Annotated in this window: 51 protein-coding genes, 2 tRNA genes and 1 rRNA gene (1 of these 54 running past the window's edge); 23 read left to right on the forward strand and 31 right to left on the reverse strand. The window is 33.9% G+C overall.

Annotated features, from left to right (window positions below; all coding sequences use genetic code 11):
- Window positions 1-27 precede the first annotated feature (27 nt).
- A 5S ribosomal RNA gene (rrf, locus tag OA85_RS15310) occupies window positions 28-137 on the forward strand.
- A 252-nt stretch (window positions 138-389) separates the two neighbouring features.
- Here the strand turns inward: rrf and OA85_RS15315 are convergent.
- Window positions 390-890 (reverse strand): DUF456 domain-containing protein, encoded by a 501-nt coding sequence (locus OA85_RS15315; RefSeq protein WP_039110714.1) that lies wholly within the window; start codon window positions 888-890, stop codon window positions 390-392.
- Between the two features lie 56 nt (window positions 891-946).
- Here OA85_RS15315 and OA85_RS15320 point away from each other — a divergent pair, with 56 nt between their 5' ends.
- Both OA85_RS15320 and OA85_RS15325 read left to right on the forward strand, forming a co-directional pair.
- Complete coding sequence (locus OA85_RS15320) at window positions 947-1330, forward strand: hypothetical protein (RefSeq protein WP_039110715.1); 384 nt, start codon at window positions 947-949, stop codon at window positions 1328-1330.
- 42 nt (window positions 1331-1372) lie between these two features.
- A complete protein-coding gene (locus tag OA85_RS15325; RefSeq protein ID WP_039110862.1) occupies window positions 1373-1849 on the forward strand; it encodes a hypothetical protein in 477 nt (158 codons plus the stop codon).
- Between the two features lie 206 nt (window positions 1850-2055).
- Here OA85_RS15325 and OA85_RS15330 read toward each other — a convergent pair whose 3' ends face one another.
- Window positions 2056-3153 (reverse strand): glycosyltransferase, encoded by a 1098-nt coding sequence (locus tag OA85_RS15330; protein WP_039110716.1) that lies wholly within the window; start codon window positions 3151-3153, stop codon window positions 2056-2058.
- On the reverse strand, window positions 3150-4094 hold the full coding sequence (locus tag OA85_RS15335) for a lysylphosphatidylglycerol synthase domain-containing protein (RefSeq protein ID WP_039110717.1): 945 nt from the start codon (window positions 4092-4094) through the stop codon (window positions 3150-3152). Before OA85_RS15335 ends, OA85_RS15330 begins: the two co-directional genes overlap by 4 nt.
- Before the next feature lie 23 nt (window positions 4095-4117).
- On the opposite strand from OA85_RS15335, the gene ruvC reads away from it, so the two are divergent.
- The 7 genes from ruvC (at window position 4118) to OA85_RS15370 (ending at window position 8651) form a co-directional block, all read left to right on the forward strand.
- The gene (gene ruvC, locus OA85_RS15340) at window positions 4118-4672 is read left to right on the forward strand and encodes a crossover junction endodeoxyribonuclease RuvC (protein WP_039110718.1); all 555 of its coding nucleotides are present in this window, start codon (window positions 4118-4120) and stop codon (window positions 4670-4672) included.
- Window positions 4673-4737: 65 nt separating this feature from the next.
- Window positions 4738-5874, forward strand: coding sequence for a radical SAM family heme chaperone HemW (gene hemW / locus OA85_RS15345; RefSeq protein WP_039110719.1), 1137 nt, complete (start codon window positions 4738-4740; stop codon window positions 5872-5874).
- Window positions 5875-5938: 64 nt separating this feature from the next.
- On the forward strand, window positions 5939-6718 hold the full coding sequence (locus OA85_RS15350) for a cyclase family protein (protein ID WP_039110720.1): 780 nt from the start codon (window positions 5939-5941) through the stop codon (window positions 6716-6718).
- Entirely contained in the window at window positions 6715-7146 is a 432-nt protein-coding gene (locus OA85_RS15355) for a GNAT family N-acetyltransferase (RefSeq protein WP_039110721.1), read from the forward strand. Before OA85_RS15350 ends, OA85_RS15355 begins: the two co-directional genes overlap by 4 nt.
- Entirely contained in the window at window positions 7143-7496 is a 354-nt protein-coding gene (locus tag OA85_RS15360; RefSeq protein ID WP_039110722.1) for a DUF4260 domain-containing protein, read from the forward strand. Before OA85_RS15355 ends, OA85_RS15360 begins: the two co-directional genes overlap by 4 nt.
- A gap of 4 nt (window positions 7497-7500) precedes the next feature.
- Window positions 7501-7872: an MmcQ/YjbR family DNA-binding protein gene (locus OA85_RS15365; RefSeq protein ID WP_039110723.1), complete on the forward strand. Its 372-nt coding sequence runs from the start codon at window positions 7501-7503 to the stop codon at window positions 7870-7872.
- Window positions 7873-7940: 68 nt separating this feature from the next.
- Complete coding sequence (locus OA85_RS15370) at window positions 7941-8651, forward strand: PH domain-containing protein (RefSeq protein WP_039110724.1); 711 nt, start codon at window positions 7941-7943, stop codon at window positions 8649-8651.
- A 74-nt stretch (window positions 8652-8725) separates the two neighbouring features.
- On the opposite strand, the gene OA85_RS15375 is transcribed toward OA85_RS15370, so the two are convergent.
- From OA85_RS15375 to OA85_RS15385, 3 genes are all read right to left on the reverse strand, one after another.
- A complete protein-coding gene (locus OA85_RS15375) occupies window positions 8726-9826 on the reverse strand; it encodes a DUF4407 domain-containing protein (protein WP_039110725.1) in 1101 nt (366 codons plus the stop codon).
- A 185-nt stretch (window positions 9827-10011) separates the two neighbouring features.
- Window positions 10012-11613: a phosphoenolpyruvate carboxykinase (ATP) gene (gene pckA / locus OA85_RS15380; RefSeq protein WP_039110726.1), complete on the reverse strand. Its 1602-nt coding sequence runs from the start codon at window positions 11611-11613 to the stop codon at window positions 10012-10014.
- Between the two features lie 80 nt (window positions 11614-11693).
- On the reverse strand, window positions 11694-12080 hold the full coding sequence (locus OA85_RS15385; RefSeq protein WP_039110727.1) for a DUF423 domain-containing protein: 387 nt from the start codon (window positions 12078-12080) through the stop codon (window positions 11694-11696).
- 208 nt (window positions 12081-12288) lie between these two features.
- Between OA85_RS15385 and OA85_RS15390 the strand changes: the two genes are divergently transcribed.
- Window positions 12289-13659 carry a saccharopine dehydrogenase family protein gene (locus OA85_RS15390; protein ID WP_039110728.1) on the forward strand — a complete coding sequence of 457 codons (1371 nt, stop codon included), beginning with the start codon at window positions 12289-12291 and terminating at the stop codon, window positions 13657-13659.
- Window positions 13660-13729: 70 nt separating this feature from the next.
- Here OA85_RS15390 and OA85_RS17525 read toward each other — a convergent pair whose 3' ends face one another.
- The 4 genes from OA85_RS17525 to OA85_RS15415 form a co-directional block, all read right to left on the reverse strand.
- Window positions 13730-15433 (reverse strand): M56 family metallopeptidase, encoded by a 1704-nt coding sequence (locus OA85_RS17525; protein WP_052257283.1) that lies wholly within the window; start codon window positions 15431-15433, stop codon window positions 13730-13732.
- Window positions 15430-15801 (reverse strand): BlaI/MecI/CopY family transcriptional regulator, encoded by a 372-nt coding sequence (locus OA85_RS15405; RefSeq protein ID WP_039110729.1) that lies wholly within the window; start codon window positions 15799-15801, stop codon window positions 15430-15432. Before OA85_RS15405 ends, OA85_RS17525 begins: the two co-directional genes overlap by 4 nt.
- 15 nt (window positions 15802-15816) lie before the next feature.
- Window positions 15817-16245 (reverse strand): hypothetical protein, encoded by a 429-nt coding sequence (locus OA85_RS15410; protein ID WP_039110730.1) that lies wholly within the window; start codon window positions 16243-16245, stop codon window positions 15817-15819.
- Window positions 16246-16557: 312 nt separating this feature from the next.
- A complete protein-coding gene (locus OA85_RS15415) occupies window positions 16558-17946 on the reverse strand; it encodes a dipeptidase (protein WP_039110732.1) in 1389 nt (462 codons plus the stop codon).
- A gap of 106 nt (window positions 17947-18052) precedes the next feature.
- On the opposite strand from OA85_RS15415, the gene OA85_RS15420 reads away from it, so the two are divergent.
- Window positions 18053-18137 (forward strand) — tRNA-Leu (locus OA85_RS15420).
- A gap of 113 nt (window positions 18138-18250) precedes the next feature.
- Here the strand turns inward: OA85_RS15420 and OA85_RS15425 are convergent.
- The 8 genes from OA85_RS15425 to OA85_RS15460 form a co-directional block, all read right to left on the reverse strand.
- A complete protein-coding gene (locus OA85_RS15425; protein WP_039110733.1) occupies window positions 18251-18613 on the reverse strand; it encodes a nuclear transport factor 2 family protein in 363 nt (120 codons plus the stop codon).
- 86 nt (window positions 18614-18699) lie between these two features.
- A complete protein-coding gene (locus tag OA85_RS15430) occupies window positions 18700-19608 on the reverse strand; it encodes a pseudouridine synthase (RefSeq protein ID WP_039110734.1) in 909 nt (302 codons plus the stop codon).
- Between the two features lie 317 nt (window positions 19609-19925).
- Window positions 19926-20882 carry a geranylgeranylglycerol-phosphate geranylgeranyltransferase gene (locus OA85_RS15435; protein ID WP_039110736.1) on the reverse strand — a complete coding sequence of 319 codons (957 nt, stop codon included), beginning with the start codon at window positions 20880-20882 and terminating at the stop codon, window positions 19926-19928.
- A gap of 225 nt (window positions 20883-21107) precedes the next feature.
- A complete protein-coding gene (locus OA85_RS15440) occupies window positions 21108-21521 on the reverse strand; it encodes a two-component system response regulator (protein ID WP_039110737.1) in 414 nt (137 codons plus the stop codon).
- Window positions 21511-22938 carry an ATP-binding protein gene (locus OA85_RS15445; protein ID WP_039110738.1) on the reverse strand — a complete coding sequence of 476 codons (1428 nt, stop codon included), beginning with the start codon at window positions 22936-22938 and terminating at the stop codon, window positions 21511-21513. The genes OA85_RS15440 and OA85_RS15445 overlap by 11 nt, the downstream gene beginning before the upstream one ends.
- Window positions 22939-23307: 369 nt before the next feature.
- Window positions 23308-24246 (reverse strand): mevalonate kinase, encoded by a 939-nt coding sequence (locus OA85_RS15450; protein ID WP_039110739.1) that lies wholly within the window; start codon window positions 24244-24246, stop codon window positions 23308-23310.
- A 56-nt stretch (window positions 24247-24302) separates the two neighbouring features.
- The gene (locus OA85_RS15455) at window positions 24303-24497 is read right to left on the reverse strand and encodes a hypothetical protein (protein WP_039110740.1); all 195 of its coding nucleotides are present in this window, start codon (window positions 24495-24497) and stop codon (window positions 24303-24305) included.
- Between the two features lie 41 nt (window positions 24498-24538).
- Entirely contained in the window at window positions 24539-25621 is a 1083-nt protein-coding gene (locus tag OA85_RS15460; RefSeq protein ID WP_039110741.1) for a diphosphomevalonate/mevalonate 3,5-bisphosphate decarboxylase family protein, read from the reverse strand.
- A gap of 113 nt (window positions 25622-25734) precedes the next feature.
- Here OA85_RS15460 and OA85_RS15465 point away from each other — a divergent pair, with 113 nt between their 5' ends.
- Window positions 25735-26211, forward strand: a complete 477-nt coding sequence (locus tag OA85_RS15465; protein WP_039110743.1) for a TspO/MBR family protein — start codon at window positions 25735-25737, stop codon at window positions 26209-26211.
- A 63-nt stretch (window positions 26212-26274) separates the two neighbouring features.
- On the opposite strand, the gene OA85_RS15470 is transcribed toward OA85_RS15465, so the two are convergent.
- The 9 genes from OA85_RS15470 to OA85_RS15510 form a co-directional block, all read right to left on the reverse strand.
- Window positions 26275-27012 (reverse strand): hypothetical protein, encoded by a 738-nt coding sequence (locus tag OA85_RS15470; RefSeq protein ID WP_039110744.1) that lies wholly within the window; start codon window positions 27010-27012, stop codon window positions 26275-26277.
- A gap of 192 nt (window positions 27013-27204) precedes the next feature.
- Window positions 27205-28413, reverse strand: a complete 1209-nt coding sequence (locus OA85_RS15475; RefSeq protein ID WP_039110745.1) for an NAD(P)/FAD-dependent oxidoreductase — start codon at window positions 28411-28413, stop codon at window positions 27205-27207.
- A complete protein-coding gene (locus OA85_RS15480; protein WP_039110746.1) occupies window positions 28410-29087 on the reverse strand; it encodes a glycerophosphodiester phosphodiesterase family protein in 678 nt (225 codons plus the stop codon). The genes OA85_RS15475 and OA85_RS15480 overlap by 4 nt, the downstream gene beginning before the upstream one ends.
- Window positions 29088-29166: 79 nt before the next feature.
- Window positions 29167-30837, reverse strand: coding sequence for an alpha-amylase family glycosyl hydrolase (locus OA85_RS15485; protein ID WP_039110747.1), 1671 nt, complete (start codon window positions 30835-30837; stop codon window positions 29167-29169).
- Between the two features lie 85 nt (window positions 30838-30922).
- Window positions 30923-32728 (reverse strand): glycoside hydrolase family 13 protein, encoded by a 1806-nt coding sequence (locus OA85_RS15490; RefSeq protein ID WP_231557117.1) that lies wholly within the window; start codon window positions 32726-32728, stop codon window positions 30923-30925.
- 294 nt (window positions 32729-33022) lie between these two features.
- Window positions 33023-35326 (reverse strand): glycoside hydrolase family 65 protein, encoded by a 2304-nt coding sequence (locus OA85_RS15495; protein WP_039110749.1) that lies wholly within the window; start codon window positions 35324-35326, stop codon window positions 33023-33025.
- 106 nt (window positions 35327-35432) lie between these two features.
- On the reverse strand, window positions 35433-36092 hold the full coding sequence (gene pgmB, locus OA85_RS15500; RefSeq protein ID WP_039110751.1) for a beta-phosphoglucomutase: 660 nt from the start codon (window positions 36090-36092) through the stop codon (window positions 35433-35435).
- Window positions 36085-37605, reverse strand: coding sequence for an MFS transporter (locus OA85_RS15505; RefSeq protein WP_039110752.1), 1521 nt, complete (start codon window positions 37603-37605; stop codon window positions 36085-36087). Before OA85_RS15505 ends, pgmB begins: the two co-directional genes overlap by 8 nt.
- A 316-nt stretch (window positions 37606-37921) precedes the next feature.
- Window positions 37922-38947 carry a LacI family DNA-binding transcriptional regulator gene (locus tag OA85_RS15510; RefSeq protein WP_039110753.1) on the reverse strand — a complete coding sequence of 342 codons (1026 nt, stop codon included), beginning with the start codon at window positions 38945-38947 and terminating at the stop codon, window positions 37922-37924.
- Window positions 38948-39181: 234 nt separating this feature from the next.
- Between OA85_RS15510 and OA85_RS15515 the strand changes: the two genes are divergently transcribed.
- The 4 genes from OA85_RS15515 to OA85_RS15530 all read left to right on the forward strand — a co-directional run bounded on the left by OA85_RS15515 (window position 39182) and on the right by OA85_RS15530 (window position 47760).
- Window positions 39182-42124, forward strand: a complete 2943-nt coding sequence (locus OA85_RS15515; RefSeq protein WP_039110754.1) for a SusC/RagA family TonB-linked outer membrane protein — start codon at window positions 39182-39184, stop codon at window positions 42122-42124.
- A gap of 17 nt (window positions 42125-42141) precedes the next feature.
- A complete protein-coding gene (locus OA85_RS15520; RefSeq protein ID WP_039110755.1) occupies window positions 42142-43737 on the forward strand; it encodes a RagB/SusD family nutrient uptake outer membrane protein in 1596 nt (531 codons plus the stop codon).
- A gap of 20 nt (window positions 43738-43757) precedes the next feature.
- Window positions 43758-44846 (forward strand): SusE domain-containing protein, encoded by a 1089-nt coding sequence (locus OA85_RS15525; RefSeq protein WP_039110756.1) that lies wholly within the window; start codon window positions 43758-43760, stop codon window positions 44844-44846.
- A gap of 67 nt (window positions 44847-44913) precedes the next feature.
- Entirely contained in the window at window positions 44914-47760 is a 2847-nt protein-coding gene (locus OA85_RS15530) for an alpha-amylase family glycosyl hydrolase (protein ID WP_039110757.1), read from the forward strand.
- A 109-nt stretch (window positions 47761-47869) separates the two neighbouring features.
- Here OA85_RS15530 and acs read toward each other — a convergent pair whose 3' ends face one another.
- From acs to OA85_RS15545, 3 genes are all read right to left on the reverse strand, one after another.
- Window positions 47870-49777, reverse strand: a complete 1908-nt coding sequence (acs, locus tag OA85_RS15535) for an acetate--CoA ligase (RefSeq protein WP_039110758.1) — start codon at window positions 49775-49777, stop codon at window positions 47870-47872.
- 157 nt (window positions 49778-49934) lie between these two features.
- Window positions 49935-50495, reverse strand: a complete 561-nt coding sequence (locus OA85_RS15540) for a GPR1/FUN34/YaaH family transporter (protein WP_039110759.1) — start codon at window positions 50493-50495, stop codon at window positions 49935-49937.
- Between the two features lie 236 nt (window positions 50496-50731).
- Window positions 50732-50804 (reverse strand) — tRNA-Phe (locus tag OA85_RS15545).
- Between the two features lie 98 nt (window positions 50805-50902).
- Here OA85_RS15545 and OA85_RS15550 point away from each other — a divergent pair.
- The 6 genes from OA85_RS15550 to OA85_RS15575 all read left to right on the forward strand — a co-directional run bounded on the left by OA85_RS15550 (window position 50903) and on the right by OA85_RS15575 (window position 57168).
- Window positions 50903-51637 carry a type III pantothenate kinase gene (locus tag OA85_RS15550; RefSeq protein ID WP_039110761.1) on the forward strand — a complete coding sequence of 245 codons (735 nt, stop codon included), beginning with the start codon at window positions 50903-50905 and terminating at the stop codon, window positions 51635-51637.
- Complete coding sequence (locus tag OA85_RS15555) at window positions 51630-52880, forward strand: membrane protein (RefSeq protein ID WP_039110762.1); 1251 nt, start codon at window positions 51630-51632, stop codon at window positions 52878-52880. The genes OA85_RS15550 and OA85_RS15555 overlap by 8 nt, the downstream gene beginning before the upstream one ends.
- Window positions 52881-52928: 48 nt before the next feature.
- Window positions 52929-53483: an LPS export ABC transporter periplasmic protein LptC gene (lptC, locus tag OA85_RS15560; RefSeq protein ID WP_039110763.1), complete on the forward strand. Its 555-nt coding sequence runs from the start codon at window positions 52929-52931 to the stop codon at window positions 53481-53483.
- Between the two features lie 21 nt (window positions 53484-53504).
- Window positions 53505-53699 (forward strand): hypothetical protein, encoded by a 195-nt coding sequence (locus OA85_RS15565; protein ID WP_039110764.1) that lies wholly within the window; start codon window positions 53505-53507, stop codon window positions 53697-53699.
- Window positions 53700-53702: 3 nt separating this feature from the next.
- Window positions 53703-54962: a hemolysin family protein gene (locus tag OA85_RS15570; protein WP_039110765.1), complete on the forward strand. Its 1260-nt coding sequence runs from the start codon at window positions 53703-53705 to the stop codon at window positions 54960-54962.
- 109 nt (window positions 54963-55071) lie between these two features.
- Entirely contained in the window at window positions 55072-57168 is a 2097-nt protein-coding gene (locus tag OA85_RS15575) for a peptidylprolyl isomerase (protein ID WP_039110766.1), read from the forward strand.
- A 127-nt stretch (window positions 57169-57295) separates the two neighbouring features.
- Here OA85_RS15575 and OA85_RS15580 read toward each other — a convergent pair whose 3' ends face one another.
- Window positions 57296-57671, reverse strand: partial view of a GYDIA family GHMP kinase gene (locus tag OA85_RS15580; RefSeq protein ID WP_039110865.1) — the final stretch only. It continues 542 nt past the right edge of the window; 376 of the gene's 918 nt are visible here — the last part of the coding sequence; its start codon lies off the right edge, out of view; the stop codon is at window positions 57296-57298.

A 57671-nucleotide genomic window follows, 5' to 3' on the forward strand; every position in this document is an offset into this window, starting at 1 on the left:
TAATTGCCCAAAGCAATTATAACCTCTTAAGGTGGTTATTGCGGCGGGGCTCACCTCTTCCCATCCCGAACAGAGTAGTTAAGCCCGCCTGCGCAGATGGTACTGCAGTTATGTGGGAGAGTATGTCGTCGCCTTTCTTTAATCTGAACTCGTTTCAGATTCTATTAAATCCTATTCATTTATTTGAATAGGATTTTTTTTGCTTTATAGCTTTTTTGTATAATGAAGGAGAATTAGTGACAAAAGTCCAAAAGTAGGGGAGTGATGAAAATTTAACCCCTTGGTGTGAAAATGTCTCGTAGGGCTGCCTTTGTGATATGCCATTATTTATTTCAAACAATAACGATATAATATTTAATTTATGATTCCTTTTTTTATGTGGCACTAATCTAAAATAGCTCTGATTTATACTGCCAGACAATCGTAAGGAACAATCCTAAATACATCACGCAAACCACAAATTTCATAAAACTGGAAGCCAGTAAGCCGATAAACGATCCCGTTGCAGCTTTCAAAGCCCGTTTATGGTCTTTAGAATCGAAAATAAGTTCTCCAATTAAAGCGCCAACGAAAGGTCCCAAAAGGAAACCAAAAGGAATAGGCACAATAATTCCGATAATCAAACCAATATTCGTTCCCCAAATACCATAGGAACTACCACCAAATTTTTTGGTTCCTTTGGAAGGAATGACATAATCCAAAATAGTAATAATGATGGTAATCAATAAAGCAATTCCAAGAATCCAATAATTAGCAGGAACTGCCTTAGTGAAATAAAGCAACAGTAAACCAACCCAACTGATACTTGGACCAGGTAGAACTGGTAAAAAACTCCCAAAAATGCCTGTAATCATGCATGAAAAACTGAGAATTAAAAGTACTATATCCATAGAATTATTTTAGTAATTTTGAAAAACAAGAAGCAATGTCTATTTTCTAAACGAATATGAGAAAAATAATTTTAGTATTTTCCATTGGGCTATTTTTCATGGTTTCTCTTGAGTCCTTACAAGCCCAAGAGAAAACGATGAATACTAATGATGCCCTTTTGAAAGAAACTTTATATAATGCTAATAAAGTAAAAGTATCAAATTTTTCTTTGAAACAGTTTGATGCACTTTTTTTCGAATTTTTCGATAAAAAAGCCAATCCCAATTTAGTATTAACTAAAGAAGAATTTTATAAATACACTATTCAGATTGCTATTTTTTCAGATAGATTGGCGGCATTATATCCAGACCAAAAAGAAATTGCTGCCGAAAACAAAAAGAAATGGTTTGCTGAAACCTACGAAGATTATTTGCTTTCTAAAGCAACTCAAAAAAAATAATTGTATTTTTATAAAATATTAGTTCAATTGAAAAACAAAACCTTGAAGCACTATTACCTTTTTTTAGTAATTATACTTTTTAATTCCTGCCAGTATTTCGAAAAGCAAGTGCCTTCGGAAAAGGAATTGTTGCAAAAGGAACTGAAATCCATCAACTGGAAAGAAGTCGATGAATACCCGTCGGTTGTAGATTGCGAAAAAATAGATGATAAAAAACAACGTCAACAATGCTTTTTTGAAGTTCTGACGCAGTTGATTCAGGAAAAACTGAGCGTTGACACTCTCTCGGTTCTTTATCCGGAATTGGACACGATTGAAGTAAAAGTTACTATTTTTTCTAACGCCACGATGCAATTCGAACCACAATTTCCCAAAGATTCCGTGGCTTACGACAGAATCAAAATTGACAGTATCTTAAAAGCGCGTTTGATTGATTTTCCAAAGGTAAATCCAGCCATCAAACGTGGAATTCCTGTAAAAACACAATTTATTCTTCCCGTAATTCTAAAAGTAGAGTAGTCTTATCATCCTTAGCAATCGAAGGAGGAGCTATTTCCAGCTGTTCACTATATTTTTTTCTTTTTAAAGAAAAAAGGAAAAGGATGCCGTTTCCATCTGGGCTAGGGTCTTAGTGTTGAACAAGAAGTATCGGTTCTATATACATCTGAAATGCTTCGACAGTTCGGCAGCGCTCGGGTCAAAAATCGTTAATCAAAATCTGCAATCTAAAACGTTCTACCTTTCCACTCATATTTACCAAGCAAAGAATACAAAGCCACACTCGTGCTAAAAAACGGATACAACAAACTGCTCAAAATCAAATAGCGGATTTTGCTTTTATTCAAAAAATGATTGGCTTTGTAAATCAAAACAGTATCAACAATAAATTTCAGTAGGAATAACAAAAAGATATTTGGAAACGAAACCAAACCGAGTACCCAAAAACTAATACCCAAAACCAAACACAAATTCCCCCCGAAAACCAATACACCCAATCCTTTTCCGAAAGTACTTTGATAGGAACTTGTTTTCGAAGCCCAACGTACGCGTTGATAGAATAACGATTTCCAATCGTTCACTGGTTTTGTAATGACAATGTTGTTTTGTGATTTCAAATAATGGATTTTTTCAGGAAATTGGGCAATCGCTTTTTGCAACAGGAAAACATCATCGCCACTTGCAATTGCATCATTTCCGTTAAATCCATTTAGTTTCTTAAAGAAAGATTTGGTGTAAGCAAAATTAGCACCATTACACATAAATCCTTTCTTAATGCCAAAACTTCCTATTGTTGCTCCTTGTAAACTAGCCAAATCCAATTGCTGGAAATGATGCATAAATGAATAATCACAATCATACGTCACAGCTCCGGCAATCATCGAAACATCATGAAGTTGAATGTAATTATCCAATGCTAATAACCAGTTTTTATTGACTACGCAATCGGCATCTGTAGTGATAATCCAATTCGTATTTACGATTTGCATGGCGGTTACAATAGCATCTTTCTTGGGTGAGTTTGAAATCCGAATGTTTTTTATAATGGAGACCTGAAATCTGAAGTTTGGAACCTGAAATCTTTCCTCGGATTCGTCATCGACTAAAATCACTTCAAACAATTCTATTGGATAATTCAATTTGGATAAACTGTCTAATAAAATAGGTAGATTCTCCGCTTCATTTCGAAAAGGAACGATAATTGAGAATTTATTTTTTGGCGTTAAGCCTATGTAATCAATAGCATTTACTTTGTTGAAACCATAAATTAGGAAGATAATCCCTAAGCAATAGAGGATTATAATGAAGTATAACATAAAAATCATATTGGATTTTTAGTTTTAAAATTCAATACATAATAACTGCCAATAACTACCGGCAAGACCACATTCAGAAACCACATAAGCGTGGTTACAAAAATCACTATCCATTCGTTTACACCAAGAATTCCAAAGAAATAAACCGCTACACTTCCTTTTACAGCAAAATCCAAAAACTGGAAAGTGGGTAAGGAGGACGCTAAAAAATAAACACTTGTGATTGTAGCAATGACTGTTAAATAAGGCATATCAACATCAAAAGCCAGAAATAAAAAATAATATTGGTGTGAAAAAACCAAGAATCGGCAAATCGCTAAAAAGATGTTTTTTTGATGAATGGGTTTTGGAATTTCGTTAATCTTATGAATCAGTCTTTCGATGGAATAACCCTTGATTGTGAATTTTTTCAAGAGAAAGGAAACAAGAAATACCAGTATCAGCAATCCAAAAAGTAGGGCAACGGTTTTTGGGGTAATCACATTGTACTGTGCATTGAAATACAATAAACCGAAAACTCCAAAAATAACGGTCAAAATCATTTGGATTCCGTTGCAAATTAGGTTTAAAAAAATTACTTTTTTAGTGTCTTTTTTTTCAAAAAATAATGCTTTTCCAGCATATTCGCCTACTCCGTTTGGTGTGAAAAGTCCAGCTGTCAGTGCACCAAGAACTTGTTTAGTTGCCTCGCCTAAAGTTATTTTATGGAAAAAACCAACCAAATTCTGCCATTTCAAAATTTCAAAAAACCGATTCAAAACACTTAATAACAAAATAAAACTGATTCCCTCAACCGACTGATTTTTCTTGAATAAAACAAGGAATTTTTGCCAATCCAGCTTGTCGTTATTCGCCAATTGATTGTAAATAAAATAGAATGCGCCACCCACAATCAAAACTTTGATTATAAGAACGAGGAATTGCTTAGCTTTGTGAGGAATTGTAATCATTACTGCAAAATAACAAATTAAAATTGGCAAACGAGCGCATCATATTGGGAATTGACCCAGGGACTACGATTATGGGTTTTGGATTGATAAAAATTGTCAATAAAAAAATGGTATTCTTGCAATTGAACGAACTGCAATTGTCCAAATACGATAACCATTACCAGAAACTGAAAATTATTTTTGAACGGACCATTGAGTTAATCGATACCCACAATCCAGATGAAATTGCGATTGAAGCACCTTTCTTTGGTAAAAACGTACAGTCGATGTTGAAATTGGGGCGCGCACAAGGCGTGGCCATGGCAGCAGGACTTTCAAGAGACATTCCTATTACTGAATATGAGCCTAAGAAAATAAAAATGGCAATTACTGGAAACGGAAACGCCAGCAAAGAGCAAGTTGCCAAAATGCTTCAACAATTATTAGGATTGAAGGAATTGCCTAAAAATCTCGATAGCACCGATGGATTAGCAGCCGCGGTTTGTCATTTTTTCAATTCCGGAAAAGTGGTTGGCTCTAAGAGTTATACCGGTTGGGATGCATTTGTAAAACAAAACGAAGAACGAGTTAAAAAATAGTAGTCAGTTATCCGTGTCCAGTTTGCAGAACTGACCACTAGAAAGCTGACCATTGACCACTAATTATGTCAGGAATCTACATCCATATCCCTTTTTGCAAGCAGGCGTGTCATTACTGCGACTTCCATTTTTCGACTTCGATGAAGAAGAAAGAAGAAATGGTCTTGGCTATTGCCAAAGAAATCGAGATGCGTGCAGGTGAGTTTGATAGTGCAATTGTCGAAACTATTTATTTCGGTGGTGGAACACCTTCAGTTTTAACATCCGAAGAAATTGAATTTTTAATTGCGGCAGTTTATAGTAATTATAAAGTTTCAGAAAATCCAGAAATCACGCTTGAAGCCAATCCTGATGATTTGTCAAGTGAACGAATTATCGAATTATCGAAAAGTCCAATTAATCGCCTAAGCATTGGGATTCAGTCGTTTTTTGAAGAAGATTTACAACTGATGAACCGCGCTCATAATTCGGCGGAAGCCAAAAAATGTTTGGAAGAAGCTACCCAGTATTTCGATAATATCTCTCTTGATTTAATTTACGGAATTCCAGGAATGGGTAATGAGAAATGGAGACGAAACATTGAAACAGCATTGTCATTTGGTATTCCGCATATTTCGAGTTACGCGTTGACGGTGGAACCAAAAACGGCATTGAACAAATTGATTCAAACGGGAAAGATTGCTGCTCCTAAAGATGAAGTCGCCCAAGAGCATTTTGCTATTTTGGTGGAAACGCTCGAAGCAAATGATTTTATTCATTATGAATTATCGAATTTTGGAAAGGCCAATTACTTTTCCAAGAACAATTCAGCGTATTGGTTGGGTAAGAAATATATTGGAATTGGTCCTTCGGCACACAGTTATAATGGTATTTCCCGAAGTTGGAATGTTTCGAATAATTCGATTTATTTGAAATCCATTCAAGAAAATAAACTGCCCAACGAAATAGAAATCCTTTCGACAGCTGATCGTTACAATGAATATGTTATGACGGGTTTGCGAACGATTTGGGGAGTCTCTTTGGATAGAATCGAAACCGAATTTGGAGTTGATTATTTGGATTATCTCAATAAACAGGCTCAGAAATTCCTTGATGATAATTTACTTTCCATCGAAAATAACATTCTAAAACCGACTCCCAAAGGAAAGTTTTTGACGGATGGAATTGCAAGTGATTTGTTTTACTTAAATTTGGAAGAGTAACTTAACGGCAAAGTTCGCAAATTTTGAGAGGATTTTGCGTCTTAGCAGCATAAAAAAATAATTTGTGTTAGCAACAATTCAACATAAGGATCAAACCATTGAAGTCGATCTATCAAAACCTATTGATATTTCGATTCCGTTGACGAATACTGATGAAAACCCTATTGCTTGGTATATCGAGAAACCAGTAATTGAACCCGTTGTTTTTGGGGATTGGATAGGGAAAGTATCGGAAGGAAAGTCATCAACCAATTTTAACAACATTTTTTTCAATCCACACGGGCACGGAACCCACACCGAATGTCTGGGTCATATTACACGAGAATTTTACAGTGTTAATCAGTCGTTGAAACAGTTTTTCTTTTTGGCAGAATTGATTTCGGTTGTGCCGGAAAGACAAGGAGAGGATTTTGTGATTACTTTGGATAGTATAAAAACTGCGCTCGATGTGACATTGAAGTTTGGTATTGCAAGAGAAGCGATTATCATTCGGACAATTCCCAATTTAGAATCAAAAAAACAGTTGAAATATTCGAATACCAATCCGCCTTATCTGAATGAAGATGCTGCGCGTTTCATTCGCGAAAGCGGGATTAAACATTTATTGATTGATTTGCCAAGTGTCGATAAAGAACATGATGAAGGAAAATTATTGGCGCACAAAGCGTTTTGGAATGTAACAGATGTGAATAATTTGAATGCAGATGCACGGCTGGATTGCACGATTACGGAGATGATTTTTGTTCCAAGTGAAGTAAAAGACGGAAGTTATTTATTGAACATACAAATCGCTTCTTTCGAGAATGATGCGAGTCCAAGTAAACCGATACTATATAAAATATGATATGCTCAGCCAGTTCGCCTTATGGGCTCGTATCCGTTTCAACCGATAAAAATAAGTTAGACGTTCCGTTTATTCAGCACTTTCTGAAAGATATTTATTGGGCTGCAGGGAGAACAATGGCCGAAGTTGAAATTACAATTGATAATTCGTTTTGTTTCGGAATTTATTTAAATGACAAACAAATTGGTTTCGCAAGAGTTATTACGGACTATGTCGTTTTTGCCTATTTAATGGACGTTTTTATTACTGAAGAACATCGAGGGAAAGGATATTCCTCAATTCTAATAAACAGTATGATGACGGAGCCTAAGCTAAAAGAGGTTAAAATTTGGCGATTAGCTACATCAGATGCTCATTTTTTATATGAGAAATTTGGTTTTAAATTACTGGCTCATCCTGAAAAATTAATGGAGAAAATCATCAAATGAAAACAATTATCAAACTCGAAGAATTAGGATTATTTGTGCTTGGGATTTATTTTTTTAATCAATTGGATTACGTTTGGTGGTGGTTTTTGGTTTTAATTTTAACTCCGGATTTGTCTATGATTGGATATGTTTTTGGAAATAAAACAGGCACTTTATGCTATAATTTATTTCATCACAGAGGAATTGCCATAGCATTATATTTTGCTGGAATCTATTTTTCGAATTCACTAATTCAACTTTCAGGAGTAATGCTGTTTACGCACTCTTCTATGGATCGAATGTTTGGTTATGGATTGAAATATGAAACTAGTTTTAAGCACACCCATTTGGGAGAAATAGGAAAAAAATAAAACGATGAATCTAGAAACGTATTACGAATACTGTCTTTCTAAAAAAGGAGTGACCGAACATTTCCCTTTTGATGAAGATACTTTAGTCTTTAAAGTAGGAGGTAAAATATTTGCTTTGTCGTCATTAAACCAATGGGAAAAAGGACAGCCAGCAGTGAATTTGAAATGTGATCCGGAGCGCGCTCAGGAATTACGCGCTGAATATGATGCTATACAACCGGGATTTCACATGAATAAAATTCATTGGAATACGATTGCTGTAAATAGAGATGTTCAAGATTCCTTATTCAAAGAACTAATTGATCATTCCTACGAATTGGTTTTCAAAAGTTTAACAAAGAAAATGCAGAGTGAAATTCAAGAATTAGAAAATTAGGCATTACTTTTGCGAAGAAAATCAGAATAAAAATTATAAACACATACTGAATAAATTCAGCATATAATATGAAAGAACAATTTAAGAAGTTTTTAAACGAAGAACAAGATCCAAAAGCCATCGAAAAAATCGCTTCAAAATTGAGTGATTTATTAATGAAGAATGAAGAAATCGGTTATATTGCTGTTCAAAAAAAACCAGCTATTACCGTTTTACCAGATAGTATTGTGATGACCAATAAAAGAATTATCATTTGTCAGCCAAAAAATCTGGGGCTTTCCATGAATTTTATTGATTATACTTGGGACGAGATAGAAGGGACTTTTGTAAAAGAAAATATTCTAGGTTCAGAGTTTTCTTTTACGACTAGAACCAATATGGAGGTTTCGATTGATTATATACCTAAAATCCAAGCTCGAAAAATATTTACTTATGCCAAAGAGCAATTGGATATTTTAAAAGGCGGCGCAGTTTCAAATACACCAATAATTGACGAAGTTCCGGTTGCTCCAATTGACGAAGTGGAAGTTATCGAAGAAATGGAAACAGAAGAAGTTACTAGTTTTGCCGAAATAATGCCCGTTACGCCACCAGTTTATACTATGGAAAACGAGCAATTCAATGCGCCAACTGAAACTCCAAAGGAAAATGGACTCAGCGGATTATCGCAAGATGAACTTTTTGAAAAACTACAAAATTATAAAAAATTACTCGATAACGGATTGATTTTGCAAGGCGAATACGATGCTTTCAAAAAAGAAATTTTGAGTCATATGTAGTTTACAAGTCAGAATTTAGAAAGTTAAAAAAATAGAAAACCCGACCAGTTTAAAGCTTGTCGGGTTTGTTTTTATTATAAAGTTTTTTTCTGTTTTTCTACAAAATTATGGGCTTGTAATTCCAGTAATTCAGTCGCTTTCTTGCGTTGCAAGTCGTATAGATTTTTATCTTGGGCAATATCTTCATAGACTTTATCGTGCATAGAAGCACTAGTTTTTACCAGCAAACTTCGTTGGTATTTGTCTTGGTCTAAAGTAGCTTTTAGAGCCGTTTCCAAATCTTCCAGTTTGAAATCATATTCTCCTTTTGGAGATAATAATTTTGCTATAATTGGAGATGTTTCAATGGCTAAAAATAACAGCATAATAAAAAAGGAAGGCACCCAAGGTAATTTATTCAAGGCATTGATACGCGCCATTAAACCGTCAAATCCATCAATTATGGGTTGGGTTTCGGTTACTTTTTTGTCTAAATCTGCTTGAAGTGTTTTGGATTTTTTTTCCATTTCAGCAATTTTGGCCAAGTTGGTTTTTTGTAAGGTATCCAGTTCTTTCTTAACCAAATCATGTTTGGCTATTTTTTCTTTAAAAACGGGGCCTTTGCCTAATTTTTTGGTTCCGGCGGTTCCTTCGGCCTCAGTAATATAGGTTTCGTAGAGCGTATTTACTTCTTTTTCTTTCTTGGTGATCTCTGATTTTAAACTGGCTATGTCAGCTTTATTTTTGTCTAAATCCGATTTGAAATAATTAGCCACTTCTTTTTTGTTATTCAAAGCCATGGCATTTTTCTCTTTCAATAAAACGGTGTTGATTTCTTTTTCGAAAATTTTAATTTCCAATGGTTTTGAAATTACTATCGCAATGATTACTGCCAAAATAATTCGGGGTGTTGCTTGAAAAAATTCACTTCCAAATTGGTCTCTTTTTCGAATGGTAGAAACAATAAAACGATCCAAATTAAAAATAAGTAAACTCCAAACTACTCCAAAGAGTAAAGCAGGATACACATTGTCGAAAACAGTAAAAAGAGCATAAGCGCTGGCAATAAAAGCCATGACAGCAGTAAAGAAAACGGTGGCGCCAATACCAACATATTTGGTTTGTTCGCCTTCGGAACAACCTTCAAGGAGGTTTTTGTCGGCTCCGGAACAGAGGATGAAAAATTGTTTTAACATGATTGATTGCGTTTTTGATTGATTGATTTGCCAGTTTGTCTTTCAGGCTCGTGTGATGATAACAAATTTAACGCCAAATTTCAAATAATGGTATAAATAGTTGGGTTGTTTTTGGCTAGCAATTTTTATGCACAAAAAAAGCCGTTCATAATGAACAGCTTTTTGGTTTTTGAATTAATAATAACTTATGCTAAAGGAGCTCCTGCCATAATTTCGGCATTAGCAAATTCTTCAAATTTGGCGAAGTTAGCTTTGAATTTTTCAGCTAATTCAACGGCTTTTTTATCATATAGTTCAGGGTCTTCCCAAGTGTTTCTTGGATTTAATATTTCGCTGGGAACATTAGGGCAAGATTGTGGTTTTGCAATTCCAAATACTTTGTGATTCTCATACGCTACATCATCTAATTCTCCGTTTAATGCAGCAGTAATCATAGCACGAGTATATTTTAATTTCATTCGGCTTCCTATTCCATAAGGTCCGCCTGTCCAACCCGTATTGATCAACCAAACTTTTACATTCGAATCTTTCATTTTTTTGCTTAACATTTCAGCATATTTTGTTGGGTGTAGTGGCATAAAAGGAGCACCAAAACAAGCAGAAAAATTAGGTTGCGGTTCTGTTACGCCAGCTTCAGTTCCGGCAACTTTTGCGGTATATCCTGAAATAAAGTGGTACGCAGCCTGACCTGGTGTCAATTTAGAAATTGGAGGTAAAATACCAAAAGAATCTGCAGTTAAGAAGAAGATATTTTTTGGGTTTTTTCCTATTGAACCGGGCTGAATGTTGTCAATATGGTAAATAGGGTAACTAACTCTTGTATTTGGTGTTATGGAAACATCTTGAAAATCTACTTCATTAGTTCCTTCTTTGAAAATTACATTCTCTAATATAGCACCTTTTTTAATAGCTCTAAAAATATCCGGTTCATTTTCTTCAGAAAGGTTTATGACTTTGGCATAGCAACCTCCTTCAAAATTGAAAACGGTGTTTTCATTTGTCCAACCATGTTCATCATCTCCAATAAGTTTTCTTTTTGGATCAGCTGATAAAGTAGTTTTACCTGTTCCTGATAAACCAAAGAAAATAGCGGTATCTCCTTCATCACCTACATTAGCGCTGCAATGCATTGGTAATGTATTTTTAAAAACAGGCAAGATAAAATTCAAAGCAGAGAAAATTCCTTTTTTCATTTCACCTGTATATCCTGTCCCACCTATCAGAACTACTTTTCTTGTAAAGTCTAATATGGCAAAATTGCTTTGGCGTGTACCGTCAATTGCTGGATCTGCAAGAAAACTTGGTACACAAAGTAAGGTCCATTCTGGAGAAAAGTGTGCAAGTTCTTCGAGTTCGGGTCTCAAAAACATATTGTAGCAAAATAAATTTGCCCATGCCGTTTCTGTCACAACTCTCACGTTTAATCTGTAATTAGGATCTGCACATACATAGGAGTCTCTAACGAAAACTTCTTTATGGGATAAATAAGCCGTAACTTTTTTGTATAAAGCTTCAAATGCATCTGATTCGAAAGGAATATTTACTTTCCCCCACCAAACTTGGTCTTCAGTTATGCTGTCTTTTACAATAAAACGATCTAATGGTGACCGTCCGGTATATTCACCTGTATTAATTGCCAATGCTCCTGTAGAGCTCTCCACTCCTTGACCAGATGTTATTGTAATTTCATGTAATTCGTCCGGGGATAATTGGTAATTAACTTTTGCATTTTCAATTCCTAAGTCTTTTAACGAAATCGATTGCGAGATAAGGATGTTATTGTCCATAAATTTGATGTTGTGTGTGTTTGTTTTATAGACTGCAAAAGTAGAAATTATATTTCAGATAGGATTTGATTATCTTCTTTTTATGATTTTTTATTAATAATATTCAGTAGTAAAACTCCCCAGGCCAGTATTAGTAGGAGTCCACCGATGGGTGTCACAAATCCGATAACCTTAAAATCAAAAGAAGTCAGACCATTTGTTGCCAATAAATAAATCGATCCAGAAAACAAAATCACTCCAAAAAGAGCTAAAAAATAGATCGTTTTTTTTGCTTTTTGGGACAGGTCATTTGTTAGCCCAATAAATAATAAAAAGACAGCATGGTACATTTGATAGCGCACTCCGGTCTCAAAAGTGGAAAGTTGTTCCAGAGACAGTACTTTTTTTAGGGCATGTGCTCCAAATGCCCCTAAAATTATTGCTATCATCCCGAATATTGCTCCTGTTGAAATTATTTTCTTATCCATTTTTTTAATTTATTTGCCATACAAAAGTATCTCTTATCTACTCATTGTAAAAGAAATTCTCAAGTTTCTTTTTTGAGACTCGATTTTTTACAAATGGTATGTTTTTAGTGATTTTATAACACTTTGGTAATTTTTTTTAATGTTTTAACGAAGTATCATTTGTTATAAATACAACAATATTGTATATTTGTGTTATATTTATGTAATTATGAGAATAATTTTAATCATTGGAGCAGGAAGATCAGCGTCGTCGTTGATTCAATATCTTTTAAATAAATCAGAAAAAGAGGATCTTCATCTTATTATTGGAGATTTATCATTGGATTTGGCTGAAAAGAAAACCAATAATCACCCAAATGCAACGCCAATAGCCCTAGATATTTTTGATGAAAATCAAAGAAAAGAAGCCATTCAAAAAGCCAATATTGTTATCTCCATGTTGCCCGCACATTTGCATATTGAAGTTGCAAGAGATTGTGTTGTTTATAAAAAACACTTAGTCACGGCCTCTTATGTTAGTGATGCCATGCAGGAATTGGATGCTTTGGCAAAAGAAAATAACTTGATTTTCATGAATGAAATTGGTCTTGATCCGGGAATAGATCACATGAGTGCCATGAAAGTCATTGATGAAATTAAGGATAAAGGAGGCAATATGCTTTTGTTTGAATCTTTCTGTGGCGGACTGGTAGCACCGGAGTCTGATGATAATCTTTGGAATTATAAATTTACTTGGGCACCACGGAATGTGGTTTTGGCAGGACAGGGAGGAGCAGCTAAGTTTATTCAAGAAGGAGCATATAAATACATTCCGTATTGTAATTTATTTCGCAGAACTGAATTTCTGGAAGTTGAAGATTATGGACGATTTGAAGCCTATTCTAATCGGGATTCGCTGAAGTATCGCAGTGTTTATGGACTAGATGATGTTCTTACCTTATATAGAGGGACTATTCGTAAGGTTGGATTTTCCAAAGCATGGAACATGTTTGTACAATTGGGAATGACGGATGACAGTTATAGTATGGAAGATTCGGAAAACATGAGTTACCGAGAATTTGTGAATTCTTTTTTGCCCTACCATCCAACGGATTCTGTAGAAATCAAAATGCGTTTGATTCTTAAAATCGACCAAGATGATATTATGTGGGACAAGCTTTTAGAACTGGATTTGTTCAATCCCAATAAAAAAGTACGTTTGAAAAATGCTACACCTGCGCAAATTCTGGAGAAAATCCTAAGTGATAGCTGGACGCTTCAGCCAAAAGATAAAGATATGATTGTCATGTACCATAAATTTGGATACGAGTTAAATGGCAAAAAAGAGCAAATAGATTCAAAAATGGTTTGTATTGGCGAAGATCAAACTTACACCGCTATGGCAAAAACCGTTGGTTTACCTGTTGCTATGGCGACATTATTAATATTGAATGGTAAAATCACCACTCCGGGTGTGCAGCTTCCTATTCGTAAAGAAGTGTATTTACCTATTTTGAAAGAACTGGAAGAATATAGTGTTGTTTTCAAAGAACAGTCAATGCCTTACTTAGGTTATAATCCGGATAAAGATTTTAATTAGTAGTTTTTTAGATTTTTTAGTTTGATAAATCCGCTCCTTTTTTGAAGCGGATTTATTTTTAGAAGGACTATTACTTTGCTTGGATTGTTATTGGTAAGCTGTATTTTACTCTAACAGGTTCGTTATTCTCTTTACCTGGAATCCATTTTGGACTTAATTTTAAAACTCGAATTGCTTCTTCTCCTGTTCCAAATCCCATATCGCGAAGAATCTCAAATTCCGAAAGACTTCCATCTTTTTCTATCATAAATGTTATATATACTTTTCCGTTTCCTTTTAATCCTGATGGGGTTTTAAAATTGGAACCAATAAATTTGTAGAATGCTAACAATCCGCCTGGAAATTCAGGTTTGATTATTTCTGATATCTGTTTCTGTTCTTTAGGTTCAGCTTGTGTATTGATGTTGATTGTGTCTTTTTTTGAAATTTCCTTAATTACAATTGGACTTTTTATAGTTCCCTCTTTTATTGTTTTCTCAATAACTTTAAAATAAGCTTTCTCATGAGTTTTTTTGGAATGATTTTCAAAGTAAGAATTGGTTTGCAAGATGAAATGATTCATTTTTGGTTCTATTTTCTTTCCGTTATGAATGATGTTACCATATTTTGCAGAAGTTGCAATGTCTCCAGCGGTGTAATTTTTTAAATCAGTATTTGTGATCTTCTTTTCATCAAGAATACCTCTAAAATTCACATCATTTTTCCAGTTTTTGAATTCTTTTTCTGAAGGTGGATTTTTCTTTGTTGATGCAGGAACTGCTGCGATATAAAGCCTTTTTTCGTTGAATGTTAAGTCTTCATATTTCTTATTGATTAATAAGTTTTTGTGGCTGTCTTTTACAATCAATCGCACTCCGGCATAATATGTATCTTTCCTTTTGTCTTTAGAAATTGTAGATTCTTCTTTGTCGCTATTTCCTTGTGCCACCGTTTCGACACATAATAATAGTATCAGTACAGTAAACGTCGGAATCAAGAAGATCTTTTTGAGAATTGATTTTACCTTTGATGTGGTTTTTGTCATCATTAGGAGTCTTTTTTTAGTTACTGAATAATTTAAATTGCTGACCAAGTAATAGGTTGGATTTGTATTGACTTTTGATAATAGCAAATTTTGATAAAAAGGGACATTGTTATAAGAAGTCACGACTTTTTCATCAGCGAGAAATTCATGATTGAGCTGGATTGCTTTTTTATAAAGAATAAGTATGGGATTGAACCAAAACAGTGTTTTTGTAAATTCTATTAATAATATATCGAGAGTATGTTTTTGAGTTACATGTGTTAATTCATGGGTGTATAATTCTTCTGCAATTTCTCTATTGTGATACTCTTCTTCGTTGATGAATATAGTATTTAGAAAAGTATGTGGAAGTACTTTCTCTTTTATTAAAATCAAGGTAGCATTTTTGTAGTTTATGGTTTTGTTCGATTTTATTTTTGAGGTAATTTTTAAGATATTTCTAAAAAATCGAAACATTAACAACGCAGTTACTAGGGTATATAAACTCCAAAGTGCGATACGTAAATAGTTGGTTTCTTCTTCAATCACAAAGTTCCCTTGCATTATCTGAATGTGGCTTGCATTTGTTGTTGTGGCTGCAATTTTAGTTAGAACTTCGATAGTTATAAATGGAATTACAAATGAGAAAATAAGACTAAACAACAAGTAGAATCGGTTGAATGTGTGCATTTTTTCTTTTTCTAATAAAAGATGGTACACAGCTAAAAGCACTAGTAAAGTAAGTGTTGATTTAATTAGAAAGTCGGTCATTTTTTCTTTTTTTGAAGTTCACTATCTATTATTTTCTTGAGTTCTTCCAGTTCCGATTCTGATAAATTAGTTTCTGTCGTAAAGAAAGAAGCAAATTGGGACGCCGAATTATTGAAGAAATTACTAATTAATCCGTTGACGTGTTTCGAGAAATAATCGGTTTTTTTGACCAATGGGTAATATTCCCGGGAGTTTCCAAATTCATTGTAGGCAATGAATTTTTTATCAATCATTCTTTTCAATAATGTAGCAACAGTTGTTGTTGCTGGTTTTGGTTTTGGATACGCTTCTAGTAAGTCTTTCATAAAAGCTTTTTCGAGTTGCCAAAGGTGTTCCATTAATTGTTCTTCGGAGTTGGATAGTTGCATTGTATTGATGTGTTTTTATTGTTTTGGGTTTGTTGTTTCAGAAACAAATTCTCCATTACTGTATTTTCGAGTCATTGTCAATTTTCCTTTTTCATCATAGTATTTCCAATCTCCAAAATAGAACCAATGCATATTTGTATCGGTAGTTTCTAATTTTGTTTTTCCTCTTGATTGGATTTTACCGTTTTTATAGTAAAATGTGGTAAAGCAAAGATTTCGTTTGTATTTTTCTTTTTTACTGATTTTATCATTTACATAATAACGCCATTTTTTTATTGGATCACCTTTATGGTATTTTCCAATGGATTTGTATTGGATGCTATCCTGAGAATAATGCTCTATCCAAACACCTTCTCTTTGTTTGTTTAATTTTTGATTAATTGGAGTTGTTTTGCAACCAATTATTAAAAAGAAAAGATATGAACAAATAATAGTATAGCGCATAATATAAGTTTATTCTACAAAAATAGAGTTTGTTCTACAAATGTAGAATTAAAAATTTAATATCCAAATTTTGAAACAAAATATTTTGGTTACTAGGATGTTGCGTTAAATTTGAGATTAAGAGGAGAACAGCCAGTGGCTGTTAGTTGTTTTTAATTTTGCGTTAAGGATTACTTTACTATACTTTTATTTTAATTGGAGTTCAGTAAATTTCATTTATAGTGGAAATCCTGGCTCGCTTTTTTCGGCGGGGAACGCCCAAAAAAAATCCGCTCATTGCTGAACGGATTCTATAAAATATATTGTGGTAATCTATTTCGAAAGTTCTACAAAATATTTGTAGAACAACGGAATGGTTTCAATTCCTTTCAAGTAATTAAATATTCCAAAATGTTCGTTTGGTGAGTGAATGGCATCGCTGTCCAACCCAAATCCCATCAGGATGGTTTTGCTTTTCAATTCTTTCTCAAATAAGGCCACAATGGGAATGCTTCCTCCAGAACGTACAGGAATTGCAGGAATTCCAAAAGTCTCGGTATATGCCATATTTGCGGCTTTATATCCTATGCTGTCTATTGGTGTCACATACCCTTGCCCGCCATGATGTGGTTTTACTTTTACGGTAACGCCGGCAGGAGCAATGCTGATGAAATGTTTGGTGAAAAGCTCCGTGATTTCCTCCCAATCTTGGTTAGGGACTAATCGCATCGAGATTTTGGCGAAAGCCTTACTCGCAATTACGGTTTTGGCACCTTCGCCAGTGTAACCACCCCAGATTCCGTTAACGTCCAGTGTAGGGCGAATCGAATTTCTTTCATTGGTTACATAACCTTTTTCGCCATAAACATCATTTAAGTCGAGTGCTTTTTTATATTCTTCTAAGCTGAAAGGTGCTTTGGCCATTTCGGCTCGTTCTTCAAGCGATAATTCCTGAACTTTATCATAAAAGCCCGGAATGGTAATGTGATTGTCATCATCATGGAGGGAAGCAATCATTTTTGCCAAAATGTTAATAGGATTGGCCACAGCGCCACCGTATAATCCGGAATGCAAATCACGATTAGGTCCCGTAACTTCAACTTCTACATAACTTAATCCACGCAAACCAGTCGTGATGGAAGGTTGTTGATTTGAAATCATTCCCGTATCAGAAATTAAAATCACATCGTTTTTTAGTTTTTCCTGATTGCGTTCCACAAACCAACTCAAACTTTTGGAACCCACTTCTTCTTCGCCTTCAATCATAAATTTTACGTTACAAGGTAAAGTGTTCGATTGCACCATGTATTCCAATGCTTTTACGTGCATGTACATTTGGCCTTTATCATCACAAGATCCTCGGGCAAAAATAGCGCCTTCGGGATGAATTTCAGTTTTTTTGATGACAGGTTCAAATGGGGGAGAGGTCCATAATTCCATCGGATCGGGTGGTTGCACATCATAATGACCATAAACTAGAACCGTAGGCAGCGTTTTATCAATAATTTTTTCACCGTAAACAATTGGGTAACCTGGGGTGTCGCAAATCTCAACAAAATCGCAGCCTGCTTTCTCTAAACTTACTTTTACGGCTTCAGCGGTGTCGATAACATCTTGAGAATAAGCAGTGTCAGCACTTACGGATGGGATTTTCAATAATTCAATTAATTCGTTTATGAAACGATCTTTGTGTTGTTGAACGTATGATTTTATATTTTCCATTATTGATTTTGTTTATATTTCAAAAGTACAAAAAAGAGTATGAATATTTTTTGCGATTTTTACTTTGAAAATTGGAAGTTATGTTTATCTTTGCACCCACAATTGCGCGGATATGGTGAAATTGGTAGACATGCCAGACTTAGGATCTGGTGCCGCAAGGCGTGTAGGTTCGAGTCCTATTATCCGCACCAAAAAAGCTTCTCAATCGAGAAGCTTTTTTTATTTAAATACAATATGTTACAAAAAAATAAAATCCCATTTGGCCAAAAGCTAATGGGATTTCTATTTTATTTAAAGTTGGTTTTTATCCGTGATACACTCGGGAAGCAATTATTTTATTTTCCTTTATGTCTAATACTTCTGCAACAAGCATATCTTCTTCTCCGTTCACGGTTCTGACATATTCCATAAAAACACGGTCGCCGTTTGCGGTAAGTGATTTCACTTTATAGTTCAAACTTGGTAAACGCTCAAAAGCATCTTGCCACCATTCTCGTAACGCATCTTTACCAATAACAAAACCATTAGTGTCAGGTTTGTGTATTTTTAGTTTTGGACTAAAATGCACAGCATCCTCATCATACAAAGACAATAGTTTTTCTAACTCTTTATTATTAAAAGTTTCAAACCATTTAAAAGCAATTGATTGTAGTTTTTCTGGCGTCATACTAATTTAGGATTGAATTTTTAATTAAAAAAATCCCATTTCGCTTTATGCGAAAGGGATTTCATTTTTATAATTTCAAAGAAATATTAAACGTTCTTCAAATTGATAATTTCTTGTTCAGTAAGCAATCTCCAGTTTCCTCTTGGCAAATTCTTTTTGGTTAAACCAGCGAAAGAAACTCTATCAATACGCAATACATCATAGCTGAAGTGTTCAAAGATAGAACGAACCACTTTTACATTAGACGATCTTAATTGCAACCCAATTTCACTTTTAGCTTCACCATCAATATAGCTTACATCTTCCACAAAAACGCGGTGTCCGTCAAGAGTCAATCCTTTGTTTATCTTTTCTAAATCTTCATATTTCAAGTTTTTATCTAATGAAACTTGGTATATTTTAGATGATTTTTGACTTGGTAAAGTAAACTTACGAATCATATCTGTGTCGTTCGTAAACAATAATAATCCAGTCGTATTTTTATCCATTCTTCCAACAGCGCCAATTTTTGCAGTTGTAGAACCTTTTACCAGTTCCAATACATTACGATACTCCTGACCTTCGTCCATGGCAGTCGTAAAGTTTTTAGGCTTGTTCAGTAAGATGTACACTTTTTTCTCCGGTGTCAAAGTTGAACCGTCAAAATTCACAACATCTCCTGGTTTTACCATGTATCCCATTTCGGTAACAGGAATTCCGTTTACTTTCACAGTCCCGGATTGAATATAAATATCAGCATCACGACGCGAGCACGCACCAGAATTAGCGATGTATTTATTCAAACGAATCTCGTCTTTTACTTTCGGTCTCTTTGGTGCTTGATTTGGTTTTTTCTCTACTTTATCAGTAGCGATATCGGCAACTTTAGTATTTACTTTAACTTTTTTCGGCCCTTGAGCGCGCTTCTGCATGGCAGGTTTTGGCTTATTCGAACTTGGTCTTGAGCTATTTGCTCTTGGACCACTTTTCTTATTATTGCCTTCCTTGTTATTCATAATATTCCAATAATTTGTGCAAAGATACTATTTATATAATTGACAATCAATAAGAGCCAATTATAAAAACGCTAACTATCTAGTTAATAAGCTGATTAATGTCTTTTAGTTTGGTTTTTTGGAGCTATTTCCCGCTATCGTTTCAATCTTTTATTTTTTAAAGAAAAAAATAAAAGGATTTCCACTACAAACGAAGTTCACTGAACTCCAATAAAATAAATATTAGGTGAAGTAATCGGGGCTAACCTAATGGGGAAATTTGGGAAATTTTTTAGGAAATGGACTCCCTTTTTTTATAATTCTGACGAAAGAGAAATCTAAATCATCATCAATAATCTTTTTCCGTGCCACAAAACGCTTGGATTGATAAGAACAATACAAAATACTCCAGCCACAATAAGGAATTTCAGGACATTGTGGAGTAACAAAAATTGTGATTTGGTATTTGATTTCCACAAATAAAGCAAGAAAAAAATCAAGACAATAAGACAGGAATAAAAATAGATATCCATATACCCTACATCGTAAATTTCGATTAAAACATAAACGGGTAATACGGTCAGAATGGTTAAAATAGTAATCGTTTTTTTTGATATTTCTTCACCATAAACTATCGGAATCGTTTTATAATCATTGGCTAAGTCACCTTTTAGATTTTCTAAATCCTTAATCATTTCCCTAATAAGAAGTAATAGAAATAAAAAAGTGGCATGAGCAAAAATTACTGCAAATTGACTTTTGTAACTCTCCATTTCATATAAAGAAATTTTAGTGTAAAAATACAATAGTATCGCAAAAAAAGGTAAAACTGCCAGCAATGCAGCCATTAGGTTGCCAATAATTGGGTATTTTTTTATTTTATGAGAATAAAACCAAATCAGGAAAATATAAACCGAAAAGAATAAAAAAGCACGCCACGAAACAAACATCGTTATCAGGGCAACGATGAAATTTAGACTGAAATAAACGCTTAGTTTTGTTTTTTGACTGACCAATCGGTCGAGCATCGATTTATTGGGTCGATTGATTAAATCTTTTTGGCTGTCGTAAAAATTATTGATTATATACCCTGAAGCAATGGTAAGCGAGGAAGCAAAGACAATTAAGAATAAAGGAAAATCAAGAAGAATAGTCAAAGCTCTTATCTCAGGAGCGAGAATAAATATCGCCGAAAGGTATTGCGCCAAAATTATAATTGGAATGTTATACCCTCTAACTACAGAGAACAAACTTGCAATTTTCATTATAAGAAGCTTGTGCTGTCTGCTTAACATTTTTTATTAAAAGTTTTTATCAAGTTTTACAAGGTTGTAATTATAGTAAACTTGCTTATTTATTTTCAAATTTAGGATTTTGTTTTTAAAATCAACTTGATTTTTTCACAAAAAAATATATGAGAATTCTTCTAAGATGATATTACTGAGAAATTTGCTAAATTAAGAGTATTTCTTGTCTGTAAATAGGAGAGAATTTTGATTTTATCGGATTCAAAATATTGATTAGGCTGTTTTTGAAGATGAGTCAGGATAAATCATTTTACTAAATTCTTTAACGGGCAAAGGTTTGCTTAAAAGATGTTTTACATATTTATTACTTTTTGCTTGTGTAATATCATTAGGGTCTAATGTAGATGAAAGCATGAAAATTTGAATTTCTTTTTTCAATTCTTCGGGTAGTATTTCATATTCCGTAAGGAACTCGAATCCATCCATTTCTGGCATTTTTATATCCAATAAAATAATTAGGGATTCTTCAAAATTCCTTTTATAATTGTTAAGCCATTCAATTCCTTGTTTGCCATTATTAGCAGTGCATATTTCAGTTATACCGAGTGTTTTTTTTAGCAATTGTTTGGTGATAATTTGATCAATTATATTGTCGTCAATTATCAAAATTTTATAATTAGGCTTCATATTCTTTTGGTATAGTTACTATAAATGTACTTCCAATATTCATTACCGAATCGACAGTTATATATCCATTAAGATTTTCAACAGCTTCTTTTACCAAGTAAAGACCTAATCCAGAACCTTTATTATTGTTATTAGTTACAAAAAACATTTCAAAAATTTTGACCTGATATTCGGTATTAATTCCGATGCCATTATCTTCAATTTCTATTTTGTAAAATTCTCCCATGGTATATGTTTTAATTGAAATATACCTTTTTTCTTTTTTCTCGTCAGAATACTTAATGGCATTTGACAATAAATTATTTAAAATAATTTTTAATCTCAAGCCATCACTATGCAATTCGTCAACTGATAATTCTTTTTTGATAGTGATTCCATCCGTGCCCTTAATATATTGATGTTGAGTGATGATCTCATCTATGATTTTATTTAAACTGACGGGACCAATGGCTACTTTTTTTCTTTTATTTCTAGAATAATCTATTATTTCTTTTATAAATTCATCTTGTTTATCAAGGCTTTCATGCATTAAGTCTAAATAATACCTAATTTGATCTAAATCATCCTCTAATTTTACGATTTCTATTAATCCTTTTAGGGACAAGATAGGAGAGCGTAGATCATGTGAAGCGCTATACACAAATTTGTCAAGTTCGGTATTGGCAATGATTAAATTTTTATTTTTATCGTCTGTTTCATCTTTCGAGCGTCTTAGTCTGTTAATCATTACGGAGTAGTAAATACTTACGCTGCCAATGATCATCAAAGTAAAAAATATATTGGTTAAAAGAAGATAGGTTTTAATCAAACGTGTACCTTCCCCAAGTGCATCAGAGAAATTACGTTCGTTTTTTGTTAATTTATCAGTAGTGATATTAATCTGTTGAAGAATTTTTTGTCTGTCTTCCGGTTTTAAACTATTTGAATTTATTTTTCTAAAGGTTTCATCTCCAATAGATGTTAATTGAGTAACTAAATAGTCTGCCTTTTCCCATTCATTAATAGCCTTTGCTAAAAAAGGAACGGATTGAAAATGTATAAATAGCCAAACCATATCATCCAGATCTTTCTCATTATTTCTACCGGCTCTAAATCCATTTTTGATGGTCTCAATAGTGTCATCATTTGTCAAGCCGATTCGTGCAATTTTATCTCCTTTAGGAACACTTAATTCTTCATTGAATAATTTCCACTGAATGGGGTCTTTAGTAAAAAGATAGGTGATAAGGTGACGGGTTGCGTCTTTTTGTCCTTTAGAATAATGGGATTCTCCATTTACATACGCTCTGGACGCCGATAAAATTTTAATAGTTAGATAGTTAATGACGATCAACGAAGAACAAGACAAAATCACTATAATCAGAGGAATGAATATATTGCGAAGCTTAAAATTTCCAACAATTTTATTTTCAGACATATTGTTCTTTTTGTAAATAGAAGTGCAAAAAAAAGCAGATGTTTAAAGATAGGATGTTTTTATTGAAAATGTAGGAGTTTTTTTAAATTTATTTGATAATAAGTTTTAGGAAGAATGATATAAATTATTGCTTTTAAGTAGCTCATTGAGAAAGTGCAATTTCTATAATTTTATTGTTATCGAGATAGTTTAAAAGTATGTAGTTGTACCCAAAAACAAATAATTAGGTATTGCATAACAAATCAAATTGCTTCGAAATGATAATTGTGGCGAAAGCTTCTAAAAGAGAATAAACTAATAGTTTTTATTATAAAAAGCTTGTGTAATTTGGTTAAATTATTGAAAGTTAAGTTTAAGTATCGGAGTTTTTTAAAACTGATAAACAACTTCCAGTTTGTAATCTTTCAACGATATTTTCGCTTTCTCTAAATTTTCAGTAAAACCTAAGATATAGCCACCACCGCCAGAACCACATAATTTCAAGTAATAGTCATTGCTGTCAATTCCTTGTTGCCAGATTCCGTGAAATTGTTCCGGAATCATTGGTTTGAAGTTGTTTAAAACCACTTTTGATAATTTCTTAGTGTTCATGAACAATGATTTCATATCACCGCCAAGGAAATTTTCCACACAGGCATCTGTATGTTTTACAAATTGATTTTTCAACATGGTACGAAATCCTTTGTCTTTTAGGTTTTCCATGAAAATATTTACCATCGGAGCCGTTTCACCTACAATTCCTGAATCAAGCAAAAATACAGCACCTTTTCCATCTAAACTTTGTGTTGGGATTCCGGTAGCTTCAATGTTATCTTTAGAATTGATAAGAATTGGAATACTCAAATAACTGTTTAAAGGATCTAAACCAGAGCTTTTTCCGTGGAAAAAACTCTCCATTTGAGAAAATATATTTTTTAGCTGCAATAATTTTTCACGAGTCAAATTCTCAAGAACCGTGATTTTATTTTGTGCATATTTATCGTAAATAGCTGCTACAAGAGCCCCGCTACTTCCTACACCATAACCTTGAGGAATACTGGAATCAAAATACATTCCAGTTTCAACATCATTTTTTAAAGTAGCTAAATCAAAAATAACTAAGTTAGGTTGCTCGTTTTGTAAGGTTTCTAAATAAGTAACAAAACGTCTCAAATTTCCATTTGATTTTATCGCTTCATCAGATGGATTCTCCTCTCTTTTAAGCGCACCATTATAAAAATTATAAGGAATTGACAATCCTTTTGAGTCACGAATAATTCCGTATTCTCCAAAGAGTAATATTTTTGAGTAAAATAAAGGTCCTTTCATATTAGATTGTAAATTAGCAATTTGGGGTTGATAATTAGGTATTTTAGTAGGTAATTTTATAAATCGACTTTATCTCCGCGATTTGCTTCTTGTATTCCAAGATCAATTTCTTCTTGTTCTTCAGGAGATAATTCTTTCCAAACATCTTTTTTTTCTGATTTGAAAATGTTTTTTATAGCTTCGATTATGGCTTTGTCATTAGTTTCTAATAACAATTTAATCAATTCTAATTTCTCTGATTGAATGTCCATAATTTCATCGCTTTAAAAATTAAAGGTAGGGAAAAAATAAACTAATTCAACAAAGCTCCATTTCCAATTTCGTCGCAAAGGTACTGACCATTTTGGCAATAGCCAACTAATTCGTCCTTAATAAATTGTAAAACAGTAACCGCTACATTTTCAGGATATAAAACGTGAACATTTGCTCCAGCATCCAGCGTGAAGCAAACCGGAATTTTAGTGTCATTTCTAAATTTCCAAATCGCATTAATGATTTCCAACGTGTTTGGTTTCATCAATATAAAATAAGGCATCGAGGTCATCATCATGGCATGTAAAGTCAAAGCTTCGCTTTCCACAATTTTGATGAATCCGTCTAAATTTCCGCTTTCAAAAATGGTGATTAATTTATCTAAATTTTCGTGCGCTTGTGCAAATCGCCTTTCGGCAAAAGGATGGTTGTGCATCAAATCATGTCCAACAGTACTTGAAACTTGTTTTTCACCTTTGTCAACTAACAAAATCGTATCTTGAAAATTCTTAAAATTAGCATGAATGGCATTTGGAAATTCAACGCCAAATAAATCAGAACTTCCTGAGATATTAGCATGATTTCCCCAAACCACCACACTTCCTTTTACACTTCTACAAGCGCTGCCAGAACCTAAGCGTGCTAATAAAGAAGCTTTTTGATAGAAATATACTGAAGTCATTTCCGGATTTAATGTTTTTTCTAAACTCATCAGGTTCATTGCCAATGCAGCCATTCCAGATGCGGATGATGCAATTCCGGAACTATGAGGAAAGGTATTCTCCGTGTCAATTGTAAAATGGTAATCTTTCAAAAACGGTAAATAGATTTCAATTCGTTCCAAGAATTTTTGAATTTTTGGTTTGAAATCTTCTTTTGGTTTTCCTTCAAAAAGTAAATCAAAGGAGAATGTACCATCATTTTGTTTTTTGGCGAAAGCTAACTTGGTAATGGTTTTACAATTATTCAATGTAAAACTAACCGAAGGATTGGCTGGAATTTGATTGTCCTTTTTCCCCCAATATTTTACGAGGGCAATATTACTGGGTGCGCTCCATTGGAAATTTCCCTTTTCAACGGAATGCGTATATTTTGATGGAATAAAATCGTTTGCTGAAATCATGAACTTTAAAATTTACGCAAAGATACTTTTTTTGGTTAATTTGTTAATTTGTTTATCTGGTTAATCGTTAGAAAGATTTAAGTAAATTTGGCTCACATTAGAAAAACATAAAAATGAATAAGATTACCCGAATATTAGCGATTGTTGTTACTTGTCTGGCCATTGGTTATTTCTCTGGAATGGTTACCCGTTCTGCAATAACAACATGGTATCCTACTTTAGTCAAGCCAAGTTTTAATCCGCCCAATTGGGTTTTTGCACCTGTTTGGAGTATGTTATATATTATGATGGGTGTTGCCGCAGGTTTGGTTTGGAACCGAATTGATTTTGAAAGAGAAACAGTGAAAAAAGCGTTAGTTTTCTTTACGATTCAATTGGCACTAAATGCGTTATGGTCCTATTTATTCTTTGGATTGCACAATCCAATGTTAGCAGGTTTAGAAATTATTGTTTTGTGGCTGATGATATATGAAACCTATATTCAGTTTACCAAAATCAATAAAATTGCAGGTTATTTGTTCCTTCCGTATTTGGCTTGGGTAAGTTTTGCAGCCGTTTTAAATGGGAGTATTTGGTGGTTGAATAAGTAGTTGGCAGTTTTCAGTCGCAGTGAACAGTTTATCTCTTGATGAGAAAACTAATTTTTTTTAATCTTACAGCTTCTTAAATTCAATATTTTTGGCAGATAAAAAATCCATCATGCTGAGTATATTATGATGTTCTAGGAGTAATTTTGATTTAGAATCTGCAGTACAAAATTGAAGAAATAAGTCTATTTCATCTGGTTTTAACTTTAAGTTTTCAAGATAAAATTTCTGATCGCAGCTGCTTTTTGCCAATGCTGTAAAATCGACTTCAGGAATTGTTTTTTTAAGTTTCTCTTTTTCTTTTGCGAATAAGCCTGTAATTATGCCGCCAATTCGCATTAAATCCATTCCGTTTTCAATGGTTCCATTGTTAATTCCAAGGATTTTTGGTGTTCGTACTGCTTTTTCTAAAGCTAATTCATCAAGCTTTCCTTGTTCATATTTTTTATCTGTACTTAATTGAATAGAAGGTATTTTTGTAATTACGACTTCCTTTAACTCTTCGGGTTTAAGGGTTAATGAAATAATAAGATTTTTGTTGATGGTATTTTGATTCACCAGAATTTTTTTGATATCGTGGCTTTTTGAAATAAAAAAGAGTTCGTCTCCTGCTTTTACCAATATAGAAAATTCTCCCGATGCATTTGTAAGGGTAGTTTTTTTAGAACTAAAATTAGCAACTTCGACTTTTCCGACAGGAAATTTTTCATGCAAAACGATACCGTTAATTAATTTTTCGGTTTGTGAATAACTCGATTGAACTGCAAAAAATAGTAATGGAAGAGAAAGGTAGATTTTTGTCATTCGTAATATTTTGATTACAAACATATTCAAAACATTCTGTGAAAATGAAAACAGAATAATAAATTCATGTTAATCAAACACTAAAGTTCTCTTAATTAAAGTCTTGTGGTATAATAAGGTTAGGTTTAAATTACGTTGTAGAATAGGATATAAAGTATTAATTGTTAACTGTTTTTAAAAAGGGACTTTGGTCTAAACGGCATTTGCCACAATGAATCCACTCGTCCATGCATTTTGGAAATTGAATCCGCCCGTGATAGCGTCAATATTCACAATTTCTCCTGCAAAATAGAGGTTTTCGTGTAATTTGCTCTCCATAGTTTTGAAGTTGATTTCCTTTAAATCAATTCCACCTGCAGTTACAAATTCTTCTTTAAAGGTGCTTTTTCCATTTACTTGAAAAGTGCCATTTGTCAACTGATTCGCCAGATTTTGCAATTGAATTTTTGATAAATCGGCCCATTTAGTTTCTGATTCAATTCCTGAAGCGAGTACTAAACTTTCCCATAGCCGATTGGTTAATTCGAATGGTGATTTTTTAGAAACCGATTTTTTGGCGTGTTCTTGTTTTAATTCTTTTAATTTTTTCTCTACATCTTCTTTGTCAGCATCATTCAACCAATTCACGAAAATAGTGAACTGATAATTTTTGTCGTGTAAGATACGGGCACCCCAAGCGGATAATTTCAAAATGGCCGGACCGCTCATTCCCCAATGGGTAATTAGCAAAGGTCCTGTTGATATGAGTTTGGTGTCTTTTACTTTTACAGTTACTTGTGCTGCAACTCCAGGTAATTCTTTTATTCTGGAGTCTTTGATGTTGAAAGTGAATAGGGAAGGAACCGGACTGACAACGGCATGTCCAAAATTCTGTAGCATTTCCCATACTTTAGGATTACTGCCTGTGGCTAGAATTAGCTTTTCGGAAAGATAGTTTTCACTTTGAGTTTCTACTTTCCATAAAGTGTCTTTTTTGAAAATGGATTGTACACTTTGTCCTGTAAGTACTGCAATTCCCAGTTTTTGTGTGGCTTTCAGAAAACAATCGATTATAGTTTGTGAGGAATTAGAAACGGGAAACATGCGTCCGTCTGCTTCAATTTTTAATTCTACGCCATGTTTCTCGAACCATTCAATTGTGTCGCCTGAACAAAATTGATGAAAAGGACCTCGCAATTCTTTTTCGCCACGCGGATAAAACTTCACCAGTTCATTAGGTTCAAAGCAAGCGTGGGTTACGTTGCATCTTCCACCGCCTGAAATACGGACTTTGTTCAGTACTTCTGTACCACGTTCCAGAATGGCGACTTTTAATTTCGGATTTTTCTCTACAATATTAATTGCCGTAAAAAATCCTGCTGCGCCACCACCTACTATTATTATATCGAAATTTTGATTCATATTCTATTTGGGAAATCTGTAATAATTCCGTTTACGTTGAATGCTTTTATTTTTTGAATATCTTCTATTTCATTGATGGTCCAAGGAAAAACCTGCAATCCTTTTTCCTGCATTTGCACCGTATTTTCTTTTGTTAATAAATGAAAATGCGGGTGAATGGATTTTGCCTGAATAAATTTGGCGAAAGCCTGAGCTAAAGCGAGATTTGTTTCTGCTAAAATGCCAATAGGAATTTTATCATTTAAAAAAGCGACTTGCTGCAAGGCATTCCAATCAAAACTGGAAACTAAAAAACGGTCGTATTTCCACCCTTTTTTAGTAACATACTTTTCTATAAGAGAAACCACTTTCTCTGCAGTGTCATAATTTTTTAGTTCAATATTGATAAAACAGTCTTGGTTTACCAAATCAAAAACTTCTCTTAGTGTTGGGATATTGTGTTCTCCATTTATTCGAAAAGTATTCAATTCGCGCAAAGATAATTCATTTACAAAACCTTTTCCATTGGTCGTTCTATCAATAGTTTCATCATGGATAACCATTAATTCACCATCCGCACTTAAATGCACGTCGAGTTCAATTCCGTCCACCTGCATGTCTAATGCTTTTTGGAACGAAATTAAGGTGTTCTCCGGTTCAGAACCTTTGGCGCCACGATGTGCGATTCTAAGCATTGTTGTTTATTTTTTGTAAAGATAAACATAAAAAAAACGCCTTCATTTCTAAAGGTGTTTGGATTAAATTATTTTGAAATTATTTTTTCAATTCTAGTAAAACTATATCAAATTCAGAAGTAATTGTTACTTTTCCATTGGCAACAAGTGCTTCTTTTCCAGAATAGGCATCTTTTACTTTAACTCCATCTTTAAAAACGGAATCAACGGCAAGTTCTTTTTTGCCAATTGGTAAATCCAGCCCAATTATTACGGCATCTGAATAATTTTCTTTTGTAAAAGTTCTATTAAAAGTATACGGTTTTGCTGAAATTTGCTTGTGGATTCCAGCTCCAACAGAAGGATGATTTTTTCTGAATTGACCTAATTTTTGCCAATGCAAAAGTGTTTTCTGTGTTTCAGGATTTGATTTGATAGCGTCCCAATTCATAAACGAACGTAGTGTAGCATCGCCTTGGGTTCCTTCAACTACTAAGGAACGCGCAGATTCATCTCCGTAATATACTTGTGAAAGTCCTGGACTCAGTAATAATTTTGTTCCCGCTTCTTTGCTTTTGGTGCGTTTTGCATCAAAAGGAGCACCATCATCATGGGAAGATAAATAGTTCAAAACACTGTAACCTTTCAGTTCATTATTCAATTTATCAGAATATTTTGAAAATATGAATTCATAGTCTTTTTGGGCATCCCATTTGAATTCAAAATTGATCATATTATTGAAACCATTTTTGTAATAGTTTACTTTTTTGTCGCCAAAATCGAAAATTTGTCCGCCGCTGATTCCATAATTATACACTTCAGCAATCGTGTAAAAAGAATTATTGTCCAATACTTTTGTAGGGTTGTTTTTCTTCCAATTTTCAAAAGCATAGTTGCATTGGGATTTGAAATCAGCCCAAACAGTTTCGTCAGTGTGTTTTACAGTATCGCCTCTATAACCGTCAATTCCATAATCAGCAATATAATCGGTCAACCATTTGATGATGTAATATTTTGGTGCTCTTGGATATCCTGTACGAGCAAAAAAAGCGTCTAATTCTTTCATTTCTTGTTCATAACGACCTTCTTTTTTCCATTTTTCGATTAGAAAAGGAGGTAAGTCTACATTTTGATTGCTCTCAGTTTTTACATCCGGAAGATTCGCCACTAAAGTACAAGCGGTTGTATTCGCAAAGGATTTATAATCGCAAGTTGGTCCCGTTCTCACCCAGTCATTTGGCCAAACCGTATCCTCAGTTGTTACTGGTCCGGTGTGATTGATAACACCGTCAAGAACGATTCGGATTCCGTGTGCATGTGCTTTTTCCGCTAATGCAGCTAAATCTTCTTTTGTGCCAAAATTTGGGTCTAAGTTCGTCCAATCTCTGGCCCAATACCCATGAAAGCCATAGCTTAATCCCGTTCCTTCATCTACACCATCGTGGATTTGTTCCACTATTGGTGTAAACCAAATGGCATTAATCCCCAGTTTATCAAAATAGCCTTCATCAATTTTTTTCGAAATTCCTTTGATGTCACCGCCTTCAAATCCACGAAGTTTTCCTGGTATTTTGGTTCTGTTGAATGAAACATCATTTGAGGTATCTCCATTATTGAAACGATCTGTCATAAGAAAATACAGATTGGCTCCTTCCCAAACAAACGGAGTTTTAGTTACATTTTTGTTGCTTTCAGAAACCGTTTTTGTAGTAGTGCAACTCGTTAAAATTGCCATACTTATTAGTAAAAATGGAATTAAATATTTTTTCATTTTTATAGCATTAAATGATTGTTTTTTGAAACATATAAGAATTATAAGTTTATTTAAGTTCCTTAAATGGCTTATGGGATTTAAATTACTTCAATTCTAAAATCAAAACCGATTTTGGTTCTATTGTTATTTCGTTTGTAATATCAAATGTTAATTCCGAAATCACATCCTTTCCGGTTTTAAAATCTTTGATGTTTTCTTTAAAACGATGTGTATTTACGGTGTGGGTTTCATTGCTGTTGTTCATTAGAACCATAACAGTTTCATTAGCATTGTACCTAAAATAAGCATATACATTGTTTTCAGGGATGTAATGCGTCATCTTCCCAAAATGAACTACCGATTTCGTTTTTCTCCAGTTGAATAATTTTGACGTATAATCAAAATAGTCACTTTGTCCCGGAGTTCTTCCTTCTTTGATGAAAGCATTATTTTTATCACCTTCCCAACCACCTGGAAAGTCTTGACGAATATCAGCATCACCTTTGCCTTTGTCTCCAGTCATACCAATTTCACTACCGTAATACAATTGTGGAATTCCGCGAACCGTTGCCATCAAAGCCATTGCCATTTTGTATTTTCTAATGTCATTTCCGTAGGTCTGATTGAAACGATTGGTGTCATGATTTTCAACAAAAATCAACATATTGTTAGTGTTTGGGTAGAGGAAGTCATTGGTGAAATTATCATATAATTTCATCATTCCTTTGTCCCAAGAACCGTCATCTTCATTGAATGCTTTACTTGTCGCTTCGTATAATGTAAAGTCCATTACACTCGGTAAATTGGAATTGTAGTTTTGTATTTTACTTATCGGGCTGTCTTTTTGCCAATAGGATATCTGTGCTTGGCTTTGCATCCAGACTTCGCCTACAATATTAAAATTTGGATATTCATCAGTAACTGATTTTGTCCATTTGGCAATTCCTTTTGGGTCGGAATAATTAAAAGTATCTACTCTAAATCCATCCAAATTTGCATATTCAATCCACCAAATTGCATTTTGAATCAGGTATTTTAATGCCAAAGGATTGGATAAGTTTAAATCCGGCATTGATGGTGCAAACCAACCGTTCAGGCATGTTTCGGTATCAATTTTAGAGGCATGAGTGTCGTTTATAACCGTTCTTTTATGATTGGTTTGGGTATATTTATCAAATTGATTGATCCATTCGCGTGTAGGTAAATCTTTCATCATCCAATGTTCAATTCCCCAATGATTAGTTACGTAATCCATCACTAATTTCATGTTTTTCTTATGCATTTCAGTAGACAATCGTACATAATCTTCATTAGTCCCGTAACGCGGATCTATTTTATAAACATCAGATTGGCCGTAAGTATGATAGGAGAAAGCAGCGTCATTGTCTTCGCAAAGTGGCGTACTCCATATCGTTGTTGCGCCCAGTGAGGAAATATAATCCAGGTTTTTTATAATCCCTTCAATGTCGCCACCGTGTCTTCCTCCGGGTAATTCGCGGTTAAATTTTTCTGTAGTGGCGTCTTCGCTATCATTATTTCTGTTTCCATTTGCAAAACGGTCCGGCATCAGCAAATACATCATGTCCGAAGCATCGTAACTTTTGCGTTGAGCGGAATTATCTCTTCTTCGCTGCAAAGCATATTTTTGGGTGAACGATTCTTTAATGTTGTTCTTGAACGTGAAAATCAAATCAGTTGCCGATACTTTTTTAGTATCAATGGTGACAAAAATGTAGTTAGGATTTTCTGTTCTCTTAACATTAGTGATTTTTATTCCATTAGAAACCGTGACTTGGTATTGAGCAATGTCTTTGCCATAAAACATAATTTGTAATTCTGGATTTTTCATGCCCGCATACCAAAAAGGCGGTTCAATTCTTTGAATTTGTGCGTTTAGTGATAAAGACATAAAAAAAAGGAATAAGGTTATTTTTTTTAGAAAGCTCTTATTTATGAAGGGTAATGTACCAATTTTATTCATTATTAAATTATATTTTTTTGACATTAAAATTTTACTATCATTTGAATAATGCTAGTGCTTTTAGGAAGAAACGGTATTTAAAAAAATAATTACAAATAGTAAATTTTGATTTTGAACTGCTATCAATTAAACAATCCCAATGTTTATTGGGATTGTCTGTAAGCCTAGCTAGGCTTGGGATTAAATGATTTGAATTAACTACAAGTTCTAACCATTAATTTTTTAAACAGTAACTAAATTTTCTGCTGTTACAATTATGTTTTTACCATTTACAACTATAGCTAATTCCTTGTTGCCATCTATTGAAAATGTTGTTTCCTTGTGATTTATTGCTACTTTCAGAATTTGATTTCTAAAGTTGATTTTAAAAGAATAACCGTTCCATTCTTTTGGGATTTTTGGAGAAAAATGAAGTTTGTCTTCTTTAATTCTCATTCCGCCAAAACCTTCCACGATACTCATCCAAGTTCCAGCCATTGATGTAATATGACAGCCTTCTTCTACTTCTTTGTTATAATCATCTAAATCCAGACGCGAAGTTCTCAAATAGAACGTATACGCCATATCCATTTTGTCTAATAGCGCCGCTTGAATCGAGTGCACACAAGGCGAAAGTGAACTTTCATGAACCGTAAAGGATTCGTAAAATTCAAAATTATTTTTTAGTTCTTCTTTCGAAAAATGATCTTCGAAGAAATAGAAACATTGTAAAACATCGGCTTGTTTGATATAAGGCGAGCGCAGAATTCTGTCCCAAGACCATTTTTGGTTGATTGGTCTTTGGCTTTTGTCTAAATCAGCTACGCGAACTAAATCTTTGTCTAAGAAACCGTCTTGTTGTAAGTACACATTGTGCTCTTCCGAAAAAGGGAAGTACATATTATCCGAAACTTTTTTCCAAGATTGTAATTCGGAATCCGAGATTTTTACTTTCTCAGAAATTCTTTTATGATCTGAAGGATATTCCAGCGACACTTTTTGAATTTGTTCGTAGGTATATTCCAAACACCATTTTGCAATATAATTAGTGTAGAAATTGTTGTTTACGTTGTTCTCATATTCATTTGGACCAGTAACGCCAAGAATTACGTATTGGTTTAAATTAGTCGAGAAGTTGGCTCTTTGATGCCAAAAACGAGCAATTCCTATTAATACTTCCAGTCCTTTTTCAGGGATGTAACTGTAATCGCCAGTGTATCTGTAAAAGTTATAAATGGCAAATGCAATGGCTCCATTTCTATGAATTTCTTCAAAAGTAATTTCCCATTCGTTATGGCACTCTTCACCGTTCATGGTTACCATTGGGTACAAAGCAGCTCCGTTAGTAAATCCTAATTTGGCAGCATTTTCAATAGCTTTGTCCAATTGATTGTAGCGATAGGTCAATAAATTTCGAGCTACTTCCTGATCTTTGGTCGCCATATAAAACGGAATGCAATACGCTTCGGTATCCCAATAAGTAGAACCACCGTATTTCTCGCCGGTAAAACCTTTTGGTCCAATATTTAAACGGGAATCTTTTCCTAAATAGGTTTGGTTCAACTGAAAAATATTGAAACGAATTCCTTGTTGTGCTTTTACATCGCCATCAATTGTAATGTCTGACATTTCCCAAATTTTTGCCCAAGCATCAATTTGATCTTGTAACATTTGATTGTATCCTTTTGCTAATACTGATTGGATTACTTTTTCGGCAGCGGTAATTGTATTTTCATGATTCAATGAAACGGTATAACCCCCAATTTTTTGGATAGATGACTTTTGGCCTTGAGCCACAATAACATCGTAACTAAATTGAATTTTGTCTGAAGTTGCATCAATATTTGAAGGAGAAATAGCTGTTCTTTCGCCATTAGACAAAATGCTATTTTGCATGAAAGTAGTTACTTTGAAATGTGTTTTGAACGTTTGAGCTGTAACAAAAGCTTCATTTCCAGATTTTTTTACGTCAAGCGGCTCCCAGAATTTTTCTTCCCAGTTGGCATCTTCATTGGTTACTCCAGCGTCGATATAGGGTTTGTAAATTATTTTTGAGTCTTTGTTTAAAGGGATGATTTCATAATTAATAACGCCGACTTCATCCAAAACGATAGAAAGAAAACGACGAATATTTACCGAAATTTCCGTTCCGTTTTTCAAAGTCGCTTCAAAAGAACGATTGTACCAACCTTCTTTCATATTCAATTCACGGCGAAAGTTTTTGACTTCTGAACAGGTATTCAAGTCCAATTTTTCTCCGTTGATTTCGATATCAATTCCAATCCAGTTTGGAGCGTTTAAAACTTTGGCGAAATATTCAGGATACCCGTTTTTCCACCAGCCCACTTTGGTTTTATCCGGATAATAAATTCCGGCAATATAACTTCCCTGGAATGTTTCTCCAGTATAGGTTTCTTCAAAATTAGCACGTTGTCCCATCGCCCCGTTACCAATACTGAACAGACTTTCAGATGATTTTACGCTTTCTACATCAAATCCTTCTTCTATGATAGACCAATTGTCTGGTTTTATATAATCTTGGTTCATTTTTTCCTTTGTTTAAAGTTTAAAAAGTGTAAGGATGAGAAGTTTAAAGTTGTTTGGTTTTTTTCTCAATTTGTCTAGCCTCTCGTTTCTTTTTATTCTATCTTTTTTATTTTTTAATTAAATCTTCTATGAAGTTGGTGTCTATTTCCGTAAAATCTTTAAAGATGTATTTAGCTTCGTGCAGTACTGTTGCTGAACCGATTCCTATACTCGTCATTTTTCCAATATTAGCCGCTTGAACTCCAGCAACTGAATCTTCAAAAACAATAGCGTCTTCTGGATTTCTATTTAATAATTGAGCTGCAATCAAGAAAACTTCTGGATCTGGTTTTGCATTAGTAACATCATTTCCATCTACAATAGCATCAAAATAGGAAAGTATTCCTGTTTTTTCTAAAATTGGTCTCGCATTTTTACTGGCAGAACCCAATGCGATTGGTTGGCCATTTTCTTTTAGAAATTGCAAAACTGGAAAAACCCCCGGAAGAATTTCGCTTTCGTTCATGTCAACCAAATAGGATAAATATTCCTCATTTTTTTGAACTAACCATCTGTCTTTGTCTTCTTGCGAAGCTTCCACTTTTCCTAATTCTAATATAATATCCAAAGAACGCACGCGGCTGACTCCTTTTAATAATTCGTTGTGTTCCAGTGTGAAATCAATATTTAATTCATTTGCGATTTTTTGCCAAGCTAAATAATGATATTTTGCTGTGTCTACAATCACTCCGTCTAGGTCAAATATGAATGCTTTTTTATTATTCATGAATTTCAATTTTTGTTCTGTTGTTTACTCTAAGTGTAAGCAAACCGGCAAATATCATTGATACGCCGCCAATTAATAATGCGTAAATAGGTTCGTTTTGAAAAAATTGTTTAACAACAAAACCAAGGATTGTTGCAGCAACAATTTGAGGAATAACTACAAAAAAGTTAAAAACTCCCATGTAATATCCCATTTTTGCAGCGGGTAAAGCGCCTGATAACATGGCGTAAGGCATTGATAAAATACTTGCCCATGCGATACCAACTCCTATCATTGGAACTAATAGTAAATATTTGTCTCCAATAAAATAAATAGAAAGCAATCCTACACCTCCTGAGCACAATGCCAGTAAATGCGTATATCGAACGCCTACTTTTTTTGCAATAACCGGCAATAAAAAAGCGACTGCGGCTGCTACTCCGTTATAAACAGTAAAAAGTACCGAAACCCAGTCAGCAGCATCATTGTATATTTTAGAGGTCGTATCAGTTGTTCCAAAAATATGTTGTGTAACTGCTTGCGTAGTATAAATCCACATGGAGAAAAGCGCAAACCAAGAAAAGAATTGAACCCAAGCCAATTTTTTCATTGTGGCGGGCATGTTCAATAAATCGGTCATGATGATAGTGAACCCATTTTTTATTTGGATAATTCTAAGTCTGGAGGTAATCATGAATAAAATTCCAATCAGAATTAACCCAACAAATAAAATATAGAGTTCTTTAGTAAGCCCGTTTTCGTAAATTATAAATGAAATAATGCTTCCTAGCAAAGTCATTAGAAATCCTAAAGTGAATTGTCTTTTGATATTCGCTTTTGATTCAAACTCGGTTTCAATTGGCGCTATCTCTTTGGAATCTTTATCTTTTTGTTCAAAAGCTTGCAATTCTTCAGGAGAATATTCAGTAGATTTAAAAATAGTCCACAATACAGCCAGTAGAAAAACAATCCCTCCTATATAAAAGGACCATTTTACAGAATCAGGAATGATACCTTCTGCAGCAGTATTGCTTACGCCAAAAACATTCGTAAAAATGTAAGGCAGTAATGAACCAACAACGGCACCTAATCCAATGAAAAAACTTTGCATTGCAAAACCTAAAGTGCGCTGATTTTCGGGTAAATTATCACCTACAAAGGCACGGAATGGTTCCATCGAAATGTTGATAGAGGCATCCATCATCCATAATGTTCCAGCTGCTATCCATAAGGATGGCGAATTGGGCATTATAAATAAAGCAACAGAGGATAAAATAGCACCTACCAGAAAATAGGGTCTGCGTCTGCCTAATTTTGTCCAGGTTCTATCGCTAAAATAACCAATTATTGGTTGGATTATTAAACCAGTTACAGGAGCAGCAATCCATAAAATAGGGATTTCATCAACTTTTGCACCTAATGTTTCAAAAATTCTTGAAGTATTTGCGTTTTGCAGTGCAAAACCAAATTGTATTCCTAAGAAACCGAAACTCATGTTCCAAATTTGCCAGAAACTTAATTTACGCTTTTCCATTATCGTAATTTAGTTATTATACGATAAGCGCTTTGCTTATCAAAACTTATCTTATTTTCGAAGTAAAAGTAAAAGTTTTGAGGGGTAAATATAAAAATTTATTCTAATTTTTTACTTTTTAGAAACAAATAAAGTAAAAGATTATCAACTACAAGGTTGTAGTAATGAATATAATAGAGAATAGACTACTTAGATTTTTAGACTACTTGAGTTTTTTAGTCCAGAAACTTCGGAATTAGACTTGGACAAAGACGACTATATTATAGAATGCGGCATTTTGTCTAAAAATCTAACTCCTCCTAAGAAGTCTAAAAATCTAATTGGTCGATTCTCTTTCTATTAAATGCGTTTCAATTACTTCTGTTTTATAATTTTCTGCTTCATCATCGTCATGTTCTGCTTCCAATCTTTCAATAAGCATTTTTGCGGCTTTATTTCCCATCTTTATACCACTTTGGCTAACGGTTGTAATGGTTGGGGTTGAATATTTGGATATAATTCCATCGGTAAATGCAATAACAGCCAAGTCTGTAGGGACATTCAATCCTATTTTATTTGCAGTTTTAATTATGGTTACCGCAAAAAGCTCATTTACTGCAAAGACGGCATCAATGGCTTTGTCTTCCAATAGTTTTCCAATAGTAATTTCGCAAGTATCAACATTCTCAATTTTGATGATTAGGTTTTCGTTGAATGGGATGTCATTATCTAATAAAGCTTTTATATAGCCATCAGTTCTTAGTTTCCCTACACTCACATAATCTACTGTGGTTACGAGTGCAATTTTCTTTCTTCCTTTGTCAATTAAACTTTGGACCGCTTCATAAGCGGCAAGCTTGTCGTCTATAATTACTTTGTCACAAAAAATTTCATTGGTTACTCTGTCAAACATAACAACAGGCATTCCTTGATTAATGACTTCGGTAATGTGGTGAAAATCACCTTTGAATTGTGTTTCTTTTGAAAGAGACATAATGAATCCATCGATGCTTCCGTTAGCAAGCATTTCCATGTTAAGTACTTCTTTGTCAAATGAATCGTCTGATAAACAGATGATAACACTATATCCATTTTCGTTTGCAACCTGTTCGATTCCATTAATTACCGTTGAAAAGAAATGGTGGACTATTTCCGGAATAATAATCCCAATAGTTTTTGTTTTTCTGTTTTTTAAACTGAGAGCAATATTGTTGGGTTTATAGTGGTAAAATTTGGCAAATGCCTGAACTTTTAGTCTGGTTTCTTCCCCTATTTCGGGACTGTTTCTAAGTGATTTTGAAACGGTTGAAATGGATACATCAAGTTCTTTTGCAATTTGTTTAAGGGTGACCTTTCTTTTCATGATAGTGGTATTGTAATATTCAATTCGTAATAAAGATAAGATTTTTTTTTATTTATTGTAATTTTCTCAGTAAATGTCAATAAAAAACACAAAGTTTTCAACACTACCACGTTTTCGTAAGCCAATTGAAAAGTGCTTCTGTCGGACACGTTAATATTTATCTAATTTTGAAATTCGAAGTAAAATTAAAATTTAATAAAACAACCAAAATTCAAATTAATTTAAACAAAAAGTATGAAAACAATTTATAAAAAGTTGTTATTTTTATTACTGTTACTACCTTTTAGTATTCTGGCTCAGAATACTCTCAATGGTGTTGTTCTTGACAAAGTATCAGGACAGCCCATTCCTGGAGTAAATGTAAATGTACAAGGCGCTTCAAATGGCGTTTCAACAGATTTTGACGGTAAATATCAGTTATCAAATGTTAAGAAAGGCGATAAAGTCGTTTTTTCTTTTATTGGTTACAAAAATACTGTTGTTAATTTTGATTCCCAAAAAGCATTAAGTGTTTCTTTGGAAGAAGATTCAAATCAACTTAAAGAAGTAGTAATTCAAGTGGGTTACGGTACCGTTAAGAAAAAAGATGCAACAGGAGCAGTTACTGTATTGACATCAAAAGATTTTAATAAAGGACCGGTTACCTCTGCGGATCAAATGATTCAAGGAAAAGTAGCGGGATTACAAATCATTAATGGCGGTGGATCTCCAGGTGTAGATCCTGTTATTAGAATTAGAAGTGGGTCTTCCTTATCAGCAAATAATGATCCTTTGTATGTTATTGATGGGATTCCAGTTGCAAATGGTGGCGTAGAAGGTGGTAGAAATCCATTAGCAACTATTAATCAAAATAATATAGAATCTATTTCGGTATTGAAAGATGCTTCTGCAACGGCTATTTATGGTTCTCGTGCTTCAAATGGGGTAATCATTATTACTACCAAAAAAGGAAAATCAGGCGAATTAAAAGTAAGTTATAATGCAAATCTTCAAGTTTCTGAAATTACGAAGAAAGTAGATGCTTTATCAAGTACACAATTCAGAGATTTTGTGGCAGCTAATGGTAATGCTGCGCAACAAGCATTAGTGGGTGCTGCTAACACAGATTGGCAGAAAGAAATATACAGAACCGCTATTGGTACTGATCATAATATCGCATTAAGTGGTGGTACTGATAATGTAGTTTATAGAGCCTCTGTAGGATATGCTAATTTGAGTGGTATCTTGAAAAGAGATAATGTAGAGAGAACAACTTTAGGCGCTAACGTTACGGGTAATTTCTTAGACAAACATTTAAAAATTGAGTTTAATAATAATACCTCTTTAATCAACAGTAATTACAGTAATAATGGTGCTATAGGTGGAGCTGTTGGTTTTGATCCAACTCAGCCTGTAAGAAATGCAGATGGTACTTACTTTCAATGGTTGACTTCACCTACAGAGATTAATCAATTAGCGGGTGTGAATCCAGTTTCTCTAATTGAGCAACAGAATAATTATGGTGGTTTTTATAGAAGTCTTGGAAATGTACAAGTAGATTATAAAATGCATTTTCTGCCAGAATTGAAAGCAGTTGCTAATTTTGGTTACGATGAAATGAGTGGAACCGGTTATGGTAATACAGCAGCTGATTACCGTAATGGTCTTAAAGGTTCTGGATATAATAATTCGTATAAAAATATTGAATCCAGAAATAATAAGTTAATGGATTTGTATTTAAACTACAACAAAAAAATAGAATCAATCGCTACACAATTTGATGTAACTGGTGGGTATTCTTATCAAGATTTTAAAGAATCTAAACATAAGTCAGGTTATAATTTTGAAAATAACCTTACTACAGAAGAATTATTTACTCCAACTCGTATTAATTTGCAATCTTTTTTTGCAAGAACCAATATAACGATTGCGGATAAGTATTTAGTAACGATGTCGTATAGACGTGATGGAACTTCAAGATTCACACCTGAATATCGTTGGTCAAATTTCCCTGCAGTAGCTGTAGCTTGGAAAGTGAATGAAGAAAATTTCTTGAAAGATGTAACTACTATTTCTAGTTTAAAACTGAGAGGTGGTTGGGGTATTACAGGACAACAAAATATTGGGAATCCATATCCTTCCATTCCGTTGTATTTAGCTTCAAACAGTGCCGCGCAATACCAATTAGGAAACACTTTCTATACAACATATAGACCACAACCTTACAATAGTAATCTAAAATGGGAACAGACGACTACCGTTAATGCAGGAGTTGATTTTGGACTTTTTAATAACAGAATTACAGGTACAATTGATGCGTATCAAAGAACCACTAAAGATTTATTGTTATTCACAGATAATCCAGCATTTTTTGGATTCTCAAATGCAGACAATTATAATATTGGTACAATAGACAATAAAGGGATTGAATTGGCGGCAGAAGTAGTACCCGTAAGAACAGCTAATTTAGAATGGACTATAGGTGGTAATATTACTTTCCAAGACTCTAAAATCACTAAATTAACTACAACTCAGGACAACACTCCAGGAATTACTGACGTAGGAGGTATTGATGGAGGAACAGGTAACTATATTCAAAATCACCAAGTAGGATATTCTCCCAATACTTTCTTAGTTTATGAACAAGCTTATGGAGCTGATGGGAAACCACTTGACGGGATTTTTATAGATAGAAATAAAGATGGTGTTGTGAATGCGGATGATAAATACCGTTTCCATAAGCCGGCAGCCGATGTGTTTTATGCATTTAATACAAGTGTTACCTATAAAAATTGGGACATGGGAATGAATTGGAGAGGATCTTGGGGTAATTTTAATTACAACAACGTAGATTCTAATAAAGGAGTTTACAATAATGTATTAACAAGAAATACCGATTTGAATAACGGAGTTGCTAATCTTTTAGAAACAGGTTTTGCTAAATCAAATGATTTGCAACTGCATTCTGATTATTATATTCAAAATGCTTCTTTTATCAGGTTAGATAATGTAAGTGTTGGGTATACTTTTAATCAAAAACCAAATTCAAGCTCATTAGTTAAATTAACATTAGCTGCTCAAAACGTTCTTATCATTACTAAATATAGTGGATTAGATCCTGAGATTTCTGGGGGTATAGATAAAAATTTATATCCAAGACCTATTACTTTCACTTTAGGGCTAAACGTTAATTTCTAATTCAAATAACAAGAAAAATGAAAAATATACAAAAAAAATTATTGAGCATTTCTTTGTTACTGTTGGTGATGGTATTCCCATCATGTACAAGTGAACTAGATCAATCACCTGATACTGGATCTTCTATCCCTGGATCTGAGTTTTTTAGCACACCAGAATCCTATAAACAAAATCTAGCCAAACTATATGCTGGTTTTGCTACTTCAGGTCAACAAGGACCTGCTGGTTCACCTGACATTTCAGGTATTGATGAAGGAACAAGTCAATACATTAGAGGATACTGGATGATGCAAGAATTAACTACTGATGAAGCGGTTATTGGATGGAATGATGGAACTATCAAGGATTTTCATTCTCAGGCTTGGACGACTTCGGATAATTTCATCAATGCAACTTTCGCTCGTTTCTCTTTTCAAATTGTAAACTGTAATGAGTTTTTGCGTCAAACTACGGATGAAAAATTAACCGCTAGGGGAATAGATGCAACTTTGAAAGCTGAAATAGCTACTTACAGAGCAGAAGCTCGTTTCTTAAGAGCAATAACGTATTGGCATTTAATAGATACTTTTGGGGGTGGTTCTTTAGTAACCGAGGATTCTCCAACTACTTTTTATTATCCGGAATATGCTACAAGAACAGAGTTGTACAAATTTATTGATGACGAATTAACAGCGATTACTCCATTGTTGAAAGCTCCAAAATCAAATGAGGCTTTTCGTGTGGATCAAGCAGCAGCTTGGATGTTACAAGCTAAATTGTACATGAATGCAAAAGTGTATATCGGTACAGATCATTATGTGGAAGCGGTTCCTTTAATTTCAAAAATAACAGGTTCAGCATATTCTTTACATACAAATTACAATCAATTGTTTTTGGCGGATAATGATAAAAACGGAGCTCAAAACGAATTTATATTTGCTATAGCTTTTGATGGTCTTCATACTCAAACATACGGAGGAACTACTTTCTTGACACATGCTCCTGTTGGAGGTAGCATGAATGCGGCAAGCTTTGGAATTAATGGTGGATGGGGTGGTATTAGAACTACTGCAGCTTTTGTAGATAAGTTTGATGCAAATACTACTGATACTCGTGGACAATTCTATAAAGCTGGTCAGACTAAAGAAATTAAGGATATTAGTAATTTCACTGATGGTTATGCTATTCAAAAATTTAGAAATGTTGATGTGAATGGTAAGCAAGGTTCAGATAAAGCGGGTAACTTCTCTGATGCGGATTTTCCAATTTTTCGTTTAGCGGATGCTTATCTGATGTATGCTGAATGTGCCGTGAGAGGTGCTGCTGGTGCTACTATTGCAAATGCAACTACTTATGTAAATGCATTGCGAACTAGAGCTAAAGGAGCTACGGTAACACAAGGAGATTTAACATTAGATTTTATTCTTGACGAAAGAGCAAGAGAATTGCACTGGGAAGGACACAGAAGAACGGATTTAATTCGTTTTGGAAAATTTACTGGAGGTAGTTATATCTGGCCTTGGAAAGGTGGTTCAGCATCTGGTTCACCTACGCAATCGTACAGAGATTTATTTCCTATTCCGGCAAAGGCATTAGCCACAAACCAAAAATTGCAACAAAATACTGGATATTAATAATTAAAAAATTTTATAAAATGAAAAATATAACTAAATCAATAATAGCTTTATTTGCAGTAGTTGCTTTGTCTTGTAGCGTAGAAGATGTTCAAGACAGACCCGTTATTGAAGGAGTAGATGCTCCTGTATTGACTGCTCCAACTGCAGGTGCGGCTTATATATTAAAACCTGAAAATGCAACTGCTCAAGCGGAGCGTTTTACATGGAAATCAGCTAATTTTGGAGGGGATGTCCAAGTGGATTATGTTGTTGAAATGGATACAAAAGGGAATGACTTTAAAACACCTAAAGAAATAGGGAGTTCTTTACCTTCTCAAAACCAAGTGTCTGTTTCAGTAGCGTCAATAAATGGAGCTGCATTATCATTAAAAGCAATACCTTTTACTCCTGGAGAATTTCAAGTAAGAGTTAAAGCAACTGCTGGAGCTTTGGCTCCAATGTATTCTAACATAGTTGGAATTGTTGTTACACCTTATACTACTGAAAGTCCTAAATTATGGATTCCTGGTGGTTATCAAAGTGCTTCAGGTTATGGTTCTGATTGGACACAATCAAGTGCAGCAATATTAGCAGCTGATGGTTATGGAAAAACTGCTTTTGAAGGATATGTTTATTTTGAAAATGCACAAGACGGTACGGTAGATGGCCAAGGTTTTAAATTTTCAACACAAACTAATTGGGATGGTACAAACTATGGTACTGGTGGTGCTGGTTTAATAAGTGTAACTGGGGGGAATTTCTCAACTGCTTCAGGTTATTACAAAATGGAAGTTGATACTGAAAAATTAACTTACAAAGCTACTAAACTTGCATGGGGAATAGTTGGAAATGCTACACCAGGCGGATGGAGCACAGATACTCCGATGACTTATGACAAGGCTACTAAAAAATGGACAGTAACGGCTGTTTTAACTACTCAAGCTGCTCCAGATAACGGATTAAAATTTAGAGCTAATAATAATTGGGACTATAACTTTGGTGATACTGGCGCAGACGGTAAGCTTGAAGCTGGCGGAACGAATATTGGTACAACCGCAGGAACTTATTTAATCACTTTAGATTTAAGTAATCCAAGAGCATACACTTACACAATGGTTAAAATATAATTTTTTAATGTTTGAAAGGGCTATCTTATGGATAGCCCTTTTTTTATAAATTTAATAAATAAATGAAATGAAAAAAATTACTTTATTATTTTTACTGATATCATCTATTAGTTTTGCACAGTTTACAACTACGCCATCACCTGCAATTGCTAGTGGAGTTGTTACGCTTAATTTCAATAAAACTGGAACGCCATTAGCGGCATATACCGGTACAATATATGCGCATATCGGTTTGACTGTTAATGGGGCAACATGGCAAAATGTGAAAGGATCTTGGGGGAATAATTCAACACAACCCGCATTAACATTAGTTTCAGGAACTAGTTATAAATTAGATCTTACACCAGATTTGTATACTTATTTTGGAGTTCCACTTTCGAGTTCTATTACTCAAATTTGTGTGGTATTAAGAAATGACGCTGGAACTTTACAGACTGCTGATACTTTTTTTAATGTTGGAGCTTTTCAAGTAAATTTAACAACACCAGCCCAAAATAGCACTACGATTATTCCTTCAGGAACAAGTTTTAATGTTGCTGCAAACAACACTGGAGGAAATGCGAGTTATAACTTAAAAGTAAATGGCACGAGTATAAATACAAATTTGAGTACAGCAAGTTATACTTTTAGCGATGCAAATGTTACCAGTAATAAAAATTACTCATTAGAAGTAACACAAGGGAGTACTACTATTACCAAAAATTTTAGTGTAATTGTAAATCCCGGAACAGTTAGTGCGGCAATGCCTACCGGATTACTTGATGGAATCAATTATAACACAGTCGATGCGACAAAAGCAACTTTAGTTCTTGATGCGCCATTAAAGGATTTTGTTTATGTTGCGGGAAGCTTCAATAACTGGCAGCCGACTTCGGTTTATTCGATGAAAAAAGACCCTACTTCAGGTAAGTTTTGGTTGGAATTAACAGGATTGACCTCGGGTACAAATTATACCTATCAATATTGGGTGGTTGATGCAACACCTATTGCAGGAACACCATCATTGGTAAAAACTGCTGATCCCTATTCTACTTTAGTATTGTCACCGGATGATGACCCTTATATTCCGGCTCTGTCTTATCCGTCTCTTCCTGTGTATCCTGTAGGTCAAGAGCGAGAAGTGACTGTTTTGCAAACAGGGCAAGCGGCATATGCCTGGAGTGCTGCAACGACTAATTTTGTGAAACCAGAAAAAGAAAAATTAGTAGTTTATGAACTTTTGGTTAGAGATTTTGATGCGGCTAGAAGTTATCAAAGTGTAATTGACAGAATTGATTATTTCAAAAATTTAAAAATAAATGCCATTGAATTACTACCAGTAATGGAATTTGAAGGGAACGAAAGTTGGGGTTACAATACTTCTTTTCACATGGCTCTCGATAAGTTTTATGGAACTTCCACTAAATTCAAAGAATTGATAGACGTATGTCATCAAAACGGAATTGCGGTAATTCTTGATGTGGCTTTGAACCATGCTTTTGGACGTAATCCAATGGTTCGTATGTGGATGAACGATCCTGATGGAGACGGTTGGGGATCACCTTCAACTGAGAATCCGTATTTCAATACGGTAGCAAAACATTCATATAGTGTAGGTGAAGATTTTAATCACGCTTCACTATTGACAAAAAATTACGTAAAACGGGTAGTTAAACAATGGATTCAAGAATATAAAATTGATGGTTTTCGTTGGGATTTAACCAAAGGATTTACGCAAAATTGTACTGCGAGTGATGAAACGTGTACTAATGCGTATCAAGCAGATAGAGTTGCTATCTTGAAAGATTATGCTGATTATTCCTGGAGTTTAGATCCAACACATTATACTATTTTCGAACATTTAGGGACAGATATGGAAGAACAGGAATGGGCAAATTATAGAATTACTGAAACACCAAGTAAAGGAGTGATGATGTGGGGTAAAATGACCGATCCTTACAATCAATTGACTATGGGGTATAACTCTAACAACGATATTTCCAGAATGAATAGTACTAACCACGGATTTACAAAAAATAGATTGATGGGTTATGCCGAAAGTCATGATGAAGAACGCTTGATGTATAAAAATATACAATACGGTGCTAATCTAAATGGATATAACGTAAAAACTCCAGCAACTGCACTTTCCAGAATGTCAGCCTTAGGAGCGGTATCTCTACTTGTTCCGGGACCAAAAATGATTTGGCATTTTGGAGAACTAGGTTGGGATTCTTCTATTTATACGTGTAATGATGGATCAGTAAATACATCCTCTGATGCAATTTCAGGAGATTGTAAACTGGACAAGAAACCACAGCCACAATGGGTAAATAATTGGTCAGGCGATGCAGGTAGAAATAAAATTTATACAGATTGGGCAAAAATGATTGCTTTAAAGATAAACGAACCTGTATTTGTAGGGACCGCAACTATCAGTAGTGCTTCATTAACGCCTAATATCAAGATTACCAATAGTGCTTTGGCGGCTACGCAACTTAAAGATGTATTGATACTGGCTAATTTTGATGTCTCTGCTCAAAATGTAGCTACAGGGTTCCCTTATACTGGAACTTGGTACAATTTGATGGATAATTCGACTATAAATGTTACTAATGTTGCTGCTACAATAGCTATTCCAGCAGGAGAGTTTAGAATATATGGTAATAAAATTGCATCCTTGGCAATTGCCAATTTTGAGAAAAAAGACGGGATTTATTTATATCCAAATCCTGCCACTAATTATTTTACTTTAAATACGAATACTTCAAAAGTTCAAGTTTTTTCAATTACAGGACAATTGGTGAAAAGTTTTAATACAAGTCAGACTGTGTCCTATCAATATGCAGTCAATGATTTGAATAAAGGGCTTTATATAGTAAAAGCGTATAACGAAAACAATGAGGTTCAAGTTATGAAGTTTTTAAAAATATAAGAATAACTGATAAAAGTTGAAAGGCTGTCCGTAAAAAGACAGCCTTTTTTTATACAAAAAAACTGCTCCATAAATGAAACAGTTTCCAACTACAACTAAAAACTAAAATTTAAATTTTGCCGTTTTTAATTTCTTCTACAATTTCGGGATTCAACAATGTTGAGGTATCTCCAAAATTCGAATAATCTCCTTCGGCTATTTTGCGTAAAATTCTACGCATAATTTTTCCCGAACGGGTTTTTGGTAAACCGGAAACAAATTGAATTTTATCCAGTTTTGCAATTGGTCCAATGTGATTTGATATTTGTTGATTAATTTCATTGGTTAGATTTTCTCTGTCACGATACTCCCCAGTTTCTTTTAGAATTACAAAGCCGTACAAGGCATTTCCTTTGATATCATGAGGGAAACCTACAATGGCGGATTCAGCAACTGCAGGATGCTCATTAATGGCATCTTCTATAGGTGCAGTTCCTAAATTGTGTCCTGAAACAATAACTACATCATCCACACGACCTGTAATTCTGTAATAGCCCACTTCATCACGCAAAGCGCCATCTCCAGTAAAATATTTTCCTGGAAAAGTAGAAAAATAAGTATCCTTGTATCGCTGGTGATTTCCCCAAATGGTTCTGGCAATTCCAGGCCAAGGAAATTTAATACATAAACTTCCAGTTACTTGATTGCCTTCAATTTCATTGCGTTTTTCATCCATGAGCACAGGCTGAATTCCAGGTAATGGTAAGGAAGCATACGTAGGTTTAGTTGGAGTCACAAAGGCGATTGGTGAAATCATAATTCCTCCGGTTTCAGTTTGCCACCATGTATCTACAACGGGACATCTTTTATCTCCAACATGGTCATTGTACCAGTGCCAAGCTTCTTCGTTAATGGGTTCTCCTACGGAACCAATTACTTTCAGTGACTTTAAAGGAAACTTTCGAACGAAATCTAAGCTTTCTTTTGCTAAAGCACGAATAGCGGTTGGTGCGGTATAAAATTGAGTGACTTTATGTTTTTCGATTACTTCCCAGAAACGACTGAAATCAGGATAGGAGGGAACGCCTTCAAAAATAACGGTTGTTGCGCCATTCAATAAAGGACCATAAAGAATATAAGAATGTCCTGTAATCCAGCCTATATCAGCGGTACACCAAAAAACGTCATTTTCTTCATAATTGAATACATTCTTGAAAGTATAGGCAGTATAAACCATATAACCGGCAGTGGTATGTACCATTCCTTTTGGTTTTCCGGTTGAACCAGAAGTATAAAGGATAAATAAAGGGTCTTCGGCATCCATAATTTCAGCGACATTGTTATCTGAAGCTTCGTCTAAAAGGGGTTGCAACCATTGGTCACGACCTGCTTTCATGTTTATTGAAGTATCGGTTCTTTTTACTACCAAAACGTTTGAAACACCGGGACAATTTAGTAACGATTCGTCAATTATTCCTTTTAAATCAATGGTTTTGTTACCGCGATAACCCCCATCTGAGGTGATGACCATTTTACAGTCGCTATCATTAATTCTAGTAGCTACTGCTGAAGCCGAAAATCCAGCAAAAACAACCGAATGGATCGCTCCAATTCTGGCACAAGCCAATGTTGTTATGGCAAGTTCAGGAATCATTGGTAAATAAATACAAACACGGTCTCCTTTTTTAACGCCTTGTTCCCGCAATACATTTGCCATTTTGCAAACACGTTGGTGCAATTCATTATAGGAAATATGCAACGCTTCTTCCTTTGGATCATTAGGCTCAAAAATAATAGCGGTTTTATCGCCTTTTTTGGTAAGATGCCTGTCGATACAGTTTTTAGTAATATTTACTTTGGCTCCGGTAAACCATTTTATTTCGGCTTCGGCCATATTAAAATCAACTACTTTTTCCCATTGTTGGTACCAAGTAAAGTTTTCAGCAGCAATTTTGTCCCAGAATTTTCTCGGCTCACGGACTGATTTTTTATATTCTTTAAAGTATTCTTCTAAATTGTTTATTTTATATCGACTCATATTTTTGATAACCCGTTGGGTTTAATTAATTGATTTTAAAAATTTTAATGCTATGAATGATCTATCAATAAATTTGTGAGAAATTATTAGAAATACCTATTCAGTTTAGTATTAAGAATCGGTATTTAGTTATTATTACAAATAATTAATGCCTTTTTTATAGTGGTAATGCTTGCCTTCCTAATTTATCATTGATGATTAATGCTGCGGCTTCATAAAAAGCAAAAGAACCACATAAAATTCCTTCATAGCCGGCAATGGTATGGATAGTTGAATTTCCGGTAAAACTGGCGGCTGATAATAGTATAAATAAAATAACTAGAGAGCCAAAAATAAGTTTCCCAATAGTATTCCCGTTAAGTGTACCTATAAAAAAAGCGAATGTAAATAATCCCCACATTCCTAAATAAAAGCCCATTGAAGTGCCGTCAGGCTTTGCTATTCCGAATAATGGAAGTATCCATAATGCTACAAGTGACAACCAAAAGAAGCCATAGGAAGTAAAAGCGGACATTGCAAAAATATTTCCTTTTTTCCACTCCATAATACCAGCAATAACTTGCTGTAAGCCTCCAAAAAATATTCCCATCCCCATAATCATAGCATTGAGTTCGAAGAATCCTGCATTATGGATGTTTAATAAAATAGTGGTCATTCCGAAGCCAAAAAGTCCCAATGGTGCTGGATTAGCTGTAGTGTCTTTGATGATTTGTTCCATAAAGATTTAAAAAAATTAAAATTATTTTGGTTAGTTTCATCATGTAGTTTTGTTCTTCTTTAATTTGTAAAACCACATTCCGGATATAGTTGTTAATTAACAAATATATCATACCTATTCGATTTTTCGAATATTTTTTTTGATCAAATACAAAAGTTTGTAGAGAAATCTCAAAAAAGTAATTTTTGAGGAGGAGTAATAAAACAAAAAACCCAAACATTTCTGTTTGGGTTTTGTGGTACCTCCAGGGATCGAACCAGGGACACATGGATTTTCAGTCCATTGCTCTACCATCTGAGCTAAGGTACCTCGCTATTGCGGGTGCAAATATAGAATGATTTTTAGTTTATCCAAAACAATTTTTAAAAAAAATCAATTCGTATCTTCGCAACATCAAAAAATAAAATATGATTCTAGCTGTTGATGTCGGAAATACCAGAATTAAAGCCGCTGTCTTTGAGGGTGATATACTTGTGGAAAATTTCATTTTTGTTAAAAATGAACTGCAAAAAAACATTCAAAATATTTTAAAAAAATACAATAAGCTTGCTGATTTGGTCATTTCATCCGTTGGAGCTGTCGAAAAACAATCGTTTTTGGAGTTTGAAAATGATTTAAAAGTTCATTTTATGTCCCATGAAGATGTTTTTCCGTTCGTTAATTGTTATGCTACCCCTAAAACTTTAGGAATTGATCGTATGGTTCTTGCTGCAGGAGCTACACTTCAATTTGCAAGCCAAAACCGATTGGTAATTGATGCGGGAACTTGTGTTACATTTGATTTTATAGATGAAGACAATAATTATCTTGGAGGGGCAATAACACCAGGATTGCGTTTACGCTATGAGTCATTGCATAATTACACTGCGAAATTACCACTACTTACGTTGGAAAGCCCTAAAGGTTTGATAGGGAATTCAACTTCTGATTCGATTCATTCTGGTGTGGTTAATGGATTAGTCTATGAGATTGACGGTTTCATCGATGAATATAGCAGACAGTATTCAAATTTTATAATAATTTTAACGGGTGGAGACACAGAATTTTTGGCTAAACGATTAAAAAATACCATATTTGCCAATTCAAATTTTCTTTTAGAGAGTTTGAGCCAAACATTTCAATATAAAATCAAAAATGATTAAAAAATTTATAATAAGCGCCTGCTTGCTTTTGTCACTTGTATCCTTTGCTCAAGAAGGAACTTCATCACCGTACTCTTTTTATGGAATTGGTGACATAAGATTTAAAGGAACGCTTGAAAATAGGTCTATGGCGGGTGTTGCGGTAGAGCAGGATAGTATTCATATCAATTTAGAAAATCCAGCCAGTTTTTCAAATTTGAAATTAACCACGTTCTCCCTGGGAGGGACTTATGCAACAAAAAGCTTGAAAAGCAATACCGGTTCAGCAAACACACGTAGAACAACTTTAGATTATTTAGCTGTTGGTTTGCCTTTGGGTAAATTTGGAGCAGGTTTTGGATTGATTCCTTATTCTTCGGTGGGATACAAAATAGAGTCGTTATCAGCAATTGATGGAGCTGTGAACAGACGATTAAGTGGGAACGGCGGTTTGAATAAAGTTTTTTTAGGGGTTGGTTATAAAATAGCGCCTAATTTTAGTATTGGTGCTGATGCGCACTACAATTTTGGTAAAATAGAAACGAATAGCTTGGAGTTTATTACTAACGTTCCTGTAGGTACCCGTGAGCTTAATACAGCTGATTTGTCGGGTGTTAATTTCAATATTGGAACAATGTATCAAGCTAAAATAAGCAAGAAATTAAGCCTTTATACTAGTCTGAATTATGCTTTAGAAAGCACTTTGACCTCTAAAAACACTAGGAATATCTCTAGTGTTAGATATAGTTCAGGGTTTGATGTGCTTGTTGTTGATGTTCTTGCAGATCAAAATGAGCAAGTGAAATTGAAAATGCCAAGTAAAATATCATTTGGTGCGGGAATAGGTGAATCAAAAAAATGGCTTATTGGAGGAATGGTTGCGTATCAAAAAACTTCAGGTCAGGAAAATAGTTATAATAAAGCTTCTAACGTGGGTTATGGAAGATATGGGAGTGTTAGTTTAGGAGGATATTATATTCCAAGTTATAACTCTTTTTCAAGTTATGCCAAAAGGATTGTTTATAGAGGAGGGATCAAATATGAAAAAACAGGTTTGATGATCAATTCAGAATCTATTAATGACATGGGTTTAACTTTAGGATTAGGTTTGCCAATCACGGGTAGTTTTTCTAATATAAATTTAGGGTTTGAATTAGGCAAAAGAGGAACTACAAATGCAAATCTTGTTCAAGAGAATTATGCTAACTTTAGTGTTGGTTTTTCTCTTAATGATAAATGGTTCGATAAAAGAAAATTCAACTAAAACTCTAATCGAGTACACATAACCACATTACTTTGTTAAGTATAGCGTATGCCTTTACTAAAAAAATATATATTCTTTCCAGTAGTCACAGTTTTTGCTGTGACTCTGTTTTTTGGGTGTGAAAGTAATTTTAAAGAGGTACAGAAGATAAATTTTTCTGAATTTGTTCCCAGTGGAGATGCTGATAATGTCAACTTGAAATATACGGATTCGGGATTGATTAAAGCAATTCTGGTTAGCCCTAAAATGTTAGACTTCTCCAGTATAGATTTTCCATTTACTGAATTTCCAAAAGGCATTGATGTTACTTTGTATGATAATAAAGCGAAGAAAACTTTTATAACTTCAAATTATGCGGTGTCTTACAAAATGACCGGGATAATTGATTTGCAGGGAAAAGTGAGAATTAAATCTGAAAATGGTCAGATGCTGGAAACGGAACAGTTGTACTACGATCAAAAAAACGAATGGTTTTTTACCGAAAAAAAGTTTAAATTTACGGATAGTAAAGGAGCTTCAAATGGACAAGGAATTGATTTCAGTAAAGACTTTAAAGTAATTAATTCACAAAGAATAGCTGGTGAAATTCAAACAGCTGAATAATTGTATAGATTCAAATAAATCATGACGTACTTAAAATACACCCCTTATTTTTATCTTGTTTTTGGAGCCTACTTCATTTATGATGGTATTACAAAGTTTAATGCACCTGATGGAACTCCTTGGTTGAGTTTTATTATTGCAGGATTAGCAATTTTTATGTTTTTCTTCCGAATGAAATTTGCTAAAAAACTTGAAGATCGAAATAAAAAATCTTAGCACATGGAAATTAGTATTATAATACTGTGTTTAATACTATGTGCCTTTTTTTCAGGAATGGAGATTGCTTTCATTTCTTCGAATAAAATTTATCTTGAAATAGAAAAAAAACAAGATAACTTCGTCTCTAAAATACTTACAAAACTTACCGAAAAACCTTCTAAATTTATTGCTGCTATGCTTATTGGAAACAATATAGCGTTAGTTGTTTATGGGTTTTTTATGGGCGAATTATTAATGAATTGGATTGATAGCTTCGGATATCATTTTTCAAGTTTATTGAATTTGTTTCTTCAAACATTGCTTTCAACATTAATAGTTTTAATAACTGCAGAGTTTTTGCCTAAAGTTTTTTTTCAAATTTATGCGAATACCTTAATAAAGTTTTTTGCTATTCCAGCGTATGCTTTTTATGTCTTGTTTTATTTTATCTCTACTTTTTTTATCTGGGTTTCGGATTTTGTATTGAAAAAATTCTTTAAAACAGAAGGTGATCAAGTGCAGTTGTATTTTAGCAAAGTGGAACTTGGCAATTACATTACAGAACAAATGAGTACTGTGGAAGATGATGAAGAAGTGGATTCTGAAATATTAATGTTTCAAAATGCATTGGAATTTTCCGGGGTAAAAGCCAGAGATGTTATGAGTCCCAGGACTGAAATCGTAGCAATTGATTTATATGATTCTATTGCCGAATTGAATAAGTTGTTTATTGAAACGGGGTATTCTAAAATTGTCGTTTATGAAAATTCATTGGATGATATTGTAGGATATGTACATTCATTCGATTTGTTTAAAAAGCCGAATAACATTAAAGAAATTGTGATTTCTGTTGAATTTGTTCCTGAGACAATTTACATTAAAGATGCAATGAATTTGTTGACCAAAAAGAGAAAAAGCGTAGCGGTTGTTTTGGACGAATATGGCGGAACTTCTGGAATTATCACCATAGAAGATATTGTAGAAGAGCTTTTTGGTGAAATTGAAGATGAACACGATTCAGAAGAAGAACTAATTGAAAATGAACTCGGAGACGATACGTATGTTTTTTCGACGCGACTTGATGTGGAGTATTTAAATCAGACCTATAAGCTTCATATTCCGGAAAGCGATTCTTACGGAACGCTTGGTGGTTTCATAGTGGATCATACGAAAGAAATTCCGCAAAAAGGAGACGTAATTGCAATAGGAATCTTTCATTTTGTTATAGAAGAAGCCACAAACAAGAAAATAGAATTAGTTAAAATGTCGCTAAGAGACTGATTTTTTTTAGAAAATTGAAATTTCTTGTAAAATAAAACGCTACTACTATAATTATTAATTAGATAATTGTATTTTCGCAAACTGAATATAAAAATTAACAACAATAAAAATGGCAGTTTTAGCAAAAATTAGACAACGTTCCGCCTTATTAATAGCAGCTATTGCTATCGCATTATTTGCATTTATAATACAAGATCTTATCGGTAAAGGTGGCCTTGGTCAAAATACCAAAGATGTAGGAAGTATTGATGGAAAAGACATCGCATTTGAAGATTTTAGAATCAAAGTGAGTAATGTTGAGAAAAGTCAAGAAGGAATTACTTCTACGGCTGCGGCTAACAGAGTTTGGGATCAAGAGGTTTCAATCGCTTTACTGACTTCAGAATTTGATAAATTAGGATTAAGAGTAGGTGAAAAACACTTGTTGGAAGTTTTAAAAGCAGATCAGAACATTGGAAAAAACCCATTGTTTTTGAATGCAGCAGGAATGTTTGATATTGCAAAATTCAAGGAATATTTCAAATCAAATCCAGCTCAAGCACAATACTTGAAAGACAGAGAAAAAGACGCAGAACTTAATGCGAAATATCAAATTTACAACACTTTGGTAAAAGCAGCAGTTTATACTACTGAAAGCGAAGGAAAGTTGAAATATGAAATGGAAGTGAACAAAGTAAATTTTGCTTACGTTGCAGGTTTGTATTCTACAATAAAAGACAGTGATGTAAAAGTTACTGATACTGAAATTGTAGATTTCATGAAGAAAAATGAAAAAAAATACAAAGCTGATGAATCTCGTGAAGTAGAATATGTTTTGATTGAAGATAAAGCTTCAGCTTCAGATGAGAATGAAGTTAAATCTAAAATTAACGGATTGTTAAGCGGAAGTGTAGTTTACAATCAAGCAACAGGTAAAAATGATACTTTGCCAGGATTTAAAGCAGCTACTAATAATATCGAGTTTGTAAATTCAAATTCTGATGTTCCTTACGATTCAACTTATGTTGCTAAGAAAGATTTGCCTGCAGTTGATGCAGATAGATTGTTTAATCTTGCTCCAGGTGAAGTTTATGGACCTTATATGTTTGGTAAATATTACTGTATTTCAAAATCTATGGGTAAAAAATTAGGTGTAAATGCAAAAGCAAGCCACATTCTAATTAGTTATGAAGGAACACAAGTACCGAATCAAAAGGAAAAAAGAAATAAAGAGCAGGCTAAAGCAAAAGCAGAAGCAATATTAGCTCAAGTTAATGCAAATCCAGAGAGTTTCTTGATGTTGGCTTTCACTAATTCTGATGATTCATCAGCACAACAAGGTGGCGATTTAGGTTACTTTGGTCAAAACCAAATGGTGAAGCCTTTTAACGATTTCGTTTTCAATAATTCAATTGGTAAAGTAGGATTAGTTGAAACACCTTTCGGATTTCATATCATCAAAATTACAGATAAACAAGACGGAATTCGTTTGGCTACGGTAGCACAAAAAATAGAAGCTTCAGAAGCTACTTCAGATAAAATTTTCACACAAGCAACTAAATTTGAAATGGATGCTACTGATAAAGATTTTGACAAAGTGGCAAAAGACATGAAACTTACAATTGCTGCTCCGGTTAGTGTAAAAGCAATGGACGAAACTTTTGGTCCTTTAGGAAATCAAAGAACAATAGTAAGATGGGCTTTTGAAGGTGATACTAAAGTAGGTGCTGTAAAAAGATTTGAAGTAGCTAATCTAGGTCATGTTATCGCTAAAGTTAAAAGTATCGATAAGTCAGGTTTAGTATCAATTACTTTGGCAAGACCATATGTTGAGCCAATTCTTAAAAACAAGAAAAAAGCGGAATTGATCAAAGCTAAAATGACAGGAACTTCCCTTGAAGCAATTGCTAAAGCTACAGGTTCAACTGTACAACAAGCTACAGCTGTTACGATGGAAAATCCAATGTTAGTTGGTGCAGGTCAAGAGCCTCAAGTTGTTGGAAATGCATTTGCATTAACGGCAAACAAATTGTCAGCTCCAATTGAAGGAAATACTGGTGTCTATGTTGTGAAAAACGTAAGTACAGAAAAAGCTCCAGCTTTGAAGAGTCATGAAGCTTACGTAGCTAAATTGAAAGCACAAAGCGCTTCAGATGTAAATAGAGTTATTCCTGCATTGAAAGGGAATGCTAAAATTGAAGACAACAGAAAACAATTCAATTACTAAATAGTTATAAGTAATTATTTTTTCAACATAAAAAATCCCGATACTTTAGTGTATCGGGATTTTGTTTTTAATATAGTTTTTGTTTGAAAGCTAGATTAGAATTTAAGGTGAAAAGTGAATTGTAGGATTAAGATAGAATCATTTCGACATAAGGAATAATCGTTTTATATCCTTTTGAAGTAAAATAGTCACTAGGATTTTCAGCTGCAATTACCATTACAAAATCACCTCCCCAAGCGCCAAGACTTTTGATTACGCCATTGAATTCAGGAAATAAAGATTCTTTTACGGTTTCCATTTCCAAAATGATACTCATTTCAGTTTCATGTTTTTCTAATGCTGTAGCAAATGATTTAACGGTTGTAGCTTTTAAAACTTCGAAAGTTATTTTGTCATTTAAAGCAATAGTTCTGGTCAGATTATTTTTTTTATTGATGTTATAGGTAGCTATTGCACTTTTACTGCTTTGCTTTTTGTTGAGATATACAAAACAAATATTTTCA

Origin of the sequence: Flavobacterium sp. AED (assembly GCF_000812945.1) — a bacterium.
Lineage (GTDB): Bacteria > Bacteroidota > Bacteroidia > Flavobacteriales > Flavobacteriaceae > Flavobacterium.

Excerpts from the sequence above, each read along its gene's own strand:
- OA85_RS15385 (WP_039110727.1), bottom strand. The coding sequence starts at position 12,080 with ATGGATAAGAAAATAATTTCAACAGGAGCAATATTCGGGATGATAGCA.
- OA85_RS15570 (WP_039110765.1), top strand. The coding sequence starts at position 53,703 with ATGGAAATTAGTATTATAATACTGTGTTTAATACTATGTGCCTTTTTT.
- OA85_RS15465 (WP_039110743.1), top strand. The coding sequence starts at position 25,735 with ATGAATAAGATTACCCGAATATTAGCGATTGTTGTTACTTGTCTGGCC.
- OA85_RS15460 (WP_039110741.1), bottom strand. The coding sequence starts at position 25,621 with ATGATTTCAGCAAACGATTTTATTCCATCAAAATATACGCATTCCGTT.
- pckA (WP_039110726.1), bottom strand. The coding sequence starts at position 11,613 with ATGGACAATAACATCCTTATCTCGCAATCGATTTCGTTAAAAGACTTA.
- OA85_RS15435 (WP_039110736.1), bottom strand. The coding sequence starts at position 20,882 with ATGTTAAGCAGACAGCACAAGCTTCTTATAATGAAAATTGCAAGTTTG.
- OA85_RS15360 (WP_039110722.1), top strand. The coding sequence starts at position 7,143 with ATGAAAACAATTATCAAACTCGAAGAATTAGGATTATTTGTGCTTGGG.
- OA85_RS15495 (WP_039110749.1), bottom strand. The coding sequence starts at position 35,326 with ATGAACCAAGATTATATAAAACCAGACAATTGGTCTATCATAGAAGAA.
- OA85_RS15375 (WP_039110725.1), bottom strand. The coding sequence starts at position 9,826 with ATGTTAAAACAATTTTTCATCCTCTGTTCCGGAGCCGACAAAAACCTC.
- OA85_RS15515 (WP_039110754.1), top strand. The coding sequence starts at position 39,182 with ATGAAAACAATTTATAAAAAGTTGTTATTTTTATTACTGTTACTACCT.
- OA85_RS15540 (WP_039110759.1), bottom strand. The coding sequence starts at position 50,495 with ATGGAACAAATCATCAAAGACACTACAGCTAATCCAGCACCATTGGGA.
- OA85_RS15335 (WP_039110717.1), bottom strand. The coding sequence starts at position 4,094 with ATGATTACAATTCCTCACAAAGCTAAGCAATTCCTCGTTCTTATAATC.
- hemW (WP_039110719.1), top strand. The coding sequence starts at position 4,738 with ATGTCAGGAATCTACATCCATATCCCTTTTTGCAAGCAGGCGTGTCAT.
- acs (WP_039110758.1), bottom strand. The coding sequence starts at position 49,777 with ATGAGTCGATATAAAATAAACAATTTAGAAGAATACTTTAAAGAATAT.
- OA85_RS15455 (WP_039110740.1), bottom strand. The coding sequence starts at position 24,497 with ATGGACATTCAATCAGAGAAATTAGAATTGATTAAATTGTTATTAGAA.
- OA85_RS15575 (WP_039110766.1), top strand. The coding sequence starts at position 55,072 with ATGGCAGTTTTAGCAAAAATTAGACAACGTTCCGCCTTATTAATAGCA.
- OA85_RS15525 (WP_039110756.1), top strand. The coding sequence starts at position 43,758 with ATGAAAAATATAACTAAATCAATAATAGCTTTATTTGCAGTAGTTGCT.
- OA85_RS15490 (WP_231557117.1), bottom strand. The coding sequence starts at position 32,728 with ATGTCTTTATCACTAAACGCACAAATTCAAAGAATTGAACCGCCTTTT.
- OA85_RS15415 (WP_039110732.1), bottom strand. The coding sequence starts at position 17,946 with ATGGAAAATATAAAATCATACGTTCAACAACACAAAGATCGTTTCATA.
- OA85_RS15440 (WP_039110737.1), bottom strand. The coding sequence starts at position 21,521 with ATGAAGCCTAATTATAAAATTTTGATAATTGACGACAATATAATTGAT.
- OA85_RS15485 (WP_039110747.1), bottom strand. The coding sequence starts at position 30,837 with ATGAAAAAATATTTAATTCCATTTTTACTAATAAGTATGGCAATTTTA.
- OA85_RS15430 (WP_039110734.1), bottom strand. The coding sequence starts at position 19,608 with ATGAATAACAAGGAAGGCAATAATAAGAAAAGTGGTCCAAGAGCAAAT.
- OA85_RS15390 (WP_039110728.1), top strand. The coding sequence starts at position 12,289 with ATGAGAATAATTTTAATCATTGGAGCAGGAAGATCAGCGTCGTCGTTG.
- OA85_RS17525 (WP_052257283.1), bottom strand. The coding sequence starts at position 15,433 with ATGACCGACTTTCTAATTAAATCAACACTTACTTTACTAGTGCTTTTA.
- OA85_RS15355 (WP_039110721.1), top strand. The coding sequence starts at position 6,715 with ATGATATGCTCAGCCAGTTCGCCTTATGGGCTCGTATCCGTTTCAACC.
- OA85_RS15320 (WP_039110715.1), top strand. The coding sequence starts at position 947 with ATGAGAAAAATAATTTTAGTATTTTCCATTGGGCTATTTTTCATGGTT.
- OA85_RS15555 (WP_039110762.1), top strand. The coding sequence starts at position 51,630 with ATGATTAAAAAATTTATAATAAGCGCCTGCTTGCTTTTGTCACTTGTA.
- OA85_RS15370 (WP_039110724.1), top strand. The coding sequence starts at position 7,941 with ATGAAAGAACAATTTAAGAAGTTTTTAAACGAAGAACAAGATCCAAAA.
- OA85_RS15530 (WP_039110757.1), top strand. The coding sequence starts at position 44,914 with ATGAAAAAAATTACTTTATTATTTTTACTGATATCATCTATTAGTTTT.
- OA85_RS15550 (WP_039110761.1), top strand. The coding sequence starts at position 50,903 with ATGATTCTAGCTGTTGATGTCGGAAATACCAGAATTAAAGCCGCTGTC.
- OA85_RS15315 (WP_039110714.1), bottom strand. The coding sequence starts at position 890 with ATGGATATAGTACTTTTAATTCTCAGTTTTTCATGCATGATTACAGGC.
- pgmB (WP_039110751.1), bottom strand. The coding sequence starts at position 36,092 with ATGAATAATAAAAAAGCATTCATATTTGACCTAGACGGAGTGATTGTA.
- OA85_RS15470 (WP_039110744.1), bottom strand. The coding sequence starts at position 27,012 with ATGACAAAAATCTACCTTTCTCTTCCATTACTATTTTTTGCAGTTCAA.
- OA85_RS15480 (WP_039110746.1), bottom strand. The coding sequence starts at position 29,087 with ATGCTTAGAATCGCACATCGTGGCGCCAAAGGTTCTGAACCGGAGAAC.
- OA85_RS15365 (WP_039110723.1), top strand. The coding sequence starts at position 7,501 with ATGAATCTAGAAACGTATTACGAATACTGTCTTTCTAAAAAAGGAGTG.
- OA85_RS15505 (WP_039110752.1), bottom strand. The coding sequence starts at position 37,605 with ATGGAAAAGCGTAAATTAAGTTTCTGGCAAATTTGGAACATGAGTTTC.
- lptC (WP_039110763.1), top strand. The coding sequence starts at position 52,929 with ATGCCTTTACTAAAAAAATATATATTCTTTCCAGTAGTCACAGTTTTT.
- OA85_RS15405 (WP_039110729.1), bottom strand. The coding sequence starts at position 15,801 with ATGCAACTATCCAACTCCGAAGAACAATTAATGGAACACCTTTGGCAA.
- OA85_RS15520 (WP_039110755.1), top strand. The coding sequence starts at position 42,142 with ATGAAAAATATACAAAAAAAATTATTGAGCATTTCTTTGTTACTGTTG.
- OA85_RS15565 (WP_039110764.1), top strand. The coding sequence starts at position 53,505 with ATGACGTACTTAAAATACACCCCTTATTTTTATCTTGTTTTTGGAGCC.
- OA85_RS15410 (WP_039110730.1), bottom strand. The coding sequence starts at position 16,245 with ATGCGCTATACTATTATTTGTTCATATCTTTTCTTTTTAATAATTGGT.
- OA85_RS15450 (WP_039110739.1), bottom strand. The coding sequence starts at position 24,246 with ATGAAAGGACCTTTATTTTACTCAAAAATATTACTCTTTGGAGAATAC.
- OA85_RS15475 (WP_039110745.1), bottom strand. The coding sequence starts at position 28,413 with ATGAATCAAAATTTCGATATAATAATAGTAGGTGGTGGCGCAGCAGGA.
- OA85_RS15510 (WP_039110753.1), bottom strand. The coding sequence starts at position 38,947 with ATGAAAAGAAAGGTCACCCTTAAACAAATTGCAAAAGAACTTGATGTA.
- OA85_RS15425 (WP_039110733.1), bottom strand. The coding sequence starts at position 18,613 with ATGACGCCAGAAAAACTACAATCAATTGCTTTTAAATGGTTTGAAACT.
- OA85_RS15330 (WP_039110716.1), bottom strand. The coding sequence starts at position 3,153 with ATGATTTTTATGTTATACTTCATTATAATCCTCTATTGCTTAGGGATT.
- OA85_RS15445 (WP_039110738.1), bottom strand. The coding sequence starts at position 22,938 with ATGTCTGAAAATAAAATTGTTGGAAATTTTAAGCTTCGCAATATATTC.